Source organism: Alkalimonas sp. NCh-2, assembly GCF_039631345.1.
In the GTDB taxonomy this organism is placed as follows: Bacteria; Pseudomonadota; Gammaproteobacteria; order Enterobacterales; family Alteromonadaceae; genus Alkalimonas; species Alkalimonas mucilaginosa.
The window spans coordinates 629,972-687,642 of record NZ_JBDIUV010000001.1 but is presented as its reverse complement, the minus strand read 5'-3'; the positions used below and the strand labels follow the sequence as shown (position 1 = coordinate 687,642).

54 protein-coding genes (2 of these 54 running past the window's edge) are annotated in these 57,671 nt (G+C 50.9%); 44 read left to right on the top strand and 10 right to left on the bottom strand.

Annotated elements, in window-relative coordinates; genetic code table 11:
- The 3 genes in view from ABC502_RS03305 to ABC502_RS03295 are tightly spaced (at most 28 nt apart) and all read left to right on the top strand, a layout consistent with a single transcriptional unit that may run on beyond the window.
- Window positions 1-1,650, top strand: partial view of an ATP-binding protein gene (locus ABC502_RS03305; RefSeq protein ID WP_345914873.1) — the 3' portion only. 1,002 nt of this gene lie to the left of the window's left edge; the window shows 1,650 of its 2,652 coding nt (coding positions 1,003-2,652); the start codon falls outside the window, past its left edge; the stop codon is at window positions 1,648-1,650.
- Entirely contained in the window at window positions 1,643-2,068 is a 426-nt protein-coding gene (locus ABC502_RS03300; RefSeq protein WP_330086725.1) for an HIT domain-containing protein, read from the top strand. The genes ABC502_RS03305 and ABC502_RS03300 overlap by 8 nt, the downstream gene beginning before the upstream one ends.
- 28 nt (window positions 2,069-2,096) lie before the next feature.
- Window positions 2,097-2,936, top strand: coding sequence for an HDOD domain-containing protein (locus ABC502_RS03295; RefSeq protein WP_345914872.1), 840 nt, complete (start codon window positions 2,097-2,099; stop codon window positions 2,934-2,936).
- A 27-nt stretch (window positions 2,937-2,963) separates the two neighbouring features.
- Here the strand turns inward: ABC502_RS03295 and ABC502_RS03290 are convergent, their stop codons facing one another.
- The gene (locus ABC502_RS03290) at window positions 2,964-3,863 is read right to left on the bottom strand and encodes a recombination-associated protein RdgC (RefSeq protein ID WP_330086727.1); all 900 of its coding nucleotides are present in this window, start codon (window positions 3,861-3,863) and stop codon (window positions 2,964-2,966) included.
- Between the two features lie 78 nt (window positions 3,864-3,941).
- Entirely contained in the window at window positions 3,942-5,687 is a 1,746-nt protein-coding gene (locus ABC502_RS03285) for an ATP-binding protein (RefSeq protein WP_330086728.1), read from the bottom strand.
- A gap of 312 nt (window positions 5,688-5,999) precedes the next feature.
- On the opposite strand from ABC502_RS03285, the gene ABC502_RS03280 reads away from it, so the two are divergent.
- The 7 genes from ABC502_RS03280 (at window position 6,000) to ung (ending at window position 13,592) form a co-directional block, all read left to right on the top strand.
- Complete coding sequence (locus tag ABC502_RS03280) at window positions 6,000-6,365, top strand: response regulator (protein ID WP_330086729.1); 366 nt, start codon at window positions 6,000-6,002, stop codon at window positions 6,363-6,365.
- Window positions 6,365-6,976, top strand: coding sequence for a chemotaxis protein (locus ABC502_RS03275; RefSeq protein WP_345914871.1), 612 nt, complete (start codon window positions 6,365-6,367; stop codon window positions 6,974-6,976). The genes ABC502_RS03280 and ABC502_RS03275 overlap by 1 nt, the downstream gene beginning before the upstream one ends.
- 13 nt (window positions 6,977-6,989) lie before the next feature.
- Window positions 6,990-7,955, top strand: coding sequence for a GGDEF domain-containing protein (locus tag ABC502_RS03270; protein WP_330086731.1), 966 nt, complete (start codon window positions 6,990-6,992; stop codon window positions 7,953-7,955).
- Between the two features lie 257 nt (window positions 7,956-8,212).
- The gene (gene thrA / locus ABC502_RS03265) at window positions 8,213-10,672 is read left to right on the top strand and encodes a bifunctional aspartate kinase/homoserine dehydrogenase I (protein WP_330086732.1); all 2,460 of its coding nucleotides are present in this window, start codon (window positions 8,213-8,215) and stop codon (window positions 10,670-10,672) included.
- Between the two features lie 16 nt (window positions 10,673-10,688).
- Window positions 10,689-11,645, top strand: coding sequence for a homoserine kinase (gene thrB, locus ABC502_RS03260; protein ID WP_330086733.1), 957 nt, complete (start codon window positions 10,689-10,691; stop codon window positions 11,643-11,645).
- The gene (gene thrC, locus ABC502_RS03255; RefSeq protein ID WP_345914870.1) at window positions 11,636-12,922 is read left to right on the top strand and encodes a threonine synthase; all 1,287 of its coding nucleotides are present in this window, start codon (window positions 11,636-11,638) and stop codon (window positions 12,920-12,922) included. The genes thrB and thrC overlap by 10 nt, the downstream gene beginning before the upstream one ends.
- A complete protein-coding gene (ung, locus tag ABC502_RS03250; RefSeq protein WP_330086735.1) occupies window positions 12,915-13,592 on the top strand; it encodes a uracil-DNA glycosylase in 678 nt (225 codons plus the stop codon). The genes thrC and ung overlap by 8 nt, the downstream gene beginning before the upstream one ends.
- 50 nt (window positions 13,593-13,642) lie before the next feature.
- Here ung and ABC502_RS03245 read toward each other — a convergent pair whose 3' ends face one another.
- The 3 genes from ABC502_RS03245 to tal form a co-directional block, all read right to left on the bottom strand.
- Entirely contained in the window at window positions 13,643-13,822 is a 180-nt protein-coding gene (locus ABC502_RS03245) for a DUF3545 family protein (RefSeq protein ID WP_330086736.1), read from the bottom strand.
- 106 nt (window positions 13,823-13,928) lie between these two features.
- Window positions 13,929-15,548, bottom strand: coding sequence for a glucose-6-phosphate isomerase (pgi, locus tag ABC502_RS03240; protein WP_345914869.1), 1,620 nt, complete (start codon window positions 15,546-15,548; stop codon window positions 13,929-13,931).
- A 21-nt stretch (window positions 15,549-15,569) separates the two neighbouring features.
- The gene (tal, locus tag ABC502_RS03235) at window positions 15,570-16,526 is read right to left on the bottom strand and encodes a transaldolase (protein ID WP_345914868.1); all 957 of its coding nucleotides are present in this window, start codon (window positions 16,524-16,526) and stop codon (window positions 15,570-15,572) included.
- Window positions 16,527-16,732: 206 nt separating this feature from the next.
- On the opposite strand from tal, the gene ABC502_RS03230 reads away from it, so the two are divergent.
- The 5 genes from ABC502_RS03230 (at window position 16,733) to ABC502_RS03210 (ending at window position 22,690) form a co-directional block, all read left to right on the top strand.
- Complete coding sequence (locus ABC502_RS03230) at window positions 16,733-18,382, top strand: response regulator (RefSeq protein WP_330086739.1); 1,650 nt, start codon at window positions 16,733-16,735, stop codon at window positions 18,380-18,382.
- A 34-nt stretch (window positions 18,383-18,416) separates the two neighbouring features.
- Complete coding sequence (yaaA, locus tag ABC502_RS03225; protein WP_345915131.1) at window positions 18,417-19,193, top strand: peroxide stress protein YaaA; 777 nt, start codon at window positions 18,417-18,419, stop codon at window positions 19,191-19,193.
- Window positions 19,194-19,250: 57 nt separating this feature from the next.
- Window positions 19,251-20,549, top strand: a complete 1,299-nt coding sequence (locus ABC502_RS03220; RefSeq protein ID WP_330086740.1) for an inosine/guanosine kinase — start codon at window positions 19,251-19,253, stop codon at window positions 20,547-20,549.
- Between the two features lie 73 nt (window positions 20,550-20,622).
- Window positions 20,623-21,102 carry a DUF4870 domain-containing protein gene (locus tag ABC502_RS03215; RefSeq protein ID WP_330086741.1) on the top strand — a complete coding sequence of 160 codons (480 nt, stop codon included), beginning with the start codon at window positions 20,623-20,625 and terminating at the stop codon, window positions 21,100-21,102.
- A gap of 364 nt (window positions 21,103-21,466) precedes the next feature.
- Entirely contained in the window at window positions 21,467-22,690 is a 1,224-nt protein-coding gene (locus tag ABC502_RS03210; RefSeq protein ID WP_345914867.1) for a malic enzyme-like NAD(P)-binding protein, read from the top strand.
- A gap of 74 nt (window positions 22,691-22,764) precedes the next feature.
- Here ABC502_RS03210 and metJ read toward each other — a convergent pair whose 3' ends face one another.
- A complete protein-coding gene (gene metJ, locus ABC502_RS03205; RefSeq protein WP_330086743.1) occupies window positions 22,765-23,100 on the bottom strand; it encodes a met regulon transcriptional regulator MetJ in 336 nt (111 codons plus the stop codon).
- A 225-nt stretch (window positions 23,101-23,325) separates the two neighbouring features.
- On the opposite strand from metJ, the gene metB reads away from it, so the two are divergent.
- The 8 genes from metB (at window position 23,326) to argH (ending at window position 33,448) form a co-directional block, all read left to right on the top strand.
- The gene (gene metB / locus ABC502_RS03200) at window positions 23,326-24,597 is read left to right on the top strand and encodes a cystathionine gamma-synthase (RefSeq protein WP_345914866.1); all 1,272 of its coding nucleotides are present in this window, start codon (window positions 23,326-23,328) and stop codon (window positions 24,595-24,597) included.
- A gap of 4 nt (window positions 24,598-24,601) precedes the next feature.
- Window positions 24,602-27,010 (top strand): bifunctional aspartate kinase/homoserine dehydrogenase II, encoded by a 2,409-nt coding sequence (gene metL / locus ABC502_RS03195; RefSeq protein ID WP_345914865.1) that lies wholly within the window; start codon window positions 24,602-24,604, stop codon window positions 27,008-27,010.
- A complete protein-coding gene (gene metF, locus ABC502_RS03190; protein WP_345914864.1) occupies window positions 27,011-27,916 on the top strand; it encodes a methylenetetrahydrofolate reductase in 906 nt (301 codons plus the stop codon).
- A gap of 164 nt (window positions 27,917-28,080) precedes the next feature.
- The gene (gene argC, locus ABC502_RS03185; RefSeq protein ID WP_345914863.1) at window positions 28,081-29,130 is read left to right on the top strand and encodes an N-acetyl-gamma-glutamyl-phosphate reductase; all 1,050 of its coding nucleotides are present in this window, start codon (window positions 28,081-28,083) and stop codon (window positions 29,128-29,130) included.
- Window positions 29,123-29,899 carry an acetylglutamate kinase gene (argB, locus tag ABC502_RS03180; RefSeq protein ID WP_330086748.1) on the top strand — a complete coding sequence of 259 codons (777 nt, stop codon included), beginning with the start codon at window positions 29,123-29,125 and terminating at the stop codon, window positions 29,897-29,899. Before argC ends, argB begins: the two co-directional genes overlap by 8 nt.
- A gap of 23 nt (window positions 29,900-29,922) precedes the next feature.
- A complete protein-coding gene (locus ABC502_RS03175; protein WP_330086749.1) occupies window positions 29,923-30,837 on the top strand; it encodes an ornithine carbamoyltransferase in 915 nt (304 codons plus the stop codon).
- A gap of 8 nt (window positions 30,838-30,845) precedes the next feature.
- Window positions 30,846-32,066, top strand: coding sequence for an argininosuccinate synthase (locus tag ABC502_RS03170; protein ID WP_330086750.1), 1,221 nt, complete (start codon window positions 30,846-30,848; stop codon window positions 32,064-32,066).
- A gap of 2 nt (window positions 32,067-32,068) precedes the next feature.
- Entirely contained in the window at window positions 32,069-33,448 is a 1,380-nt protein-coding gene (gene argH / locus ABC502_RS03165; RefSeq protein WP_345914862.1) for an argininosuccinate lyase, read from the top strand.
- Window positions 33,449-33,530: 82 nt separating this feature from the next.
- On the opposite strand, the gene ABC502_RS03160 is transcribed toward argH, so the two are convergent.
- Window positions 33,531-36,086 (bottom strand): penicillin-binding protein 1A, encoded by a 2,556-nt coding sequence (locus ABC502_RS03160; RefSeq protein WP_345914861.1) that lies wholly within the window; start codon window positions 36,084-36,086, stop codon window positions 33,531-33,533.
- A 152-nt stretch (window positions 36,087-36,238) separates the two neighbouring features.
- On the opposite strand from ABC502_RS03160, the gene ABC502_RS03155 reads away from it, so the two are divergent.
- The 9 genes from ABC502_RS03155 (at window position 36,239) to ABC502_RS03115 (ending at window position 45,091) form a co-directional block, all read left to right on the top strand.
- Window positions 36,239-37,318, top strand: coding sequence for a pilus assembly protein PilM (locus ABC502_RS03155; protein ID WP_345914860.1), 1,080 nt, complete (start codon window positions 36,239-36,241; stop codon window positions 37,316-37,318).
- Window positions 37,306-37,869: a PilN domain-containing protein gene (locus tag ABC502_RS03150; RefSeq protein ID WP_330086754.1), complete on the top strand. Its 564-nt coding sequence runs from the start codon at window positions 37,306-37,308 to the stop codon at window positions 37,867-37,869. The genes ABC502_RS03155 and ABC502_RS03150 overlap by 13 nt, the downstream gene beginning before the upstream one ends.
- A 2-nt stretch (window positions 37,870-37,871) precedes the next feature.
- Window positions 37,872-38,471, top strand: coding sequence for a type 4a pilus biogenesis protein PilO (locus tag ABC502_RS03145; protein WP_330086836.1), 600 nt, complete (start codon window positions 37,872-37,874; stop codon window positions 38,469-38,471).
- The gene (locus tag ABC502_RS03140) at window positions 38,468-38,989 is read left to right on the top strand and encodes a pilus assembly protein PilP (protein WP_345914859.1); all 522 of its coding nucleotides are present in this window, start codon (window positions 38,468-38,470) and stop codon (window positions 38,987-38,989) included. The genes ABC502_RS03145 and ABC502_RS03140 overlap by 4 nt, the downstream gene beginning before the upstream one ends.
- Before the next feature lie 26 nt (window positions 38,990-39,015).
- Window positions 39,016-41,061, top strand: coding sequence for a type IV pilus secretin PilQ family protein (locus ABC502_RS03135; RefSeq protein WP_345914858.1), 2,046 nt, complete (start codon window positions 39,016-39,018; stop codon window positions 41,059-41,061).
- A gap of 205 nt (window positions 41,062-41,266) precedes the next feature.
- The gene (gene aroK / locus ABC502_RS03130) at window positions 41,267-41,785 is read left to right on the top strand and encodes a shikimate kinase AroK (protein ID WP_330086758.1); all 519 of its coding nucleotides are present in this window, start codon (window positions 41,267-41,269) and stop codon (window positions 41,783-41,785) included.
- A 25-nt stretch (window positions 41,786-41,810) separates the two neighbouring features.
- Complete coding sequence (gene aroB, locus ABC502_RS03125) at window positions 41,811-42,872, top strand: 3-dehydroquinate synthase (RefSeq protein ID WP_345914857.1); 1,062 nt, start codon at window positions 41,811-41,813, stop codon at window positions 42,870-42,872.
- Window positions 42,873-44,219, top strand: a complete 1,347-nt coding sequence (locus ABC502_RS03120) for an SPOR domain-containing protein (RefSeq protein ID WP_345914856.1) — start codon at window positions 42,873-42,875, stop codon at window positions 44,217-44,219.
- Window positions 44,216-45,091 (top strand): Dam family site-specific DNA-(adenine-N6)-methyltransferase, encoded by an 876-nt coding sequence (locus ABC502_RS03115; protein WP_330086761.1) that lies wholly within the window; start codon window positions 44,216-44,218, stop codon window positions 45,089-45,091. The genes ABC502_RS03120 and ABC502_RS03115 overlap by 4 nt, the downstream gene beginning before the upstream one ends.
- On the opposite strand, the gene ABC502_RS03110 is transcribed toward ABC502_RS03115, so the two are convergent.
- From ABC502_RS03110 to ABC502_RS03100, 3 genes are all read right to left on the bottom strand, one after another.
- A complete protein-coding gene (locus ABC502_RS03110) occupies window positions 45,054-45,251 on the bottom strand; it encodes a DUF2970 domain-containing protein (protein WP_330086762.1) in 198 nt (65 codons plus the stop codon). The two genes, ABC502_RS03115 and ABC502_RS03110, sit on opposite strands and share 38 nt — an antisense overlap.
- Window positions 45,238-45,483, bottom strand: coding sequence for a hypothetical protein (locus tag ABC502_RS03105; RefSeq protein WP_345914855.1), 246 nt, complete (start codon window positions 45,481-45,483; stop codon window positions 45,238-45,240). The genes ABC502_RS03110 and ABC502_RS03105 overlap by 14 nt, the downstream gene beginning before the upstream one ends.
- Window positions 45,484-45,576: 93 nt before the next feature.
- On the bottom strand, window positions 45,577-46,182 hold the full coding sequence (locus ABC502_RS03100; protein ID WP_330086764.1) for a TorF family putative porin: 606 nt from the start codon (window positions 46,180-46,182) through the stop codon (window positions 45,577-45,579).
- 224 nt (window positions 46,183-46,406) lie between these two features.
- Between ABC502_RS03100 and rpe the strand changes: the two genes are divergently transcribed.
- From rpe to ABC502_RS03040, 12 genes are all read left to right on the top strand, one after another.
- Window positions 46,407-47,078: a ribulose-phosphate 3-epimerase gene (gene rpe / locus ABC502_RS03095; protein ID WP_330086765.1), complete on the top strand. Its 672-nt coding sequence runs from the start codon at window positions 46,407-46,409 to the stop codon at window positions 47,076-47,078.
- Between the two features lie 82 nt (window positions 47,079-47,160).
- Window positions 47,161-48,165 (top strand): tryptophan--tRNA ligase, encoded by a 1,005-nt coding sequence (trpS, locus tag ABC502_RS03090; protein ID WP_330086766.1) that lies wholly within the window; start codon window positions 47,161-47,163, stop codon window positions 48,163-48,165.
- Between the two features lie 11 nt (window positions 48,166-48,176).
- Complete coding sequence (crcB, locus tag ABC502_RS03085; RefSeq protein ID WP_345914854.1) at window positions 48,177-48,569, top strand: fluoride efflux transporter CrcB; 393 nt, start codon at window positions 48,177-48,179, stop codon at window positions 48,567-48,569.
- On the top strand, window positions 48,566-48,970 hold the full coding sequence (locus ABC502_RS03080; protein WP_345914853.1) for a CrcB family protein: 405 nt from the start codon (window positions 48,566-48,568) through the stop codon (window positions 48,968-48,970). Before crcB ends, ABC502_RS03080 begins: the two co-directional genes overlap by 4 nt.
- Window positions 48,971-49,099: 129 nt before the next feature.
- On the top strand, window positions 49,100-50,680 hold the full coding sequence (locus ABC502_RS03075; RefSeq protein WP_345914851.1) for an ATP-binding protein: 1,581 nt from the start codon (window positions 49,100-49,102) through the stop codon (window positions 50,678-50,680).
- Window positions 50,681-50,815: 135 nt separating this feature from the next.
- Complete coding sequence (locus ABC502_RS03070) at window positions 50,816-51,418, top strand: aminodeoxychorismate/anthranilate synthase component II (RefSeq protein WP_345914850.1); 603 nt, start codon at window positions 50,816-50,818, stop codon at window positions 51,416-51,418.
- Between the two features lie 71 nt (window positions 51,419-51,489).
- Window positions 51,490-52,611 carry an HDOD domain-containing protein gene (locus tag ABC502_RS03065; protein WP_330086773.1) on the top strand — a complete coding sequence of 374 codons (1,122 nt, stop codon included), beginning with the start codon at window positions 51,490-51,492 and terminating at the stop codon, window positions 52,609-52,611.
- A gap of 297 nt (window positions 52,612-52,908) precedes the next feature.
- Entirely contained in the window at window positions 52,909-54,129 is a 1,221-nt protein-coding gene (locus ABC502_RS03060; RefSeq protein WP_345914849.1) for an aspartate aminotransferase family protein, read from the top strand.
- A gap of 146 nt (window positions 54,130-54,275) precedes the next feature.
- The gene (gene astA, locus ABC502_RS03055) at window positions 54,276-55,292 is read left to right on the top strand and encodes an arginine N-succinyltransferase (protein ID WP_330086775.1); all 1,017 of its coding nucleotides are present in this window, start codon (window positions 54,276-54,278) and stop codon (window positions 55,290-55,292) included.
- Window positions 55,293-55,346: 54 nt separating this feature from the next.
- A complete protein-coding gene (gene astD, locus ABC502_RS03050; protein ID WP_345914848.1) occupies window positions 55,347-56,816 on the top strand; it encodes a succinylglutamate-semialdehyde dehydrogenase in 1,470 nt (489 codons plus the stop codon).
- 119 nt (window positions 56,817-56,935) lie between these two features.
- On the top strand, window positions 56,936-57,286 hold the full coding sequence (locus ABC502_RS03045) for a DUF3802 family protein (RefSeq protein ID WP_330086777.1): 351 nt from the start codon (window positions 56,936-56,938) through the stop codon (window positions 57,284-57,286).
- Between the two features lie 87 nt (window positions 57,287-57,373).
- Window positions 57,374-57,671, top strand: partial view of an OsmC family protein gene (locus ABC502_RS03040; protein WP_330086778.1) — the 5' portion only. 131 nt of this gene lie beyond the right edge of the window; only the first 298 of its 429 coding nucleotides appear in the window; it begins with the start codon at window positions 57,374-57,376; its stop codon lies off the right edge, out of view.

Here is a 57,671-nt window from a genome sequence, read left to right as displayed (position 1 = left end):
CCGGTGCAAAAGCAGGACGAGTTGGGAGATATGTTTGCCGCTTTTAATGTGATGGTACGGCAACTCCGGGTCTACCGTGAGCGTGAGCGTGCCTACAAGCAGCAATTGGAAGAGAAAGTATTAAAACGCACACAGGACTTGGCGCGTGCCAACGATGATTTAGCTGCCGCTAACCACGAACTCATTATTGCCCGGGAAACTGCTGAACAGGCAAGTCGGTTAAAAAGCGTATTTCTGGCCAATATGAGCCATGAAATACGTACACCTTTGACTGCAATTATCGGCTTCAGTGAGCAGAGTGTGCAGGAAGACAACCTGCAGCGGATCCAGGACTATCAACTGCGGGTATTGAAAAGCAGCCAGCACTTATTAAATCTGATTAATGATATTCTTGATTTGTCAAAGATTGAGGCGGATAAACTGGAACTGATGGCAGAGCGCTTTCATTGCCTCGAAATTATTGATGATGTCTATCAGCTTACGCTGACACAGGCTGACGCCAAGGATCTGGATTGCGAGCTGCAATTGCGCTACCCACTGCCCGAGTTCCTGGTGACCGATGAGGTTCGGTTTCGTCAGGTGCTGCTGAATCTTACCAGCAACGCAGTCAAGTTTACTCAGCAAGGCAAGATCATCATTCGGGTAGACTTTGAGTTAATGACACAGAAGCTCAGGATTGCGGTCAAAGATACCGGTATTGGTATTGCTGCTGGCGAACTATCCAGGCTATTTCAGCCCTTTGTTCAGGCAGACTCCACCGTGACACGCCATTTTGGTGGTACTGGCCTTGGTCTGTGTATTTCGAAGAAGTTGATCCAGCAGATGGGGGGAGATATCCGGGTTGATAGCGTTAAAGGGATCGGCAGTAACTTTGAGATTGAGTTGGATTGCAGCGGTATGGATGTGCAGCTGGTCAATGAATACCAGCCCCCGCTAACTACCAAGCTTGAGCCTTTGGTGCATGATCAGTGTCCATTGCATATTCTGGTGGCAGAAGATAATGCGGACAATCAGTTGTTGCTTGGCTTGCTGCTGCAACAGGTACAAGCCACTCATGTGATGGTAGAAAATGGCTACCAGGCAGTTGAGCAGGTACTGAGCCAGGACTTTGATTTAATTTTTATGGATATGCAAATGCCGGAAATGGGGGGGGAGGAGGCCACAGAGCTTATTCGTCATGCTGGTATTCAAACGCCCATTATTGCTGTCACGGCCAATGTTATGAGCGAGGATATTGAGCGTTATAAGCGGTCGGGTTGCCAGGCGGTATTATCCAAACCCATTAATCAAAAACAGTTTTTGCAGCTAATACAAACGTATCGTTGTGATACAAAAGCAAGTGACTCCTACCAGGAGTTTGAGCGGAAGCTGGCGGAGGATCCGGCGATTCAGGCGTTGCAGGAGAGTTTCCGTAGCAAGCTACCAGAGCTCATCGCTATACTGGAAACTGCATGTCTGGAGTCTGACTGGACAAAATTGGCATTTGAAGCGCACAGCTTAAAAGGCAGTGCCGGCAGCATGGGTTTTGCCAACCTAACCGAGCTGGCATCTGAGTTGGAGCTTATGGCCCAACAGCAAGCGGCGGAGAGCTGTCTTCGCCTTGTGCAGCAGATGCAGGTTATTATATTGGAGGAGTTAAGCAATGTCTGAGCCACAAGGCTTTCTGTTGGCTAGTCCTTTGCAGCAAGACAGTTGTTTTATTGTTGATTGGCCTTTGTGCCAGTTACGGGTTATAAACGATCAGCAATACCCCTGGTTTTTGCTGGTACCACGACGCAATGGACTTAAAGAGTTGACTGATCTGCCGGAGCACGACTACCTGCAGTACCAGCAGGAAAGCCGGCAGTTGAGCCTGTGGCTGCAAGAGACCTTTCGACCTGATAAATTAAATATTGCTGCCCTGGGTAATCTAGTCCCGCAATTGCATATTCATCATATTGCCCGCTTCCGGACCGATGCCGCCTGGCCTGCGCCAGTGTGGGGAGTAGCAAAGATGCAACCATATACGGATGAACAGTTGCAACAACAGATTACGCTTTGGTTGCTTAGCCTGCCAAGATGGTGCTAACACAATCCATTGCCCAAGTGAGGTCGTTATGTCCACTGAACATGCCTTGGCCAGTATCCTGATTGAAAAGCTGCATACTGACACCTTGTTGTTGCCTACCTTGCCTGAAATAGCACTTCGGGTGCGCAACATTGCTGATTGCCCGGAGGTTAGTTTGGCAGCCATGGCGGAAGTTATCAGCTTGGATCCAGCACTGGCCACCCGTGTGATTCGGGTAGCCAACAGTGCATTTTTGGGGCGCGCGATCAAAGTCGCTACATTGAATCAGGCCGTGACACGTATTGGCCTAAGCCAGATCAAAACCATTGCTACAGCCATGGCCATGGAGCAGTTATTTATTAGCCAAAGTAGCCATATTCAGAGCATGCTGGATAAAGCCTGGCGGGATACTGTCCAGGTTACCAGTATTGCTGTAGCTTGTTTGAGTTATTATCGGATGCAGCAAAAGCAATGCCGTTTAAGCCTGGATGTAATGACATTGGCGGCTTTATTGCACCACATTGGTTTGCTGCCAATTCTGGCGGAAGCTGAAAGACATCAGGATGTATTTGGCCATCCAGGGTTTCTAAAACATTTAATGCTAAAGCTGTCACCGCACATTGGTTTGGCGATCATGAAAGCCTGGGGCTTTGATGACACCTACCAAGGCGTGATCACTGGCTGGCAGCAGGCAACTATCTCAGCTCAGCCGGATTATATCGACTTTGTACGAATCGCGACCATTGCTCAGGGGGGCTATCCGCGACCAGAGTTACAACATAAGCTGCTGGAACACTACATTCAGCAAGGTATATTACCGGATGCCGATTTTATGCAAGAGCCCGCCATTGCCACTGTCTATCAGGATGTACGCTCAATTTTTTCCTGATGCAGTGGCTATGTGGGGGCTGGCAGTTTAGCCTTGCTTGCTGCTGACAACCTGGGCAATCTGGTCCAGCATGGCTGTTAAGGTAGACGCCATCAGTAAGGTATCGGCTGCCAATCGTACGTCTGCATCTTCCCAACCGAGCTCGTCATTTTTACCACTAATGCTGTCGTGGTAACGGATACTTTTCAGGCTGCCATCGTCACAGATTTTTAGGCTGAGCCCTTCTTCCTGCTGCAGTTCGAGGCGGGTAACCTGTTTGTCTTCCAAATGACTTAACACCTCTTCAGTTGTCAGCAGGTGGTTGCTAAAGCGTACTTTGGCTCCTTCTTCATCCGGAGCTTTTAGCTCTACCTCATTACCCAGTTGAAAAGAGTGTGGCAACTGCTCTGCTTGCAGCCATTGCTGCAGGCAACTGCCCAGGTGGTATGGATCCAGCCAGGGCAGTGCTGGTAAGGAGCCGATTGCTTTGCGCAGCAGGGCCAGGACATCTTCGGCCCGGCTACTGCTGCTGGTATTGATCAGAATGCGTTGTTTGCTTTGATCAAAGCAAGCCAGCACGACCTGGCTTTTACTAAAAGCACGAGGCAGCAGCTCAAAAGTAACATCCTCTTTTACACTGTCTTTTTCTTTACGGCTCAGAGCCCGGGCTTTTTCAGCTTCCAATGCTGCCAGTCTGGGTTGCATCTCTTCTTGTACCACGGCTGCAGGCAAGATTTTATCCTGGCGTTTGACCGCAAAAAACAGATAATGCTGATTCTGGTAGCAATAGCTTTGAGCTGATTCAAATGGGAAGGTAAAACCCTGGCTGGATTGTTGCTGGCCGCTGCAAGGTGTAAAGCTGAACTCTGCCAACGCTTGCTCAAGAGCCGGTAACTCCAGGGATAAGGGGGAACTTAATTGATAGACGCGAAGATTTTTAAACCACATAGCATACTCTGAACTACCACAAAGCAGTCAGTATAGCCTGTGTCGCAGCCAGGATGAAACCTGCCGGCTGCGGTTTGGTTAAGTATCGAGCTTTTTAGGAAAGCGGATATGGTAGTGCAGACCTTTCCCTGGCTCGCTGTTGACATCAATACTTCCCTTCAGGGTTTGTCGTACCAGGTTGTAGGTGATATGGGTTCCTAAGCCACTGCCGCCGGCTCCGCGTTTGGTGGTAAAAAATGGATGAAATAGTTTTTCCAGCTGTTCATCGTTCAGGCCTTTGCCATTGTCACTGAATCGAATATCAATATCGTCACCTTCATCCAGAACGGTAATGCGTATCTCCCCTTGCTCCATATCCTCAAAACCATGGATCAGTGAGTTCATCAGTAAATTGGTAAAAATCTGCGAGATGGCGCCTGCCGGACAGGTTAGCTGTAAATCCTTGGGGCAGTTAACTTCGATCTGATGCTTGGTTTTTTTGAAGTGTGGCAATAAAGAACGAATGATTTCCTGTAAGTAAGTGCTTAACTGGATGGTACGGATGGCTTCACTGGTCTGGTCGACGGCGATTTGTTTAAAGCTGGCGATAAGATCAGAAGCGCGGTTCAAATTGGATTCCAGCAGGCAGGCTGTTTCACTGGCTTCGGCAATAAATTGTTCCAGATTTCTAGGCGACAAGGTTTTGTCCTGATACGCTTTTTGCAACGCCTGAATTTTCTCAGATAAAAAGCTGGTTGCAGTCACGCCAATACCCACCGGGGTATTTACTTCGTGGGTGATACCGGCTACCAGACCACCCAGTGCGGCCATTTTTTCCGATTGGACTAACCGATCCTGTGTCTGCTTTAAATCATCCACCAGACTTTCCAGTTCGGATTGTTTATTACGCAGCGCGTCCTCAATATGGCGGCGGCGCTCTATTTCTTCTTTTAAGCTTTGCTGCTTGATTTCTAACTGTTGCTTTTGTTGTTGTAAATCCATCATCGCCTTGCTCAGGCCTGAGGTCTTGCGTGCTACTTCCTGTTCCAGCACTAAATTATGTTGATCCAGTTTCTCATTACTTAGCAGCAGTTCTTTTTGGGTACTCTCAAGCTCTGATTTATAATCTTGTACCCGGCGGATCAGACGGTTAAAGGCTGTGGCCATGACACTTAGTTCCGTGCTCCTTTTGCTTTGGTTGGAAGCAATGCGGATGCCTTCGAGGTGATCCATTTCCAGGGTTTCAATTTGCTGTGTTAGCTCATTCAATGGTTCTGTCAGATAATTTCGAAAGGCTACCAGGAATAACATAATCAGAAAGGTAGTTTTGAGCATGGCATTCCCTATCAGGAAGAAAATACCTATTTTGATGCGATCAATCACGATAGCCCGGCTGGAGAAAAGCGTAACATCGCCTACTTGAGTTGCCCGGCCAGAAAACTCAAAGATGAGTGGAAAGGTGTAACCAAAGAGCCCTGATTGCTGCTCTGTTAATTGAATGCCTTCGCGAACCAACTCCGAACCATGGCGCTGACTGATATCAACGTGCCTGCCCAGCTGTGTAATCACTGTGCCGGTATCATCCCGCACTATAATGCCTTCGACGGCAGGGATAGCGAGCAGACCATCGGCAATGACCAGCGCCTGTTGCGTATTGAGCTCCCAGATGGCCCGGGTCAGGCTGCCGGAGAAAGTTTGTTGTAAGGTTGCAAGTTCACTGTTGATATATCGCTTGGTATTGAAGTATTCCGCGCCGATCTGTGCCAGGGTAACGATAAAAGTCAGAATAAAATAAACCGACAATACTTTGGTCAGCAGAGTTCTGGATAAACTTCGTTGATGCATTATGTCGCCCTTTTATAACAGTGCTGCATAGGGTACTTCCCTGGTGTGGCTTCGTACTCTGATCATTGGCCGATTGTGGCTGGCTTGCTGCCAGAGCGGTGTCCGGTGACAATGCATGTGGCTAGCCATTTGAATATAGCTTATTTTTCAAAATTATTTGCCGCGAACACCTGCATTGGTTTCTCGCTGTTTGCGGTTGTTTGGGTATAAATTAGCAGAGTCGCCACTGGCTTGCATTGAATTTAGCTTCTGATATAGTCAATCGCTCCATTTAACACTACAAAGTATAGAAAATAATAGAGATCTTACTGCATGAGCTTAACTGCGTTGATTTGTGATGATTCTGTGCTGGCTCGTAAACAGGTAAAAAAGAGTTTACCGGCAGAGTTTGATGCTGAAATTTTAACCGCAGCCAATGGCCGGGAAGCGCTGGAGGTATTGAGTTCCCAGGAGATTGGCCTGGTTTTTCTGGATCTGACCATGCCGGAGCTGGATGGCATTGGTGTGCTGGAGGAAATCAAGGCTCGACAACTGAAATGTTTTGTTATTGTTATCTCAGCGGATATTCAGCCCGAAATGCAAAGGCGGGTGTTAGAGCTGGGGGCTTTGGCATTTATTCACAAGCCGGTAAGTAGCGATAAGCTGGCAACCATCTTGCAAAATTATGGGTTAATTTGATGGCGATGCTGTCGGCCGAGCAACAAGACGCGTTGCAAGAGTTGATCAATGTTGCGATGGGCCAGGCCAGCAACCAACTAGCGCGTCACTTGAATACGCTGGTGCATTTGCAGGTACCTGCTATCCAGGTGATTCGTGCCAGTGAGGCACCTGTTCAGCTTGGTCAACTCTATGCAGATAAAACCATGCATCTGATCAGCCAGGGGTTTATCGGGGGAGCAGGTATCCAGGGTGAGGCCATGTTGCTCTATAATCTGGACAGTACCCAGCAATTGGCGACTATTTTGGGCTATCAGCATCAGGATGCAAATGAGGCTGAAATGCTCAGTGACATCAGTGCTATTCTGACGACTACGTTTTTAAATGGCCTGGCCCGTCAGCTTGGCAGTAGTTTGTCTTACAGCGCTCCGCTGCAACTGCACTGCCATAACAGCGATTTATCTGAGCAGGTAAATCAACTGGCAAAACGCTGGAAGGTGGCACTTCAAGTCAATATTCACTATCAGGTCACTGACTATGCGTTTCAGTGCGATATGATTTTGCTGATCCCCGGAACAGCCTTGCTGGCTTTGCAGCAGCAACTGGACGCTATTTTGCAAGATTATGGCTGAGCGAGGAGAACGGATGGACACCCATTGGCTGGCAATGCCAATTCTCAACCAGTTAAACAGTGGCGTGCTGGTATTAACGACGGATTATTGCATCAGCTTTTACAACCAGTTTATTGAGCGACGGCTTGGCGTTCCCCTGTCCGAAGTGCGCAATCAGTCTGTGTTCAATGTGTTCACGGATCTGCCGGAAGCCTGGTTGAAACGGAAGCTGGATAGCGTAGTAGCTTTGAATGCGCCAAGTTTTAGTTCCTGGGAGCAGCGTCCCTATGTGCTCAAATTACCCCACATGCGGCCAGTGAGTAGTGGCAGTGATTACATGATACAAAACTGTTCCATGTTGCCACTCAATCACCCAAAAACAGGCGAGACCTATGTCTGTCTGTTGATTGAGGACGCGACTGATGTCAGCATTTATCAGCAAGAGTTGCAACGGAACATGCATATTTTGCAGCAAGCCAATCGCTTTGACGGTTTAACCAAGGTTTACAACCGTAGCTACTGGGAGCAGTTGCTGCAGTCTGAGTTTCTGCGTGCCAAACGCTACCATCAGCCTTTATCACTTATTTTATTTGATCTGGATAAATTCAAGTTACTGAATGATCACTATGGCCATCTCGGGGGAGACTTTGTGCTGATCGAGTTGGCTGCCTACATTCAAAGCTTGCTGCGTGAGTCTGATTTTTTGGGGCGTTATGGTGGCGAAGAGTTTGGTATCATCCTGCCAAATACTGCTTTGCAAGGAGCGGCAGAGGTAGCCGAACGGATATGCCAGCGAGTGGCAGAACATCAGTTGTTGTTTAACCAGAATATCATTCGTGCCACCATCAGCCTGGGGGTGGCCGAGTTGGGGCAGCAAGAGCTGCAGGAGCCTCAGGATTTACTACGTTGTGCCGATGTTGCTTTGTACAGCTCAAAGCGTCAGGGACGTAATCGCAGCACTTGTTATCAGCAAGCCATGCCAGAGTACCGGCAAAAGTAAGCTGTTACCCCTGGTGATTTACTATTGACAGACGTCTGAAAGTCTGGGCATTATGGGCTCTATGAAAAAATTACTGACACTCACCACCACCATTATTATTACCACCACCCTGTCGGGGTAGGAGGTCGGTGGTGCTTTGTCGCCAAAAAACCCGTGACCTCACCCGTCACGGGTTTTTTTGTTTAAGGGCGCTAAGACCCGTTGCTGCAACCAAGTATGAATAGAGACCAACAAGTGGAATGATTCAGGAGTAAAACATGCGAGTGCTTAAATTTGGTGGGTCTTCGCTGGCCTCAGTAGCGCGCTTTCAGGGGGTGGCAGCCATTGTAGCGGAGACTGCTCAGCAGACTGAGCTGTGTCTGGTCTTATCTGCGCCTCAGGGCGTGACCAATCTGTTGGTGGAGCTGACCGATCTGGCGTACATGGGGGCAGACTATCAGGACTTGCTGCTTAGTCTGCAACAGCGCTATCAACAATTACTTAATGAAGCTGAGGCTGTGGTTGGACATGCAGTGCTCAGCCCGGTGCATGCTGTAATAGCAGAGCAATTAAGCATGCTCACGCAGCGACTGCAGGGAGTGCAATTGCTGCGCCATTGCCCCGATCACATCAAAGCACAATTACTGGGTTTAGGTGAGCAGTTCAGTGTGGTATTGATGCAGGCTTTATTGCAGGGACAAGGCATTAAAGTGGCTTTGTTATCAGCCGTTGACTGTGTACGCAGTGAAGGTGATTATCTGAATGCCACGGCTGATATTAAAGGCTCTGAGTTGGCTTTAAAAGCTGCCATGGCCGCTCAGCCGGCGCAGGTATATCTGCTGGCTGGCTTCGTATCCAGCAATGCACAAGGGGAAACCTGTTTGCTTGGGCGCAACGGCTCTGACTACTCGGCAGCAATTGTTGCGGCCAGTATTCAGGCCAAAGCCTGTGAAATTTGGACCGATGTCGATGGGGTGTACAGTGCCGATCCCCGTCAGGTGAAACAAACGCAGCTGATTGAGCGTCTCTCATACGATGAAGCCATGGAGTTGTCTTATTTTGGTGCCAAGGTACTGCACCCCAAAACCATTGGCCCATTGGCCCGTTATGGTATCCCTTGCTACATCAAAAACACACTGAATCCAACAGCAGCGGGTACCTGCATCGCCAGTCAGGGCGATGGCGAATCTCTGGTAAAAGGCATTTCCAGCTTGCAACACTTAGCCCTGATCACTGTGTCAGGCCCCGGGTTGAAAGGGGTGGTGGGGATGGCCAGTCGGGTCTTTGCCACCATGGCCAGAGCGAATATATCCGTGAATCTAATCACGCAGTCCTCATCAGAATTCAGCATCAGCTTCTGTGTGCCGCAACTGCATCTGACGGCAGCGCAAAAAGCGCTGGAAAGTGAATTTGAGCTGGAGCTGCAAAACAGCCTGTTGCGGCCTTTGGATATCGCCGCGGATATGGCCATTGTCAGTCTGGTGGGTGACGGTATGCGCCAGCATAAAGGGGTTGCCGCCAAGTTCTTTGCCTCGCTGGCACAAGCCAGAGTTAACGTGGTGGCTATCGCGCAGGACAGCAGTGAGCGTTCTATTTCGGCGGTAGTGGCGCAATCATCCTGTCAGGATGCGGTGAAAGTGTGTCATGAAAACTTTTTTAGTCATATTCCCAGCATTGACGTGTTTATTGTTGGCTGTGGTGTGGTGGGCGCTGAACTGTTGGCACAAATCAAGCGGCAACAGGCTTTTCTTCAGCAACGCCATGTCAAGCTAAAAGTCTATGGGATCGCCAACAGCCAGCAGTTGTTGCTGCAGCCGGATGGGGTCGACTTAAGCGGCTGGCAAACACAGCTTGCTGGCAGCAAGCAGAAATTTTCATTGCAGGCACTTTGTCAGTTTGTGCAGGAGCAGCACTTGATCAATCCTGTATTGGTAGATTGCACCAGTGCAGAAGCCATCTCCGGGCAATATGCAGATTTTCTGGCAGCCGGCTTTCATGTGGTTACCCCCAATAAAAAAGCCAATACTGCCAGCATGGGCTACTACCGTCAGTTACGCCAGACGGCACAACAACACCGGCGACGTTTTTTATATGAAACCACCGTTGGAGCTGGTCTGCCGGTGATAGATACCTTGCAGGGATTACTGAATGCCGGTGATGAGTTACTGGCCTTTGAAGGTATTTTGTCCGGCTCTTTGTCGTATATTTTTGGCATGCTGGAGCAGGGACTGAGCTTGTCAGAAGTGACCATGAAAGCGAAGGCGATGGGCTTTACGGAGCCTGATCCGCGTGATGACTTATCCGGCATGGATGTAGCGCGTAAGTTACTGATCATGGCGCGTGAATCGGGGCTAGAACTGGAATTGGATCAGGTAGCGGTGGAGTCCGTGTTGCCGGCTGATTTTGATGCCTCTGGTTCCATTGATGACTTTCTGGCCCGGCTGCCACAGGCTGATGCCAGCTTTGCCAAACGGGTTGCGGTGGCTCAGGCTGAAGGCAAGGTACTGCGTTATGTCGGTGAAATCCGGGATGGCAAGTGCCAGGTCGCTATCAAAGCCCTGACTGATGATCATCCTCTGGCTAAAGTGAAAGATGGCGAGAATGCCCTGGCAATTCATAGCCGCTACTACCAACCGATCCCCTTTGTGCTGCGTGGTTATGGGGCTGGTGCAGCGGTGACTTCGGCTGGGGTGTTCAGCGACATTTTACGTACGTTGTCCTGGCAGCAAGAAGTTTAAGACGGAGCTACATCGCATGACACAGTATTATTATGCACCGGCTTCGACCGGCAATTTCAGCGTGGGCTTTGATTTATTAGGGGCTGCTTTTGAGCCTGTCAATGGGCAATTGCTGGGGGATGTGCTGGAAATTCGTGCCGAGTGTGCTCAGAGCCACCTTAGCCTCAGTGGCCGTTATCACCATCAACTGCCAACAGATACCGACCACAACCTTATTTTGCGTTGTTATCAGTTGTTTCAACAGCGATTAGGTAAAGAGCTGCCGGGGCTGGAGCTGCACTTACATAAAGAGTTGCCGGTTGGCAGTGGACTTGGTTCCAGTGCCTGCTCTATAGTAGTGGCCTGCTACGCGTTTAATCATTATTTTGGCGAACCATTGTCTAAGCCTGATTTATTACAGCTCATGGCCGAGGCCGAAGGTGGTGTCAGTGGTTCGGTGCATTATGACAATGTAGCGCCATCATACCTTGGCGGGCTGCAACTGATGCTACCGGGCAGTAGCCGCCTGAGTCGAGCTTTACCCTGGTTTGACCATTGGCGGGTAGTGCTTTGTTATCCTGGTACCACCTTGTCGACCAAAGCAGCGAGAGAGGCCATTCCACCGCAGTTGCCACTTGCCACCTGCATCGACTTTGCAGCTGGGCTCAGCCGTTTTATTTCGGCAATGTACGTTCAGGATGAAGCCGAGGCACTGGCAGCCTTGCAGGATGTGGTGGCCGAGCCTGCCCGCGCTTTATTGATGCCGGAGTTGCCAGCATTACGACAGGCATTAACCGGGCTTGGTGTAGCACATCTGGGGATATCCGGCGCTGGTCCAACGGTATTTGCCCTTTGTTCGTCAGAGCAGATAGCAGAGCAGGCTGCCGCTTATCTGGCGGCTCATTATGAAAAGAATCAGGATGCAATGACGCATATTTGTCGACTTGCGCCGCAAGGCGCCCGCACACTGAAGGATCCAACGCAATGCAGTTAGTTAATTTGAAAGTTGCCAGCGAGCAAGTGAGCTTTTTACAGGCCGTGCGAACTGGCCTTGGTCAGCAACAAGGACTGTTTTTCCCAACCGAGTGGCCAACACTGGATTGTGAGGCTTTGTTGGAGCTCCCTCTGGTCGAGCGCAGCAGTCACATCATGCAAGCTTTGTTCGGTGATGAGCTTTCACCGGACGAAATCCAGCACATGGTGCAACAGGCATTCACTTTCCCGGCGCCTTTGCAGTTGGTGAAAGAGGAACTCTATTGTCTCGAGCTGTTTCATGGTCCGACCCTGGCATTTAAAGACTTTGGTGGCCGTTTTATGGCGCAGGCATTGGCAAAAGCGCAGCAACAGCAAAAAGTAACCATAGTGACGGCAACATCCGGTGATACCGGTGCTGCGGTAGCGCAGGCTTTTTATCGTCAGCCAGGTGTGCAGGTGGTGATTTTGTACCCGAAGGGAAAAATCAGCAGTTTGCAGGAAAAGCTGTTCTCTACTCTGGGGGAGAATATCACCAGTGTTGCGATTGAAGGGGACTTTGATCAGTGTCAGGCGCTGGTAAAACAGGTATTCGATCACAAGGAACTGGTACAGCGGCTGAATATCAACTCTGCCAACTCGATCAACATCAGTCGCTTGTTAGCGCAGGTCTGTTACTACTTCGAAGCCCTGGCACAGGTGCCGGCAGAGCGGCGTCAGGATGTGGTCTTCGCGGTCCCCAGTGGTAATTTTGGCAATGTGACGGCAGGCCTGATTGCGAAAGCCATGGGGCTGCCATTTAAGCGTATGGTGGCTGCTACCAACATCAACGATACGGTCCCCCGGTACTGGCGGGACGGTCAGTGGTTGCCAAAAACCACTCAGGCAACCTTGTCTAATGCCATGGATATCAGCGCGCCAAACAATTGGCCCCGGGTTGAAGCCTTGCTGGAGCAAGGTATGATCCGGCGTGAGGAGCTCGAAGCCATAGCCGTGGATGAAGACGATACACAATTAGGAATGCGCCAGCTGGCTGCTGATGGTTACATCAGTGAGCCGCATGCTGCGGTGGCTTACAAAGCACTGAAGCGTTCGTTGCAGCCTGGTGAAATCGGTATTTTTCTGGGAACAGCGCATCCGGCCAAGTTTAAAGAGCAGGTGGAAAATATTCTGGGCTGCCCCATAGCCTTACCGCCTGTGCTGGCAAAGTGTCAGGCGGAGCCAAGTCTGAGCCTGGAGCTGTCGGCAGATTTTGCAGCTTTGGAGCGATTACTAAACGAGGTGACAGCCAATGCCTGAGTGGGCTGATGTGATAGGGGCTGAGAAAAATCAGCCCTATTTTCAACAGATCATACAGCAAGTGCAGCAGGCACGTGCTGCCGGTCAGGTGATTTATCCACCGGAAAAAGACGTATTCAGTGCTTTTAAGCTGACGCCCTTTCGTGATTTGAAAGTTGTGATCCTGGGGCAAGATCCTTACCATGGTCCGAATCAGGCGCATGGGTTGGCATTTTCAGTTCGTCCCGGGGTGGCCGTGCCGCCATCGTTACGGAATATGTACAAAGAGCTGGCGCTGGAGTATCCGGACTATCAAATCCCAACACATGGCTACCTGAAAGCATGGGCAGAGCAAGGCGTTTTGTTGCTGAACACGGCGCTGACTGTGGTGGCGAATCAGGCCAATTCACATCGGGACCTGGGCTGGGAGCAGTTTACTGATCAGGTGATTGCAACCATCAGTGCTCGGGCCCGGCATGTGGTGTTTTTGCTGTGGGGATCTCATGCTATTCGCAAATCGGCATTGATACAGCGTCAGCAGCATACCGTGTTAACGGCACCGCATCCGTCACCGTTATCGGCTTACCGTGGCTTTTTTGGCTGCAATCACTTTGTACAAACCAACCAAGCGTTGCAGGCACATGGACAGCAGCCAATAGATTGGCAGTTGCCCATGCAGGTAGAGTGGTAACAGCAGGCTATAAATAAAAACGCCCACATCGTGCGATGTGGGCGTTTTTATTAAAATAACTCGATGTCATCCAGCTCAGGTTCAATGGTCCAGTCCATGTCGGCCAGTTCGCGCTTCAATCGCTGCCGCTCTTTCATGGCTTCAATTTCCCGCCATTTGCGCTTCCCGGCACCGCGCGCTTTTTGCGCGGGTCGTTCCAACATATTCAGTAAGTCTTCGAAGCTTTCCATTCAGCTGCCTCTCTGATGTTGTTGTTATTTTCAACAAAGGTGTACCATAGACAGCGTTAAAAATAAAGCACCAGAGTGACAGTATGATGACATTTTCTGCATTTTATTAGCTGGTCAGATGTCTCTGCAGGCTGGCGAGTAAGCCAGCGGTCGAGCTATCGAACTGGGCTGCTTTGCCATTGAGCGCCTGATAAATCGGGCCTGAGAGCTGTTTACCTAACTCTACCCCCCACTGATCAAAGGAGTTCAGTTGCCAGATGGCGCCCTGACAAAACACTTTATGCTCATACAAGGCCAGCAAAGCGCCCAGGTAATATGGCGAAAGTTCAGGTAACAGTAAGGTATTACTCGGTTTGTTGCCCGGTGAAGCCTTGTGTGGTGCTAGCTTGCTGGCCTGCTGTTCTGTCATGCCTTGGGCCAGGCACTCATCCTTGGCTTCTTCAATGGTTTTCCCTTGCATTAAGGCCTGAGTTTGCGCAAAACAGTGGGCAGCCAGGCGCAGATGGTGATCAGCCAGCGCATGCTTCGGTTTGGCAGCAAGAATAAAATCGGCAGGTATGGTTAACTGGCTTTGATGCAGCAATTGGTGGTAAGCATGTTGACCGTTGGTTCCGGCATCCCCCCAAATGACAGGTGCTGTGGCATATGGCAGAGTATGCCCCTGATGATCCACCTGCTTGCCATTGCTCTCCATATCCAATTGTTGCACATAGGAAGGCAGCAGGCGCAGGTAATGGTTGTACGGTAGCAACGCCTGGCTTTGGCAGCCCATGCCATTGATGTACCAGATCCCGAGCAACGCCAGGGTTACGGGCATATTGCTGGCAAAATCGGCCTGCAAAAAGTGCTGGTCCATGGCATGAGCACCGGCCAGGAAGTCTTCAAATTGCTCATTACCGAGCAACAGTGCTAAAGGCAGGCCAATGGCCGACCAAATGGAGTAACGGCCACCCACCCAGTCCCACATCGGAAGAATGTGTTCAGGCACTATGCCAAAATCAGCGGCAGCCTGGATATTGGAGCTGGTTGCCCAAAAGTGGCGGGCAATGGCTGCCTGATCGGCGCCCTTGTCGAGGAACCATTGCCGCAAGCTCAACGCATTCTCACGGGTCTCCTCGGTACCAAACGACTTGGAGGCGACCACCACCAGGCAAGTTTCCGGCTCTAGCTGACGGCAAATATCATGGACGACAGCGCCATCAATGTTACCGGCAAAGTGTAGTTTTACCGGGCTTTGATGATAGGGGCTAAGGGCTTCACAAGCCATTTGCGGGCCTAATAATGAGCCACCAATACCAACCCAGATCACATCACGGATGGGTTTGCCGGTATAGCCCAGGTACCGTTGTTGGTGCAATTGACTGACCAGCGCTGTCATCTGCTGACGGCACTGGCGGATCTCAGCTGCCAGTGTCGGGTCTTTTAGCTCCGATAAGGCTGCATCAGGCAAGCGTAAGCGCATATGGCCAACGCTACGCTGCTCGGTATGATTGATGGACTCGCCGGCAACCATGCGATCGCGCAAGGCAGCAATATCACTTGTCTGCGCTAAAGCCAGCAGGCTTTGCCAGCGCTTGGCATCGATCAGGTTTTTTGAATAATCCAGCTCAATACCACAGGCAGATAAGCGATAACGGCTGGCTCGTTCAGGATCGTGCTGAAATGCCTGCCGCAAAGAAAAAGGCTCGGATGCTAATTGCTGCAGGGCAGACCAGGGGGCGCTCATAATTCAATCCTTCTGATATAGTTACTGAGTTAATTGGTGCTGCACCAGTTGTTCCAGTTTACGCTGGTCGGCAGCAAACTTCCGGATCCCTTCGGCTAATTTTTCAGTAGCCATGGCATCTTCATTCAAGGCCCAGCGGAAGGCTGCTTCAGACAAAGGCGTCGGTGGTTGTTGACGCTTACCATCATCTTTTAAGTGAATCTTAAGCTCGCCTTGTTGTTGCTCCAGCTCTTTTAATAGTGCCGGGCTGATGGTCAAACGATCGCAGCCTGCCAAAGCCAGTACTTCCCCAGTGTTGCGGAAGCTCGCGCCCATGACGATGGTGTTATAGCCATGCAACTTGTAATAGTGGTAAATGTCGCGAACCGATAGCACGCCAGGATCTGTTTCTGCGGTGTAATCCATGCCGGTTGCTGCTTTGTACCAGTCCAGAATACGGCCAACAAAAGGTGAGATCAGAAACACACCTGCTTCAGCGCAAGCGATGGCCTGGGCTTGATGAAATAACAGGGTCAGGTTGCATTGGATACCTTCTTGCTCCAGTACCCGTGCGGCCTGAATACCTTCCCAGGTTGATGCTATTTTAATGAGCACCCGCTCAGGCCCGATGCCATTTTCACGGTAAAGCGCTATGCATTGCCTGGCTTTATCTATGGTGGCTTGGCTGTCAAACGACAGCCGGGCGTCTACTTCGGTGGAGACCCGGCCAGGGACCAGTTTACTGATTGCTGTGCCGACCTCAACGGCAAACTTGTCGCAGGCCAGTTGCACCTGACCCGCTGTATCCGTACACTTGGCTTTGGCATAGCGGATGGCGCTGGCAAGTAGCTCCTGGCTGGCAGCTTGCTGGCTGGCATTGAGCAATAAGGATGGGTTGGTGGTGGCATCGACCGGTGTAAACTGCGCGATGGACTCTAAATCGCCAGTGTCTGCCACAACGGTGGTTACGGCTTTTAGCTGTTCAAGTAGCGTACTCATATTGTTTTATTACCATCATTTTGGCCGAAAAATTCTTTTTTCAGCGTTTATCATAAATTAATGTAGGAAAATTACAACACGCTGTTGCGTTCCCTGCGTTGTTAGCCGTACTTCAGCGGCAAAAGCGATTGCGCAGACCAGCTGTTATTACTATAGTGCCGTGACAGGGTAACAATCCTTACCCGTGCCTGGAAACTTACCACAGGATGTCCATGATTTTCCAAAGCAGTTTTTATCAAACAAAGCGTATTTTGCTGGTCGATGATTGCGAGCCAATCCGCGCATCCATTCGGGGTATGCTACAGCAGATTGGTTTCGAACACATTACCGCCGTTCCGGATGCTCAGGCAGCGCTGGAAAAAGCGGAGCTATACAGCTTTGACTTTATTCTAGCCGACTTTCAGTTAGGAGATGGCTTGAATGGGTATCAATTGTTTGAAGCGTTAAAAAAGCGGGAGCAACTCAAACCAGGATGTTGCGTGGTGCTGACCAGTGCCGAGTCAATGCGACAACCATTGTTTGGTCTTATTGAGCGGCAACCCGATTGTTACATTCAGAAGCCTTTTACCTACCTGACGCTGGAAAAACGACTGGCGCGGGCCATTCAACAGCGCATGGCTGTGCGTAAGGTGTTTCAGGCACTCAATGCATCGGTCCCGCAAGCACTGTTAGAGTGCGATCGGGTGGTGAAGGATGCTCCACAGCATGCCCTCTATGCGCTGCGATTAAAAGCGGAGCTGTTGTTGCTCAACGGGCAGGCAGAATTGGCTGCCACCTTGTATCAGCAGTTGTTGCAAACCCGGGCATTTAGTTGGGCTGCCTTAGGGCAGGCGATCGCCTGGTTGCAACATGGGCAAATCGCTGCAGCACAGGCGCAACTGTTAGAGTTAAGCAAAACAGAAGAAACCAGGCCTGAAGCATTGGACTGGCTGATCCGGCTGACTCTGAAACAACAGCCAGAGCAGGCATTGAGCCTGAGTCAGGAGTTGACACGGGTATTGCCACAAAGTGTTGATGCGGCAAGGGTGTTCGCAACGATTACGGCTATCTCGTTGCAGTGGGATGACGCTATTCGGTTGTGGCAAAAAGTTGCTCAGCAGTTTCGCTACAGTGCGCTGGACTCACCACAGCATTACCTGAATCCAGCCCGTTTGTTGTTGTGGAAGCTGCAGCACAGCAAACCCGCGCAACCAGCCTTATTACTCAGTAAGGCAGAAGAGTGCCTGCAAGCTATTCCAAAACGTTTTCAGAGCGACAATTTACAGCCTGAACTGCAGCTGCTGCAAGCCCGTATAGCGATACTGCAGGGTGATGTGCTCATAGCAAGAGCATTGTATACTGAGCTGGCGTCATTGAACTGGCAACAGTTGCCGGTGGCAGCAGTGGTTGACTTTGCTTTACTGGCCCTGGCGCTGGGAGATAGCAAAGCTGCCGATATTCTGGCTGCGCAACTACCGCAGCGCCGTTATGGCTCAGATCTGGTGGCTGCTGTTGAGGCGGCCAGCAGCGAGTTCTGGCAGCAGCAACTTGCACAGTTGTGCCAGGACGTACGTGGCTGGATGCAGCAAGGCCAGCAATACTACCGCCAGCAATCATTTCAGCATGCAGTAAGCCGGCTGTGGCAAGCTTTTTTGTTTATGCCAGGCAACAGCAATCTGGCCTTGAGTTTATGGCAAAGTCTGGCCAGCTTGCCGCCGGCGGCCAAAGTACAGCCTATGCTGCAGTTGGTGTGCCGGACTTTACAACAAAGTGAGCTGGAGGCTGCCGGTCAACGCCGATTCGATGCGTTGTACCAGAAACTCTCCGTTCATTATACCCTGCCGGTTCAGGACGATTCGTCAGAACGATCAGCCTGATACTGGCACTGAATCACTAGTGGAAGCTTAAATGATGTTAATGGTAATTTCTCCAGCCAAAGACCTGGCCATGCAGCGCAAAGCGCCTGTAGATACGCTAACACAACCTGCGATGTTAGCCGATGCTGAGCAATTGATTGATGTATGCCGGCAATTAACGCCGGTAGATATTGCCAGGCTGATGAAATTGAGCGATAAGCTGGCCGGGCTCAACGCCGCCCGTTTTGCTGATTGGCAGTTGCCATTTACCGCAGACAATGCCAGCCCGGCTGTGTTTGCTTTTAATGGCGATGTTTACCAGGGGCTGGATGCCAGCAGCTTGTCGCCTGATGATTTACACTATGCTCAGCAGCATTTACGTATCTTAAGTGGCCTTTATGGGGTATTACGCCCCCTTGATCTGATGCAGGCCTACCGGCTGGAGATGGGCACCCGATTAAAAACAGCTGCTGGAGAAACACTCTATGCCTTCTGGCAAGAGCGAATTACCGCACAGTTGAACCAGCAGTTGGCTGAGTTAGGCTCGGATCTGCTGCTGAATCTGGCTTCACAGGAGTACTTTAAGGCAGTGCGGCCAAAAGCCTTGCAGGCCAGGGTGCTGAATGTGCAATTTAAAGATTGGAAAAATGGCCAGTATAAAGTAATCAGTTTTTATGCCAAAAAAGCCAGAGGTTTGATGGCGCGTTATGTTATTGAGCAGCGTATTCGCTCGGCTGAGCAATTAAAAGCCTTTAACAGTGCTGGTTATTACTACAGTGCTGAAGGATCCAGCAACAATGAGCTGGTTTTCCTGCGCGACGAAGTAGCCTGAAGCTGAACAATCAAGTACACTGTCGCCCCTTTTTTCGCGGCAAAGGCTGGTACACACATGAAGTTCCCTGGTCATCGTAAGATAAAACACTATTTTCCGGTGTCGGCACCTAAACCAGAGTTACCTCGTTTCGAGGTTGTGCCGGGGCGGGATACCTATGTGATTGGTCTGGATCAGGTCATTGTCGATGTCGTCGCCAAAGTGGAAGATGCTTTCCTGCAGCAGCATGGTATTGGCAAAGGATTGTCCAATCTGGTAGAGCATGCCAAAGCCAATACGATCTACCAGCAATTACTTAGCTCTGGCGCAATATCCGATCATTTTGCCGGCGGCACCATTGGCAATACCGTGCACAACTACTCGGTACTGGCGGATGATAAATCCGTGTTGCTTGGTGTGATGTCTGCCAATATTACTCTGGGGTCACCCGCCTACCATTATCTGTGTCATACCAGCAGTAAGGTGGATTTAAATCATTTGCAGGGGGTGCAGGGCGACATTGGCCGGGGCATTACTTTGATCACGCCGGATGGTGAGCGCACCTTTGTGATTGATCCGGGGGATATGGATCAGCTTACGGCGGCAGGCATACCAGCCCAACTGGTAAGCAATGCCTCTGCGCTGGTGCTCAGTGCATACCCTCTGCGCGCTAGCGGCCAGCCGATTATTGATGCAATGCAGCATACTCTGCAACTGGCGAATGACAAGCAGGTTCCTGTGGTAATGAGCCTGGGAACGCGGCATCTGGTTGAAGAGCTGCGGACAACGATTCAGCATACTGCAGAGCAGCATGTACAGATCCTGGCCATGAATGAGCAGGAGGCTGAAGCGCTGACTGGCCTGGCGGATCCGTTATTGGCGGCAGAGGCCATACTGGAGTGGGTCGATATGGTGCTGATTACGGCAGGAGCAGATGGCCTGTATCTCTGTGGCTATACCGATGAGACGTTCAAGCGGGAAACCAGCCATCCGATTAAATCAGGCAGCCTGGCCGATTTTAACCGTTACGAATTCAGCCGGCCGATGTTACGGCGGGACTGCCGCCAACCCCTGAAAGTGTATTCGCATATCGATCCTTACCTTGGCGGACCGGAGCGCATCGCCAACACCAATGGCGCCGGTGATGGTGCTTTAGCGGCGGTATTGCATGATATGGCGGCCAATCATCATCACCGTCAGCTGCAGCCAATGTCGAGCAAACATGAGCAACCTTATCTGGCCTATTCGTCCTTTGCGCAAATCTGCAAGTACGCCAACCGCGTTAGTTATGAAATTCTGGTGCAGTATGCCTCCAGGCTAAGTAAAGGTTTACCGGAGCGGGAAGATAGCCTGGAAGAAGCTTACTGGGAGCGTTAACTTTTTTTTAGTGCTGTACTTTTGGATTTTCATTCGTTTATAGTAAGTTGCGAATCTTAATGGGGGAAGCAACATGGATTTGGACAAACTGGAAAAACTCAATGAGCTAAAAGCTCAGGGAGTGATTACTGAAGAAGAGTTCCAACAGCAAAAAGAAAAAATACTGAACCAGCCAGCTGCTGCCGCCTCGGCTGGCCTGGATTTCAATGATGTTCGCAGTTACAGCATGTTGATGCACCTGGCTCAGCTTTGTGCTTTTATTCTGCCATTGCTGGGCTGGGTTGTGCCTTTGGTGATGTGGTTAACGCGCAAGGAAGATCAGTACATTGACCAGCAGGGCAAGGTGGTATTTAACTGGATCATCAGCGCGGTCATATATGGTTTTGTTTCCTTGTTGTTGATGGTGGTATTAATAGGTATTCCATTGATGATTGCGTTGGTGGTGTGCAATATCGTCTTTGCGATTATGGGGGCACTGCGGGCAAAGGACGGCATTGTCAAAAATTACCCTTTAGCGATTCGCTTTTTCCGGGTAGAAGAAGGTCAGTCGTAAGCCGCAGAAAAAATTTTATGCAATACAGCCAGAATCCAAAGCTGCTTGATTCTGGCTTTCTCCTTTAGCTGCTGCATCATCATTCACCTCTGTTGCATCCATCGTTATAGCTTGACTGGCACTTTTACGTTGCTGCTTGGCGTGACTAAAAAAACTTGCTATAAATCATTCCAGACGGCTTTACTTCCAGAGTAAATGCACTAATCTTTGGTAGGCATGGCAACTGGTACGAGGTGCGGAACAAGGATTCTTTTCCAAGCGCTCAACAGATAAAATAACAATGCAGTGTCAAGCAAGAAGCCCGTCACGAATGGTCATGCTCCGTGACCAAACTGCACCCTACAAATCTATTCAGGAAAACATCATGTCCGATTTTAAAGCACAAGCACTGAAGTATCACGCCGAGCCGACACCTGGCAAAATCAGTATCGAAATCAGCAAACCGGCCGAAACCGTGCGCGACCTGGCGCTCGCTTACAGTCCGGGAGTAGCTGAACCAGTGCGCTGCATTGCCGAGACCCCGGACGATGTTTACAAGTACACCGCCAAGGGTAATCTGGTTGCGGTAATTTCCAATGGCTCGGCCATCCTGGGGCTGGGTAATCTTGGCCCGATGGCATCCAAGCCAGTGATGGAAGGGAAGGCCCTGTTATTCAAACGTTTTGCTAACCTTGATTCCATTGATATTGAAGTGAGCCACCGCACCACCGAAGAGTTTATCAATACCGTGGCCAACATAGCTGACACCTTTGGTGGCATCAACCTGGAAGATATCAAGGCTCCGGAGTGCTTTGAAATTGAAAAAGAGCTGATTAAGCGCTGCAATATTCCGGTGTTTCACGACGATCAACACGGTACCGCCATTGTCACCGCTGCTGGCATGCTGAATGCGTTGGAAATTCAGGGGAAAGATATCGGTGATGCTACCATCGTTTGCATGGGCGCTGGTGCTGCCGCCATTGCCTGCATGGAGCTGCTGATCAAATGTGGGGCAAAGCGTGAATACATCTACATGCTGGATACCAAAGGGGTGATCCATACCCGCCGGGATGATCTGAACGAGTACAAAAAGCTGTTTGCCAATAATACCGACAAGCGCACACTGGAAGATGCACTCGAAGGCGCCGATGTGTTTGTCGGGGTATCCGGCCCGGATGTACTGCCAGCTGAAGCCTTGAAACTGATGGCAGATAAGCCGGTGATTTTTGCCTGCTCTAACCCGGATCCGGAGATTAAGCCTGAACTGGCTCATGCCAGCCGCAGCGATATCATCATGGCGACAGGGCGCTCAGATTACCCGAACCAGGTGAACAATGTACTTTGCTTTCCGTTTATTTTCCGTGGCGCTTTGGATGTCCGGGCCAGTGTCATCAATGATGAGATGAAGATTGCAGCGGTGCATGCTATCCGCAACATAGCAAAAGAGCCCGTACCCGAGGCGGTACTAAAAGCTGCCGAGGTTACAGCCCTGGAGTTTGGCCCTGATTACATCATTCCAAAACCGATGGACCCACGCCTGCTGGATCGGGTTTCCAAAGCCGTATCTGAGGCAGCTGTCGCCTCCGGTGTCGCAAGACTGGTGCCTTAACTGTTTTATTGTAGGTAGATTTTCATAAAAAAACCGCAGCTTGGGCTGCGGTTTTTTATGGCTGGTAAGCGGCATTAATCTTCAGCGTCTTCAGCTTCGATGATTTCCGGGATTGGCTTGCCCATGCTGGTTAGAATATCACGCACTTCTTGTGGGATCTGATGCGGGCTGTCTTTACGCAGGTCGTCATCGCCTGGCAGTGGCTGACCAGTGAAGGCATGTAAAAAAGCTTCGCACAGCAATTCGCTATTGGTGGCATGGCGCAGGTTATTGACCTGGCGGCGGGTGCGCTCATCGGTTAAAACTTTTAATACATTCAGCGGAATGGACACCGTAATCTTTTTGACTTGTTCGGATTTTTTACCGTGTTCCGCATAGGGGTGAATGTATTCACCATTCCATTTAGCCATAACAATACCTTGTAGTTGTCGTAATCGGGGGCTTGATCACCAGTGCAATGGATCCATCTTGATGGCTGGTGTCAGCAAGTGCCGAAATTTTAACTCTTTTGCTGTTCCAGTCAAATAGCCAGTTGGCAATTTGCTTTATCTTAGCAGAGAAAAGTTTTGACATCGCCATTTATCTGGTTATACTTTTAGACGTCTAAACATCTAAATAGTTGCAGGAGCCATGTTATGAGCCACGGTCACTTTGCTACCATTGCCGCACGAGCTGGTATTGCTCAGGATCCTGCCCACGAAGCAGTGACGCCACCACTCTATCTGACCACAACCTATCGGTTAAAGGCTTTGGGCCAGGCCGGGCCATACGACTATAGCCGCTCCAACAACCCAACCCGTGACGTGCTGGCAGAGGCGTTGGCAGCGTTAGAAGGAGGAGCCAAAGCCATTGTCACCAACTCTGGGATGTCGGCTTGCCTGTTGGCTCTGCAGCTGTTAACACCGGCTGATACCCTGGTGATCCCACACGATTGCTATGGTGGTAGTTATCGTCTCTTTACTAATCTGGCTGAGCGTAAGCAGAGCTTTAAGCTGGTGATTGTGAATTTTCAGCAAGCGGATTGGGCAGAACAGATCCGTGCGGCCAGGCCGGCGATGATCTGGCTGGAAACGCCCAGCAATCCTTTGCTGCAAATTACAGATATTTCTGCGGTGTGTCACCTGGCCAAAGCGCTTGGTGCCAAAGTGGTGGTAGATAACACCTTCTTATCACCGGTCTTGCAGCAACCTTTGGCGCTGGGAGCTGATCTGGTGGTGCACTCCACCACCAAATACATCAATGGTCATAGCGATGTGGTGGCCGGTGCTTTGATTTGCGCCGATCAGGCCACTGGCGATGAACTTAAGTGGTGGGCCAATTGTCTTGGCATTACCGGAGCAGCTTTTGACGCCTATATGACGCTGCGTGGCTTACGAACCCTGGCACCACGGATGCAACAGCATCAAATCAATGCCGAACGTATCGTGGCTTTTTTACAGCAGCAGCCGTTAGTCAGCAAAGTCTATTATCCAGGCCTGGAGGATCATCCGGGCCATGCCATAGCGAAAGCACAACAGCAAGGCTTTGGAGCCATGCTTAGCTTTGATTTGGCGGTTGAGCCAGGCTTGTTGCAGCATTTTCTGGATGCACTGCATTGTTTTACCCTGGCCCAATCTTTGGGGGGTATTGAAAGCCTGATTTGCCATCCGGGAAGCATGACGCATGCATCGATGAGTGCGGAAGCCCAAAAAACAGCGGGCATAGGCCCAACCCTGTTGCGCTTGTCTGTTGGCATAGAAGCGATCGAAGACTTGCTGGCGGATTTGGCTCAGGGTTTTAGCGCCCTGGCACGAGCCAGTCAGGCTACAGCAAGCGATGACAAAGCGGCTGACAGCTCGGCAGTGGGGGACAACACAGCGTTATCGCAGTCATGCCGGCTGAGTCCGGCACTGAACGCATTATGGTGAGATTATGACGAATCAAGCTTTATCAGCCCAGAGCTGGCCACAGGGTAGCCAGGTACATAAGTTCGGTGGCACCAGTTTGGCCGATGCCAACCGCTTTCATGCTGTAGCCAGCATTATACGGCAGCAACAGACACAGCAACACCCGATAAGTGGGTGCTGGGTAGTGGTTTCTGCACCCGGCAAAACCACCGATCAATTGTATCAGTTGCTGGAGCTTGCTCAGCAGCCGGAGTTACTTGAACAGGCTGTGGCTGCACTGGCAGAACATTTAACGGCCTTGGTTCGTCAGGTTCTGACTGAGCAGCGCCAGAGTGATGTCTTGCAGCAACTGCAGCAGTGGTTGCAACTGTTGCCTGCGTTGGTGATTGCCGGTCAGGACGCGGATGTGCTGGCTCTGGGGGAGTCTCTGTCCGCTTTGTTGCTTAGCCGCTTACTGCGGCAGTATGGTCTGACAGCCGACTGGTTGGACAGCCGGGGCTTTTTAACCGTCGATCGGCACCAAATTCGTTGGGATGAATCGGAGCAACGACTGCAAGCGGTACGTTGTGAGGGGATTCAGGTAGTAACAGGCTTTATTGCGCGTGATCCTGCCGGGAAAAGCCTGACGCTCGGCCGCAATGGCAGTGACTACTCAGCCACCATTCTAGGCCGTTTGGTGCAGGCAGCACAGGTGCATATCTGGACCGATGTGGATGCAATTTACAGCGGCGACCCCCGCCGGCTTCCGGCCGCAGTTCCTTATCATCGGGTCAGCTGGCGCCAGGCCTGTCTGCTGGCCCAGTTGGGCAACCCGGTACTGCATGCCCGTACTCTGGCACCATTGCAAAACAGCGACACCCAGTTGCAGGTGCGCTCCAGCTTTGAGCCCCATCGTTCAGGTTGTCAGATTGTGCCTGCTGAAAGCTGCCAGGCTAGTTTTGTCACCGATCTGAGCAGCATGGTGTTACTTAGCATGCATGAGCTCAATGGGTACGATGCCAACTGGTTGGCCAATGAGTTACAACAGCCCGTGATTGCCTTGCCGCAGTTGCCGGATGCTCATCTGTGGCTGTTGCCAGCTAAGGTCGCGGAGCAAGCTGTGCAATTGCTGGCTGAGCGTCAGGTGCATGCTGTGCATGACACCACGCCTTACTATGCTGTCGCCTGGCTGAAACCGGCCCCTGTTCAGCAGGAGGTCTTGCCAGCCGATGTCGCGGCTTGCCTTCAGCGGTTGCAGCCGGTCCACAGTTACCAAAGTAAAGAACTGGCCGTTTGGCTGTTTGAACAGGAGTTATCTGCCGTGAGTTTTGCCGATCTTCATCAATGCTGTACCCAGCCGCGGACAGATATTCAGTTGATTGTCGCGGGTACCGGCAATGTGGGTTCTGAGTTTCTGCGCTTACTGCCCGGGCATCAGGCCCGCTGCCAGCACCAGCATGGTTTGCAGTTAGCTGCGGTGTTTAATTCACGTCAAATGGTATTGCAGCCGGTTGCCGCCACGGAGCTGCCAGCGTTGTTGCAACAGGCCGAGCCCTTGCATCAGCAGCGTTTGCTGGCGCAAATTGCACAGTTACCTGCTCCCAAGGTATTGATTGACTTAACGCCAAGCATGACTTTGGCTGAGCAATACCCGGACTTTATTGCTGCGGGTTGTCATATTATCAGTGCCAATAAGCAAGGCGTTACTTTGCCTCAAACCCAGTATCAGGCCATTTTAGCCCAACTGACTGCAGAGAAGCTCAGCTGGCTTAGCAACACCACCGTAGGTGCGGGCTTGCCGGTGCAGCGTGCCCTGCATGATTTGCAGGCGGCAGGCGATACGGTATGGCGCATTAGTGGCATTTTCTCTGGCACCTTGTCCTGGTTGTTGTGTCAGTATGATGGCAGCACTGAATTTTCTGAGTTGTTGCTGCAAGCCAAAGAGCTGGGGTATACCGAGCCGGATCCACGTGAAGATTTGTCCGGCCGTGATGTACAACGCAAATTATTGGTACTGGCGCGTGAGCTGGGTTGTTCGTTGGATCTGGCTGATATCGAACTGGAGCCCTTGCTGCCCGTCGCGCTGGCAGGGGATAGCTGGGACGCGTTTTGGCAGCAACGCGCGGATTTTGATGCCTTAATGGCCCAGCATCTGCAGCAAGCCAGGGCGGATCAGTTGCAGCTGCGCTTTATTGGTGAGCTGAGCATCCGTGATTCTGGCGTGCAGGCCAGGGTTCGGCTGGTGAGCGTAGCGGCCAGTGACCCTCTGGCGGCTATTCAGCCATGTGATAATGTTTTTGTTATTGAATCCGACTGGTATCAGGAATTGCCTCTGGTGATCAAAGGCCCTGGTGCAGGTCGCACTGTTACCGCGGGTGGCGTCCATGCTGATCTTGCTCAGCTGGCACATCAGTTGCTTACTCAATCTGCCGCCAATTTGCAGAGGTCGTCGTAAATGTCATTTGCTAATGCTCAATTTCTAGAAGCCATTAACCGCAACCTGCACGATGTGCAAGGCAAAGCAAAAGTCAGTTTTGAGTTTTTTCCGCCGAAAACTGAACAGATGGAGCAAACGCTCTGGCAGTCGATTGAGCGTTTAGCGCCATTGGCACCCAGCTTTGTGTCCGTAACCTATGGTGCCAATTCGGGGGAGCGTGATCGCACCCACGACATCATAAAATCCATCAAGCAACGCACAGGCCTCATTGCTGCGCCGCATCTTACCTGCGTAGATGCCAGTGTCGATGAATTAAAGCAAATTGCCCGTGATTACTGGGACAACGGCATCCGCCATATCGTTGCACTTCGGGGCGACTTACCGCCAGGAACGGTTGAAAAGCCGGCTCTTTATGCTGCCGATTTGGTGGAGATCCTGCGTTCAGTGGCTGATTTCGATATTTCGGTGGCGGCTTATCCAGAAGTACATCCTGAAGCTCCCAATACCCAGTTTGATCTACTGAATTTAAAGCGCAAAGTGGATGCCGGTGCTTCCCGAGCCATCACGCAGTTCTTTTTTGATGTAGAAAAATTTCTGCGTTACCGTGACCGTTGTGCAGCCATTGGCATTGATGTCGACATCATCCCTGGTATTTTGCCGGTGACCAATTTTCAGCAGCTGATCAAATTTGCAGCGCTAACCAATGTGGCGGTTCCTGGCTGGATGCACAAAGCCTATGAAGGGTTAGAGCAGGATGCGACGACCCGTAACCTGGTGGCGGCCAATATTGCGATGGAAATGGTCAAGGTTCTGAGCCGGGAAGGGGTGGATCATTTTCACTTTTATACCCTAAACCGCAGTGAACTCAGCTATGCTATTTGTCATCTGCTGGGCGTGCGTCCGCTGGTCAAAGAAGGTGCCTGAACCGAGCCGTATTTTTGTCATCTGCCGGTAAAATGCTACCGGCAGACTAACCGTTTACCTTAGTCTTTTTTTGGATATTAATTCATAAAATTAGCATAATAATTCTTGTTTTTTGCGGTTCCTCTGCGTAGACTAGCGACTTATCCGTCTGAGGAAAGTCGTCGATGTCGCAATCTCAATCTGTTGTCCTGTCGAAAAAGCGTGCTATTGTGCTGGGTGCTGCTGGTTACAGTGGTGCGGAGCTGGTGCAGTTACTCAGTCAGCATCCCGCTATCGAGTTGGTGGCTGCTTATGCATCAGCAAACCGTGAACCGGAATCTTTTGCTTCGCTGTACCCGCGTTATAGCGGACTGTTGGAGCTTACGGTATTGCCCTGGCAACCGGAAGAGCTGACCGATCTTGCCACACGAGCCGATATTGCTTTTTTAGCGCTGCCGCACGAGGCCAGTGAAGCGCTGGCGCCGCAATTGCTGGCTGCCGGTCTGGTAGTGTTCGATCTATCCGGTGCTTTTCGCTTAAAAGACGCGGCCTTGTACCCGGAGTTTTATGGCTACAGCCATCAGCATCCGCAGTTATTAGCGCAAGCACCTTATGGTCTGGCAGAGTGGATCAGCGCATCTGAGCTGGAACAATCTTTATTCGCTGTTGCCGGCTGTTATCCTACGGCTTCCAGCCTGGCTTTATTGCCATTGGTACAAGCAGGGTTACTGGCAGAGGGCGCTGTGCCGGTGATTAATGCAATCAGTGGTGTGTCTGGCGCAGGTCGAAAGGCAGCGCTGGGGACTTCTTTTTGCGAAGTAGGCTTGGCTCCTTACGGCTTTTTTAAGCACAGGCACCGGCCGGAGATCGAGCAGACGCTGGGCTGCCCAGTGGTGTTTACGCCGCACCTGGGCAATTTTAAGCGTGGTATTTTGGCGACCATCAGTGTCCGTTTAAAAGCTGGCATCCACAAAGCAGAGGTTGATGCAGTCTATCAGCAGTATTACCAGCACAAACCAATGGTACGCTTATTGTCTCGGCCGCCGAATGTAGCCGATGTAGCGGGGACCTGTTTTTGCGATCTGCACTGGCAGCAAGATGGGGAGCAACTGTTGGTGGTTTCTGCTATCGATAATTTGCTTAAAGGGGCCGCTGCCCAGGCAGTGCAATTGGCCAACCTAAAGTATGGCTATCCGGAGCAAGCCGGTTTGCAGGGAGGAGGTTATCGTGACTAAGTCTCGGCCACTTGTTGTTAAGCTGGGCGGTCGCTTGTTGCAGGAGCCTGCCGCTATCTCTGCCTTGTTAACGGTTTGCCAGCACATCAAGCAGCAGCGGCCATTGCTGCTGGTGCATGGTGGCGGAGCCCAGGTTGAAAGCTGGTTGCAAACATTTGGCTTTGTGACCGAAAAAATCGATGGTCAGCGGCTATCGCCAAAAGAGCAGATGCCGGTGATCGCTGGCGCTCTGGCAGGCGCTGTGAATGCGGAGCTGGTGGCCCTGGCTGATGGTGCTGCCTTAAAGCCGGTGGGTCTTACTCTGGGAGCCGGTGGCAGCTGTTGTTTTGAGCGTATCGCACGGCTGGGAGCAGTTGCTAAGGCCTTGCCAGGCAAACCAGAGTTATTGCAAGTGCTGCTGGCGCAAGACTTCACCCCGGTGCTTAGTTCCATTGGCCATCTTGATGGTGAACTGCTAAATATCAATGCCGACTTGGCAGCGGCTGCACTTTGCCAGTTGCTGCAGGGAGATCTATTGTTATTAACGGATGTTCCGGGCATTTTACAGGCCGATGGCAGCCTGATTGCAGATTTGCATGCGACAGAGGCAGCCAGTCTGGTTGCTGCCGGTGTGATTCAGGGGGGCATGAAAGTGAAGCTGGATGCCGCGCTGGAAACCGCCCAGGCGCTTCAGCGCAGTATCGTGGTGGCTGGTTGGCAGCAACCGGATTTATTGCTGGCCCTGTTGGCAGGCCAGGCAGTAGGCACCTGCATTCACCCTTCAGTGTAATACGACATGACGCGAGTAAAGCTATGAAATCATTCCACCAATTACTGTCGTTGCATGAACTGCAGCCAGAGCAATTGCACCAGTTGTTGCAATTAGCACTGCAAATCAAGCATCAACCCGCAATGTATCAGCAGGCTCTGGCCGGCAAGAGTATCGCCTTGCTGTTTGAGAAGCCATCGCTGCGCACCCGGGTGAGCTTTGATGTTGGCATTCAGAAACTCGGAGGTCATAGCATCTATCTGGATCAACAAAACGGTGCTTTAGGCCAACGTGAAACCGTGGAAGATTTTGGCCGTAATCTGGCGTGCTGGACCGACGCTATCGTTGCTCGGGTGTTTACGCAAAGTACACTGGAGAAGCTGGCCGCCAGCAGCGGCTTGCCCGTGATTAATGCACTCAGTGATTTGTATCATCCGTGTCAGGCGCTGGCAGATTTGCTGACGCTGCATGAAACCTTTGGTGATTTACAGCAGGTGAAATTGGCTTATGTCGGGGATGGGAACAATGTTTGTCATTCGCTGATGCTGGGAGCCGCGCTCTCTGGTATGAGCTTGGTGGTGATCACCCCACCTAATCATGGTCCGGATGGCCATGTGTTGCAACAGGCCCAGGCGATAGCGGCAAAAACTGGCGCTTCGCTGCACTTGAGCCATCATGTATCCGAGGCGCACGGCTGTCAGGCTATTTATACCGACACCTGGGTGTCGATGGGCGATTCAATGGATGCAGCAGAGCAATTGCGTCGCTTTGGTGATTACCAATTAAGCAGTGCGGTCTTGGAGCGTTTAGGTAGTAAGTATTTGATGCACTGCCTGCCAGCCCATCGCGGGCAGGAGGTGACCAGTGAACTGCTGGACAGCAAAGCAGCTCTGGTATTACAGCAAGCAGAAAACAGAATGCACGCGCAAAATGCGGTGCTGGTTCAACTTTTAGCATGAGGTGCGAGATGAGTGTAAAAAAAGTCGTGTTGGCCTACTCAGGTGGTTTGGATACTTCGGCCATCGTGCCTTGGTTAAAAGACAATTATGGCTGCGAAGTGGTGGCTTTTGTTGCTAATGTTGGTCAGGGCGATGAAGAGCTGGCCGGGGTGGAAGAAAAAGCCATTGCCTCCGGTGCTTCCAGTTGTTATGTGGTGGACTTACGTGAGCAACTGATGCATGAGGTGGTCTATCCAACACTAAAAACCGGTGCTGTGTATGAAGGCCAGTACCTGCTTGGTACCTCGATGGCACGGCCGGTAATTGCCAGGGCTCAGGTTGAATTGGCATTAAAAGTGGGTGCCGATGCCCTTAGCCATGGCTGTACCGGCAAAGGCAATGATCAGGTTCGTTTTGAAAGTGCTTTTGCAGCGCTGGCGCCACAACTCAAAGTGATTGCTCCCTGGCGTGAGTGGGAGTTCAGTTCGCGCCAGTCGTTATTGGATTATCTGGCTGAAAAGAAGATCCCAACCACCTCGTCTGCCACCAAAATCTACAGCCGGGATGCCAATCTCTGGCATATTTCGCATGAGGGTGGCGAGCTGGAAGACCCCTGGTGTGAGCCAAGTGAGCAAGTGTGGACCTGGACCAAATCGCCAGAGCAGGCACCCGATCAGCCCGCCTATGTAGAATTGTCTTTTGTGGCCGGTGAACTGCGCAGTGTAAATGGCCAGGTACTGGCACCGGTAGAAGCATTAACCTTACTAAATGCCATTGGTGCCGAGCACGGTGTCGGGCGGATTGATATCGTCGAAAACCGTTTGGTTGGCATGAAGTCCCGCGGTTGCTATGAAACTCCAGGGGGCACCATTTTACTGGCAGCTTTACAGGGACTTGAGGCGCTGGTGTATGATCGTACGGCGTTGAACTACCGCGAAGAGATTGGCCTGAAGTTTGCTCAGTTGGTGTACGATGGCCGCTGGTTCACCCCGCTCAAAGATGCTTTATTGGCGGCTGCAACCAGTCTGGCGCAGGATCTGACCGGAGATGTGGTAGTCAAACTCTATAAAGGCCGTGCCACCGTTGCCAAGCGTCGCTCTGTTAACAGCCTCTACTCGGAAGCTTTCGCCACCTTTGAAGATGATGAAGTGTATAACCAGCAGGACGCGGCCGGTTTTATTCGTCTGTACAGTCTGGCCAGCCGTATTCGCGCCATGCATGCGGCTGATAAAACAACACAGGAGTCCTGATTATGGCGATGTGGGGCGGGCGTTTTACCGAGGCAACCCTGGATGAATTCAAAGCCTTTAATGACTCCATCAGCTTTGACTACCAGTTGGCACAACAGGATATCGCAGCATCCAAAGTCTGGGCGGCCGGTCTGGCTGAAGCCGGCCTGATTGCGGCGGAGGAAGCTCAGCAGTTGCAACAGGCGTTGCAACAACTGGCAGAGGAGCTGCTGCAGGATCCCCGTTTGCCAGTTGTAAGCGGTGAGGAAGACATTCATAGCTGGGTAGAAAGCCAACTGACCGAACGCCTTGGCGCCGTTGCCCGTAAATTGCATACCGGCCGCAGCCGCAATGATTTGGTTGCAACTGATCTGCGGTTATGGACCAGGGCCGCTGCAGCAGCGGTACGCAGCAGTTTGCTTGGCAGTATTCAGGCACTGCTGAACTTTGCCGATGCAGCTGGTACTGCTGTCATGCCAGGCTATACCCATTTGCAGCGCGCCCAGCCAGTGATGGTTGCGCATTGGGCGCTGGCCTATGTGGAGATGTTGAAACGTGATCTTGGTCGTTTGGACGATGCCAGTAAGCGCCTGAATGTCTGCCCGCTTGGTGCCGGTGCTTTGGCAGGCACTGGAGTACCGGTGGATCGCAGCTGGCTGGCACAGCAATTGGGCTTTGATGCAGCCGCAGCCAACAGCCTGGATGCAGTGTCTGATCGCGACTTTGTGGTGGAGCTGTCTGCTGCGGCCAGTTTGTGCATGACCCATGTTTCGCGTTTGTCGGAAGATGTGATTTTCTTTTGCTCGGGTGAAGCTGGTTTTTTCAAGTTGGGCGATGCCATCAGCAGTGGTTCATCGCTGATGCCGCAGAAAAAAAACCCGGATGTATTCGAACTGCTGCGCGGCAAAAGTGGCCGCATTCTGGGCCAACTGGTGGCTATTTTGCATGTGCTCAAGGGCTTGCCGCTGGCCTACAACAAAGACATGCAGGAAGACAAACAAGGCTTCTTTGACTTGATGCAGCAGTGGCAACAATCCTTGCAGGTGTTGGCGACTGTGCTGCCGCATTTAAGCGTCAAAGTGGATGTTTGCCGTCAGGCAGCTGAGCTTGGCTACAGCAATGCCACTGATCTGGCCGACTATCTGGTAAGCAAAGGGATCCCGTTTCGTGATGCCCATCACTTATCAGGTCAGTTGGTGCTGATTGCCTCCAAGCAGCAACTGCCGTTGGAGCAACTGTCACTGGCTGAGATGCAAAAGGTAAGCGCCGTCATTAGCGAGGATGTCTATTCGGCACTCACTTTAGAAGCCGGTATGGCGCGTCGCAATGCGCTTGGGGGCACCAGCCCGGAGCAGGTACTGCCAGCTTTGGCACAGGCCAAAGCCTGGTTGGCGGCTCAGTAATAAAGCTCTCTCACCGCTTAAATAAAACGGCCAGCATCTTGCTGGCCGTTTTATTTAAGCGGGGGGAAGTTCAAGCACATGGTTAATCAAACAGCTCCAGCAGCTCAGTTGCCGGCTCATCGTCATCAAAGGAGAAGGCCGGAGCGCCGGGCTGGGCGTATTGGCTTGGCTCGGTGCCACGCAGGAAAAACTCAAAGCTGCTGGTGTGATCATTGGCCCGGCTTAACAAACCGCTTTCCAAGTCGATGCGCACCGATGAGATGCCAGATGGTGTTTCAGGCTGATCTACCGGTATATCCTGCATGGCAACCCGCATAAATTCCAACCAGGCCGGTAGGGCAGTGCGGGCACCAGCTTCAACACCACTGCTCTGATCACGTCCCAGGTTTGCATTCCAGGTCGCCCGGCCCAGACTGCGATTGGCATCGTCGAAACCAACCCAGGCAACGCCCACCAGTTGGCTGTTAAAGCCGGCAAACCAGGTATCTTTGGAATCATTGGTGGTACCGGTTTTGCCGGAAATATCCCGCCGCTGCAAGCTCTGAACCCGCCAGGCGGTGCCATTCCAACCAGTGCCACGATTCCAGTTGCCCCCACCCCAAACGCTGGATTTGAGGGCTTCGCGAATTAAAAAGGCATTCTGTTCAGACAGCACTCGTGGTGCCTGCTTTAGCCCAGCCGGTTGTTTTTCTGTCGGGTCTGGCTCCAGGTTGGCAAAGAGTTGGGCTAATTGAGCTTCTGCATCCAGCTCTGATTGGGGTACCGTTGGGTTTTCCTGGCACTCTTTGCAAGCCACTTTAGGTTGATGCTGATAAATCAGCTCCCCTTGCTCGTTATAAATCCGATCAATGACGTAGGGATCAACTAAAAATCCACCATTAGCAAAAACAGCATAACCGGCCGTTAATTCCAGGGGCGTCAGTGAGGCAGAGCCCAGCGACAAGGTTTCATTGCGTGGTAAATCGGTTTCAGCAAAGCCAAAATTGCGCAGGTGTTGAATAGAGGCATCTATGCCCACGCCCCGGAGTAACCGCACAGACACCACGTTTTTGGATTTTGCCAAGGCTTCCCGCACCCGTATCGGACCATCGTACACTGCCGGAGAATTTCGCGGCCGCCAGGCAATACCAGCGCCCTGATCCCAGTGGTGAATAGGGGCATCATTGACAATGGATGCCAAAGTATAGCCATGTTCCAGGGCGGCAGAATAAATAAAAGGTTTGATGGTGGAGCCTACCTGGCGTTTGGCCTGAGTGGCACGATTGAACTGGCTTTGAGCAAAGCTAAAGCCGCCCACCAAGGCTTGAATAGCGCCAGTGGCTGGGTCCAGCGATACCAGAGCACTGCTGGCCTCAGGGAGTTGGCTGAGCTGCCAGTAGTCACCATTGTGGCGTACCCGGATATGCATACCTGGTTGCAAAATATCTGCTGCCTGTTTGGGAGCATGGCCCTGGCGCTGGTCATTAATAAAGCGTCGGGCCCATTTCAAAGCGTCCCAGCTTAGTGTTTGCTGCTGACCATCGGCTAAAATTACGGTAGCATCTTGCTCCTCAACCGCTAGTACCACCGCATGATGTAAATCTTCCAGGCTCTGCTGGCTGGCCAGGTAGCTCAGGATCTCATCCGTTGACCAGGCAGGATCCGAGTCGCCGGCCTCGGCAGACCAAAGTTCAGCTTCGGGGCCACGATAGCCATGTCGTTCATCGTAATCGTACAGGTTCTGCTGCAAGGAGCGACGGGCCGCATCCTGAATAGGTTTATGAATGGTGGTGTAGACTTGCAGGCCTGCACTGTAAGCAAAATCTTCGCCGTACATATCGACCACTTGCTGTCGAACCATTTCGGCAATGTAAGGGGCTGAAGCGGTAATTTGCGCACCATGGCGGCGGCTGGTTACCGGAGCTTGCACTGCAGCCTGGTATTCCTGCTCGCTAATGTAGTTCATGGTCAGCATCCGACCAAGTACGATATTGCGGCGGTTACGGGCATTGGCAGGTGAGCGCACCGGGTTTAATACCGAAGGGGCCTGTGGCAGGCCGGCAATAATAGCGATTTCGTCCAGGCTTAGTTCATCCACACTTTTACCAAAATACACCTGAGCGGCAGCGCCGACCCCAAAGGCACGGTGACCCAGCTCGATTTTGTTGAGGTAGAGCTCCAAAATTTCGTCTTTGCTAAGTACCTGCTCAATTTTAACGGCAAGGAAAATTTCTTTAATTTTGCGGATAATTTTCTTTTCCCGCGTCAGGAAAAAGTTTCTTGCTAACTGCTGAGTAATAGTACTGGCACCCTGAGAGGCGTCCCGGGTACTGGCAACCACCAGAGCAGCACGCATCATACCAATCACATCAAAACCTGGGTGTTCGTAAAAGCGGCTGTCTTCGGTGGCAAGAAAAGCCTGAATCAATTGCGGTGGCATCTGTTCAAGCGTCAATGGGATACGACGTTGTTCGCCAAATTGCGACATCAATTCGCCGTCGGCAGTGAACACCCGCATCGGAGTCTGCAGCCGAACGTCTTGGAGCAGACGAACATCCGGCAGATCATCTTTGACATACCAGTACGCCGCTGCAATGCTAAATATTGCCAGCAAAAGCCCAATCAGGCACAAAACCAGAATTTTTTTTAGCCAGGACACCCATCCGCCTCTACATACAACTGCCAAAAACTACAAAAGAGTACTAGTATATAGTTGTTTCTTTTTGAATAAACTCTTTTTATTCCTTAAAAAAAGATCTAAGCTACAAAGTATAACAATAACAATTGTAATAACTACGGTTGCCTTTTGCTATGATAAAACCACTCTTCACAAAGCAATCTCCCATGATGGTCGGTATTGATATCGGCTCTCATTCGGTGAAAGCCGTGTTACTTAGTAAACAGCAAGAGCAGTTTCATCTTGAGGCCTTTGCTATTGAGCCAATGGCCAAAGGTGCTATTTCTGAGCGTGAAATTCAGGATATTGAGGCTGTTGGCAATGTCCTGAATAAAATTCGTAAAAAAATTCCCCGTGCTGTTAAATTTGCCGCTGCAGCCGTTTCCGGTTCCACCGTTATCAGCAAAGTCATTTTTATGGATGTCGCCTTAACGGATGCTGAACTTGAAAGCCAGATTGAAGTAGAGGCGGATAGTCTGATCCCATACCCCCTGAATGAAGTCAGTCTGGATTTTGAAAAGCTGGATATTAACGAGTCAGACCCATCCAAAGTTAATGTGTTGCTGAGTGCTGCCCGTACCGAAAGTGTTGAAAGTCGGGTAGCGGCCCTGGAGCTAGGTGGTTTTACTGCTAAAGTGATTGATGTAGAAAGTTACGCGCTTAGCCGTTCAGCTGAGCTCTGTATGGCCCAGTTGCCTGATGATGCCAAACAGAAAGTGGTTGCTATGGTCGACATTGGTGCCACCATGACATTGCTTTCCATTATTGAAAAAGGAAAAACCCTTTACACCCGCGATCAGGTGTTTGGTGGTGAGCAGTATACCCGCAGCATTCTCTCTTACTACAACAAAAGTTACGAGGAAGCAGAGCTGGCAAAAGTCAGCGGTGATTTACCACCCAATTACACCTTTGAAGTGCTGGCACCTTTTCAGACTATGCTGCTTCAGCAAGTGCGGCGTGGGGTGCAAATGTACCTAACCACCAGCGGCAAAGAAAGTGTGGATTACCTGATTATCTCCGGTGGTACGGCCTTGTTGGAGGGTATTGATAAGTTACTGACCGATGAGTTAGGCATTCATACGGTGATTGCAAAACCTTTTGCAGGCATGACGATTTCCAGCGCATTGGACCCAGAGTTAATGGCGTCACAGGGCGCTCAGATGATGGTGGCCACCGGTTTAGCATTAAGGAGTTTTTCGCCATGGCACATATAAATCTTCTGCCTTGGCGTGAAGCGGCACGCAAAGAGCAACAAAAGCAGTATCTGACGCTGATCACTGCTGTTGCGCTATTCAGTTTTATATTGGTATTTGCTATCAGCTCTATCTACAGTGCGCGTTTAGATAGCCAGCATCAGCGCAATCAATATTTGCAGGCAGAAATCACCAAGCTGAATCGACAAATTACTGAAATCAGAGATTTGAATGAAACCAAGACCAGCCTGCAGCAACGGATGGCGCTGATAGCTCAGTTACAGGGCAGCCGTAATTTGGGTACCCAGATTATGGATGAAATTGTCCGTGTGGTTCCCTCTGGTGTGTATCTGGTTAGCCTGGAGAAAAAAGGCAGCTCATTGCTTATTAATGGCAGAAGCGAGTCCAATAACCGGCTGGCCAATATGATCCGGCAAGTCGAAGACTCGGAGCTTTTATCTGAGCCTTTACTGGAGTTCATCGAAACAGGTCGCAGCAACCAACTGCTCAGTGATTTCAGAATGCATATGCAGGTGAAGGGCTTTGACATGATGCAAGGAGAAACTCCATGAAAATGAACTGGAATTTTGATTTCTCCGAAGTGGATGTGAATGAACTTACATTAGATAATATGGGCACTTGGCCGCCAGTAGTGAAATTGATTTTTGCTGTGGTCGTTGCGTTAGCCATTGCTGCTTTAAGTTATTATCTGATGGTAAGTAATAAAATCGAAGCGCTCAATGCAGCTCAGCGCCAGGAGCTTCAGCTACGCCAGGAGTACCGTACCAAGTATGCTTCAGCCGTCAATCTTGAGCCCTACAAGCAGCAAATGGCCGAAATGGAGCGAAGCTTTTCGTTTTTATTAAAGCAGTTGCCGGCGACTCATGAAACTCCGGGCCTGCTGGATGATATTACTTACGTTGGTACCACGAGTGGCTTAAGCTTTGTGCGGATAAACTGGATGCCTGAGATTGAAAAAGAGTTTTATACTGAGCTGCCTATTCGTATTGATGTGATTGGGGACTACCACCAGTTTGGTAATTTTGTCAGTGAAGTTGCCCGTTTACCCCGTATTGTCAGTTTGCATGACTTTACCATTGCAGCAGAGCAAAATGGCAAGCTGCGCTTTAACGTGGTTGCGAAAACCTATCGTTACAAGGAGGCAGACCAATGAGGTGGATTGGGCTGGTTCCTTTGATGTTGCTGTTGACAGCTTGCTTTAACGACATGGCCGATATCCATGAATTTGAGGCGGAAGTAAAAGCCAATACCCGCACCCGGGTTGAGCCTTTACCTGAGATGAAAGAGTTTCGCCATATTGCTTACCAGGGCAGTCAGGCAAGAAGCCCTTTTGCTATGCCAAGACGGGAAGCGTTGCAGGAACGTTTTGTCCAAGTACAGGATTGCCCGCACCCGGATCCTAATCGCTCGCGAGAGCCTTTGGAAAGCTTTGCGCTGGATAACTTGGTGATGCGCGGTACATTAGGAGATAGCAGCCAGCTTTGGGCATTGATTCAGGCGGGCGATCAGACCTTGCACCGGATTACGGTCAATCATCATCTTGGTTTGCATCATGGACGTGTACTCTCTGTGACGCCTGCCCAGATAGAATTGCTGGAGCTTATCCCTGATGGCACCGGCTGCTGGCAAGAAAGAACAACCATATTGCAGATGGCAGGGTCTGCTCATTAACAGGTGTGTAATGCATGATGGATAAGATGACGAAAACAATGAAAAACCATGTCAAATACGCCATGTACCAAGCTGCGGTGCTGTTGCTGTTAGTTAGTCTGCCAGCCAGTGCCAGGCCATTATTGCATGATGTGCGTTACAGCCCTCTGATGAGTGGTGAGACTGAGCTGGAGTTTGTGTTTGATGATCGGCTCAGGAGCGAACCTGAGATCCAGGTATTGAGCCAACCGGCACGAATTGAATTGAGCTTTGCCGGCATTGAGGTTGATCGCAGCCTGTCACAGATTGAAGTGAACCGTGCCGGAATTCGAAATATCAATGCTTATACCGATGAGCAGGGCAGCCGGGTTGTGGTGTATCTGGAGCAGTTAAACCCATATAAAACACGACAGGATGGCAGCAGTTTTTACCTGCATTTGAGTACTCACAATGCGGTCAAAGCTCCTGGCTATCGGAATGAAATTCAGGTGCAATCGCTTAACGCGGTACAGGCCATTGATTTTCGTCGTGGTGAGCGTGGGGAAGGCCGGGTGCTGGTCTTTTTGCGCAATAATGCTGCGGCTGTCAATGTACAGGAAAAAGCGGGCAAGTTGCATGTGGATTTTCATAACACCAGCATTCCGGAAGACATGCTGTACATTTTGGATGTGATGGACTTTGGCACCATAGTGCGCCAAATTGAAACCTTTTACGAAGATGGCATCAGTCGTCTGGTGATTGAGCCTACGCACGCTTTTACCCACAGCTACCAACAAATCGATAATATTTTTACCCTGGATGTGCAGCGCGATGAGACGCAGCGCAGTATTTTGGGTAGCCGTGACTATCAGGGGCAGCCTATTTCACTGAACTTTCAGGATATTCCGGTTAGAACAGTGCTGCAGATAATAGCCGATTACAATGGGTTTAACCTGGTCACCAGCGACTCAGTGACTGGCAATGTGACTTTACGACTGGATGGCGTGCCCTGGGATCAGGCACTGGATATTGTGTTACGAGTGCGGGGGCTGGATAAACGGATGGATGGCAATATCCTGATGGTAGCGCCGACTGATGAATTGGCAAGCCGTGAAGCCAGAGAGATGCAAGCGCGGATTGATGTTGAAAACCTAGAACCTTTGTACTCCGACTTCTTAGTCATTAACTATGCTAAAGCCACTGATATTGCCTCACTATTGCGCAATCAGGATACCAGCTTGCTGACTGAGCGGGGCGCTGTGACGGTGGACGATCGTACCAACACCATTTTAATCCGGGACACCAGTCGCTCCATCGAGAATGCACGTCGCTTGGTTGAGCGACTCGATATCCCTGTTCGGCAGGTATTGATTGAATCGCGGATGGTAACAGTCAAAGACAATGTAAAAGAAGATTTGGGGATCCGCTGGGGATTCTCTGATCAGCAACGCACCAAAGGCACTTCTGGTACCGCAGCTGGTGCCAATGCCATTGCAGGAGGGGTGATCCCTGCTTTGGATCAACGCTGGAATGTCAATTTACCAGTCACCAATCCAGCGGGTAATATTGCTTTTCATGTTGCAAAACTATCGGATGGCACCATTCTTGATCTGGAGCTATCTGCGTTGGAGCAAGAAAATAAAGCCGAGATTATTGCCAGCCCGCGGGTAACAACTTCCAACCAGAAAATGGCGCGTATTGAGCAAGGCACGGAGATTCCGTATGTGCAGGCTTCTTCCAGTGGTGCTACTACCGTGACCTTCAAAAAAGCGGTACTAAGCCTGGAGGTTACTCCGCAGATTACTCCAGACAATCGCATTATTCTTGATTTGATTATTACTCAGGATACACGTGGCGATACGGTGCAGACGCCCATTGGCCCTGCGACCGCCATCGATACTCAGCGCATTCAAACTCAGGTGCTGGTTGATAACGGTGAGACCATAGTGCTAGGTGGGATTTATCAGCAACAAGCTATTTCTGCTATCTCTAAAGTCCCTCTGTTTGGTGATATCCCCTATATTGGACGTTTATTCAAGAATACCAGTGAGTTTAATGAAAAAACTGAGCTGTTGATTTTTGTTACGCCCAGGATCTTAACGGATGGATTGTAATGTCTAACTCTTAGTCATTGCGAAGTATGCACAGGCCGGCAATTGCCGGCCTGTTTCCGTTAGCTGTAAGCCAGAGTACTAATATTTTTTAAATAAGCTTGCCAAGCCAACGCCATTGCTGACATAATTCAGCGCTTCAATTCTCCGTGGGAGCCTTTGTTCCTGACTTTTAATTCACCAAGATAACGAATTAGCACGACGACATATGGCAGAAAAACGTAATATTTTCCTTGTAGGTCCTATGGGTGCTGGTAAAAGCACAATTGGCCGTCATCTGGCAGACATGCTGCATCTGGATTTCTATGACTCTGATCAGGAAATCGAACGCAGAACTGGTGCCGATATCGCCTGGGTATTTGACCTGGAAGGCGAAGCGGGCTTCCGGGTACGTGAGGAAAACGTTATCCAGGATCTGACCGAAATGCAGGGTATCGTTTTGGCTACCGGTGGTGGTTCTGTTTCCAGCAAAGAAACCCGCAATCGCCTTTCTGCACGTGGTATTGTGGTCTATCTGGAAACTCCGATCGAGAAGCAGGTCGCTCGTACTCAACGTGATAAGCGTCGTCCTTTGCTGCAAACGGAAGAGGATTCTGAAGAGGTATTGACCCGTTTAGCGGCAGAGCGCAACCCGTTGTATGAGGAGATTGCTGATCTGACGGTTCGTACGGATGAGCAAAGCGCACGTGCTGTTGCCAGCCAAATAGTTGAGCAACTGGGTTTCTGATTTCGTATTGTAAGGGGAGCTGCTTATGCATCGTGTTCAGGTCGAACTGGGTGAACGCAGCTACCCGATAGATATTGGCCCGGGTTTATTGCAACAGCCGCAACGGCTGTTAAACCACTACTCACATGTCGTGATTATTAGCAATGATACCGTGGCTCCGTTGTACCTGGATCAGGCCAGCCAGCTGTTTGCGCATAGTAAGTTGCAGCATTTTTTGTTGCCGGACGGCGAAGCTTATAAAACACTGGAACAATACGAGCGCATTCTCAGCTTCCTGCTGCAGCAAAAATTCCCGCGTGATGGTTTATTGGTGGCTCTGGGCGGTGGTGTCGTTGGCGATATCACCGGCTTTGTTGCTGCTAGTTACCAGCGAGGGGTGGACTTTCTGCAGATCCCAACGACTTTGCTGGCGCAAGTTGACTCATCTGTTGGCGGAAAAACGGCCGTCAATCACCCGCTTGGTAAGAACATGATTGGCGCTTTTAAGCAGCCACAACAGGTGTTGATTGATACCTTAGTGCTCACTACCTTGCCTGCCAGAGAGTTTGCAGCAGGTATGGCTGAAGTGATCAAGTACGCACTGATTGCGGATGCCGCTTTTTTTGCTTATCTGGAGCAGCACAGTGCAGCGCTGCAACAACTGGAGCCGGATGCTCTGGCTGCCGTGATCCGTCATTGTTGTCAGATGAAAGCATCAATTGTTGCTGCCGATGAAACAGAGCAGGGCAACAGGGCTCTGCTTAATCTTGGTCATACCTTTGGGCATGCTATTGAGGCATGGCTTGGCTATGGCAACTGGCTGCATGGTGAAGCTGTTGCAGCCGGTATGGTAATGGCTGCACAGCTGTCGCAGCATCGCGGCTGGCTGACTGAGGCCGAGGTTTTACGCATTAAACAGTTGTTACAACGCTTTTCATTACCGGTGGCTCCGCCGGAAGGTATGATGATTGAGCACTTTTTGCCTTACATGAAAACCGATAAAAAAGTACGGGCAGGTAAGATGCGATTTGTACTGCCGACATCCTTTGGCTATAGTGAAGTCATTGATGATGTGGATGATACTGAATTAGTGAGTGTTTTCGCCTGAATGCTACCATCTACTCTGGCAACCAAGTTGCAAGCTCATGCCACCATCTTGCCCTCGCAGCGAGAACTGTTAGAGCGGGTATTATTTCAAATCGAGTTTAATGGGTTTCAGCATATTCATCTGGTGGGTGCTGCCGGTACCGGCAAGACTACCTTAGGATTGGTTCTGGCTGAGCTGTTCTCTGATTCGATGAACCTGGCCTACTTTTCGGCTCAACCCGATATGTCTACCAGCCAGTGTCAGCAGCTTTTACTGCAGCAATGGTTTGGCTTGAGTGATCATGAGGGGACGCTGATGCAGCAGCTCGAGCAACCTCAACCTCAACCATTGTTGTGGATCCTGGATGGTCAGGGTGCTTTGCCGGCAGCCTGCCTGTCGTTGCTGCGTGCCCATCCAGTGCACATTATTACCACAGGCCCTGAGGTGCTGCCTGAGGCCGATTTAAATTTGGCCATTCCGGCAATCACTGTCGCGGAAGCCGAGTCCTTGCTTCCCGCAGATATGCTACGCAGTATACCGGCTGCACAGCGCTTACAGGCTGCGGCTGGTAATTTGCACCTGTTGCTGGAACCTGATCGCATAGCTGCAAACCAGCAGAGCTCCGTGCTCCCCCGAAGCCCGGCACAAATCTATAGTACCCTTGCATTAGTGCTGGCATTGCTGCTTTGTACCGGAGGGCTGGTTTTTTGGTGGCTGTACCAAGCCGATGAACATCAGGTTGTCGAGGCGGATAATCAGCTGCGGTCACCGGTTTCAGCGTGGAGCCCGGTACAGCAGGCACAATCTACCTCATCGCCTGACCCGACAGCGCAAACTCAGCCTGGTTTATCTTCCGGCCCTGAACACTCAGAACAGTCCGGGGCGGTTTCTATGCTTGAGATGCCGGCGGCAGAGTTAGGGCTTGATGCGGTTGAGGCTGAAGTGGATGTTTCTCTGGAGACAAACCTGCCCATCGTTACTCCCGAGTCGGATGCGCCAGTTGATGTAGTCTTGACGGACGCTGAAACCCGGCGGTCATCCTTTTTACATGATGAAGCAGAGCTGCTTTCGATGGACAAAGCCCACTATGCGCTGCAGTTGGGTGTCTTTGCCAGCGTTGCGGCGGCAGAGCGTATGCAGCTAAGCTATCCTGAATTGCCGGTCATGATTTATCAGCGTCAGTCGACCAATCAGCTACCGCAGTGGGTTTTGGTGCTTGCTTCCTATGCCGCAGCCAGCGAAGCGCGGGCCATACGTGCGACCCTTCCTGCGGCCATCCAGGCTGAAACTCCGTTTATTAAGACGATAGCGCAGATCTGGCAAGAAATTGAAGACTTTCAGCAAATGCAAGGTAACCGCTTCGAATGAAAACCAAGCAACGGGCATTTCTGAAATGGGCAGGTGGTAAGTACAACCTGGTGGAGTCGCTGAGCCGCTTTTTACCTGAAGGCGACACGTTGGTCGAACCATTTGTCGGTGCAGGCTCCGTATTCCTGAATACCAATTACGCGCGCTATCAGCTAAATGACATCAATCAGGATTTGATCAGCCTGTATGGTATTGTACGGGACCAAACCGAGCAATACATTGCCGATGCACGGGCTTGCTTTGTGGAGTCAAGCAACCAGAAAGAGAGCTATCTGAGTATCCGGCAACGTTTTAATCAAAGTACCGATAGCTATGAGCGAGCTGTGCTTTTTTTGTACCTCAATCGCCATGGTTACAATGGTTTATGCCGCTACAATATGAAAGGCATGTTTAATGTGCCTTTCGGCAGTTATAAGAAACCCTACTTTCCGGAAGCTGAGCTGAATTTCTTTGCAGAAAAAGCCCAACTGGCAACTTTTAGTTGCAGCAGTTACCAGCAAGTCTTTGCAGACTTGTCGCCTGGCTCAGTGGTTTACTGCGACCCGCCCTATGTACCCCTTAGTAAAACCGCCAGCTTCACCAGCTATGCGCGGGAAGGGTTTAACCTGGACGATCAAGCTCAGCTGGCGAATTTGGCTGAAGTTGCTTGCTTGCAGGGGGTCACTGTGCTGATTAGTAATCATGACACCACCCTGACCCGCAAAATATATCAGCAGGCGCAGTTGCATCCTATTCAGGTAGGTCGCTCTATTAGCCAAAAAGGGCATAGCAGGAAAAAAGTTGCGGAAATATTTGCTTTGTATCAGGCTGCCGCTATAGCAGATCCCAAGGTAGTCAGCGTAGTACCCAGGATACGACAAGCAGCACGGTAATAACGAATAACACCGCCATGACGACACCTACCAGAATATAAGGCAAAGGGCTGCGGGCGGCAAAATCCTGTTGACGTTGTTGCTCAGATTGAACACCGATAAAAGCGCCTGCAACGGCCTTCAGAACTTGTCTCCAGGAAGCTGGACTATTTGCTGTCATGGCTGGCTGGGAGCATACGGTCCAGTAGCTCCAGCAAATCGACAAAGTGGAACTGTGCGGAACGGCTCTGGCCTTGTAACCAGCTAAGCCAGTTGAATTGCTGTTGGCACTCCGCAGTATTCTGGCAAGTCAAGGCTGGATGATGAGAGTGCAATAAGCTAAAACCAGCCGCTGCCAACAGCGTAGCTGCCAGCACTAAAGTGCGTGTTTTATGCTGTAAAAGTCCTTTCATCAGTGAAAATCCCGGAGCATCCTAACTATGGGGCATACCATAGCAAAAATTCGTCCGGGATACAAGTTATTTACTTTTGTGTTGATCTGTTGCTCAGAATGAGGCTGTCAGGCCAAAGAACACAGCCCGATCACCACTTTCTTTTTTGGTAGCAAAGGCCGAGGCAGTTAAGGTATCGGTAATGGCGTAATTCAGGCTGATGCCGATATCGTACAGGGACTCGTCCGAGTCTTCCCAGCCGGCATGCAAACCAATACTCCATTGGTCGTTCAAGGCAAACTCGGTACTGGCTTCAATGTAGATATTATCAAATTCGTCGTAGTAGAAAACCAGCCCTGCAAAACCAAAGTCGAGGCCGATATGGTATTCCAGGTAATCTTCATCAATGCCATCGAAGCGGTATTGCAGTACCCCAAAATCCAGTGCCAGACTCTCACTGACATCAAAACCGTACCCAAGATACAGATTGGTTTCCGAACCAACCTCCTGGTCGGTCGTACCCCAAAAACCAGCGTAAAAACCTTTGTAGTCCGCTTCGATGGAACCTTGAATATGAAAGTGATTGGTGAGTTTGTAACCCCGGAATACGTATTTGGTCATACCGCTGACTTCAGCGCTAATACCAACTTCATCCGCCTGAGCCGCCGGCAGGCTGCCCAGAGCCAAGACCAGTGCGCTGGCTAACATTGTTTTCTTCATGGTAGTTGTCCTTATGTTTTGGTTATCACACCCAGATTCCAAAATACGTGCCACTAAGTTTTAATTTTTAAAATCAATGTTTTGAGATTAGTTTGCGGTTTTGAACTTAGGCTAAATGGGCTGTGCTGGTGCAGTGCTGCCTGCTTTTTGTGCAATGAAGGCGGGTGCTTTTCAGATGTAAATTCAGTAAAGTAGCCACTCTTAACTGGTGGGAGAACTCAGTCATGCAACCTTATTTAATTGCGCCCTCTATTTTATCTGCCGATTTCGCCCGTTTAGGTGAGGATGTGGATCTGGTGTTGGCCGCTGGTGCTGATGTGGTGCATTTTGATGTGATGGACAATCACTATGTGCCTAATCTGACTTTTGGTCCTATGCTATGCCAGGCATTGCGGGATTATGGCATCAAAGCACCGATTGATGTGCATTTAATGGTAGAGCCGGTGGATGCACTGGTACCGCAATTTGCGGAGGCCGGAGCCAGTATCATCAGCTTCCACCCGGAAGCCAGCCGTCATGTTGACCGCACTGTGCAGTTGATTAAACAACATGGCTGTGAGGCTGGGGTGGTGCTCAACCCGGCTACACCACTTTCGGTGCTGGATTATCTGCTGGATAAAGTTGATTTGATCTTACTGATGTCGGTGAATCCCGGTTTTGGTGGACAAAGCTTTATTCCTTCTACCTTGCACAAGCTAAAACAGGTTAGGCAGTTGATCGAACAATCAGGTCGGCCCATCCGGCTGGAAGTCGATGGGGGCGTCAAAACCGACAACATTGCTGAGATTGCGGCGGCTGGTGCTGATATGTTTGTCGCCGGTTCAGCCATTTTTAACAGTAGCAGCTACCGCGATACCATTGATGCGATGCGGGCAGAGTTGGCTAAAGTCAGCTAAAACGTCGTTTCCTGCTGTGTCGCACTATGCGAAGCGGTTATACTCCAGCAATATTTTTTACTCTCTTAAGACGGAAAGATTTATGACAAGCAAGCCGATTGTGCTAAGTGGAGCGCAACCCTCAGGACAACTAACCATAGGCAATTACCTGGGCGCACTGCGGCAATGGGATCAGATGCAGGACGATTACAACTGCTTGTATTGCATCGTCGATTTGCATGCCATTACCGTGCGGCAAGACCCTACAGCACTTAGAAATGCTTCCCTGGATAGTCTGGCGTTGTATTTGGCCTGTGGTATTGATCCTGAGCGCTCCAGTATCTTTATGCAGTCCCATGTTGCTGAGCACAGCCAACTGGCCTGGGTGCTCAATTGCTACACCCAGTTTGGTGAATTGGGGCGGATGACACAATTTAAAGATAAATCCGAGCGCCACAACAACAACATCAATGCCGGCCTCTTTACCTATCCGGTACTGATGGCTGCCGATATTTTACTGTACCAGGCCAATCAAATTCCGGTTGGTCAGGACCAAAAGCAACACCTGGAGTTGGCTCGTGATGTGGCAATGCGCTTTAATGCGGTGCATGGGGATGTGTTTACGGTGCCTGAGCCTTTCATTCCTAAAGTCGCAGCCCGGGTAATGAGTTTGCAGGATCCGACGAAAAAAATGTCAAAATCCGACGACAACCCGCAAAACTTTATTGGTTTATTGGAAGATCCCAAAGTCATTGCCAAAAAAATCAAGCGGGCCGTGACTGACTCGGACGATCCACCGCGGGTGACTTTTGATCTGGAGGCTAAGCCCGGGGTTGCCAATTTGCTGAGTATTTTAAGTGGCGTCACCGGCAAAACGGTCGCTGAGCTGGAAGCCGACTACGAAGGCAAGATGTATGGCCACTTAAAAACCGATGTGGCTGATGCCGTGGTCGCCTTGCTTGAACCCTTGCAGCAGCGTTTTAAAGAAATCCGGGCCGATCAAAATCTGATGCATCAAGTACTGCATCAGGGGGCTGAGCAAGCGCGGCATCGTGCTGCCGATACCTTACGCAAAGTGTACGACGCCGTCGGCTTTGTCTTACCTTAATGAGTGCTTGAGTGAATACGCCACTGTCGCTGACTGCTGTAGAGGGCTTATTGTTTTTCCTGGCAGCGGCCGGTGGCGGCATGTTGCGTTTTTGGCTCAGCAATGTACTGAGTCGCCGACTGGGCATGGTGCTGCCATGGGGCACTTTGCTGGTGAACTGCAGTGGCGCTGTGGCCTTGGGTTTTCTGGCTGCCAGCCTGGCCAGGGCAGAACAAGCTGAACTGCTTTGGCTGGTGCTAGGTATCGGTTTTTTTGGTGCTTACACCACGGTCTCCAGTTTTAGCCTGCAAACCTTAAGCCTCTGGCAAGCAGGCCAATGGCAGGGGGCGCTGATCAATGTGTTGCTGACGCTTTCGCTTGGCCTGTGCTCAGCAGCACTTGGTTTTTACTGGGGGCATGGGTGAGCATTCGTCCGCACATCTACTTGTTGGTTGGGCTGGGCTCGGGGCTTGGGGCCAGCCTGCGCTTGCTGCTGTCTGTGTGGTTGCATCAACCGGATGTACTCTGGCCCTGGGCCACTTTTCTGGTGAATCTGTTTGGCTCTGTCTTTATTGGCTTTTACGCCACCATGGCTGGGGCCAGTGGACGCTGGCAGGTCAGCGAAGCACAGAAACAGTTTGTGCTGGCTGGCTTTTGCGGTGGTTTCACTACGTTTTCACTATTTAGCCTGGATTGGCTGCAGCTGATGCTGGCTGGGGCTGTCGGCTGGGCCAGTGGCTATGTGCTGATATCACTCTGCAGCTGGTTGCTGGCGGTCTGGCTTGGATACAAGCTGGCTCAGTGTTACTCAGTGAGAGTGGGTTAACAGCCCGATAGAGTATTTTCCTGGCTCAGTGCTTTATTGGCAGCTAGACTCTGGTTAGATTGAACCTTGTGCCTGTTTGTTTGCATACTGGCGCAGGTGTTGCCAAAAACAAGCAGAGCAGCAAGCCCAATGAAAGCACCTTCGATCCCTGATAATGAACCAGCCAGGCTGGTGGCCTTGTATGACACAGGCTTGCTGGATAGCCGGCAAGAGTCCCGTTTTGATCGCTTAACGCAACTGGTACAACAGTGTCTGGCCGTAGAAGTTGTGCTGATTTCTTTGGTCGACAAAGAGCGGCAATGGTTTAAATCGCGCCAGGGGCTCGCCGTGTGTGAGACTGCCCGCTCTATTTCGTTTTGTGGCCACACTATCTTGCAATCCGACATCCTGGAGGTGCCTGATGCGCACAAGGATAGTCGCTTTGCGGATAACCCTCTAGTCACAGGCTCGCCAAAGATCCGCTTTTATGCCGGTGCGCCACTGGCAGTAAGTGGTTTACGGATAGGCACCTTGTGTCTGATCAGTTCCGAACCGCGGCAGCTCAGTGCTAAAGAACGCCATATCTTGCGGCAATTCGCCGACGCGGTCGAACAGGAGATCCATGACCGCTTGCAAGAAAGAGCCTTGCGGGAAAGCAGGGATCAATTTAAAGCCTTAGTAACTAATATTCCGGGTATTAGTTATCGCTGTAAAGCGGATGCAAACTGGACCATGCTGTACATGAGCAGCAGCATCGATCCGTTATCCGGCTATCCCGCCAGTGATTTTCTGCAAAATTCAGCCCGCAGCTATGCCAGTGTGATTCATCCGGATGACAGGGACCGGTTAGAGCAGGTTGTAACGGCATCTATCGCTGCGAACAGCAGTTGGTTGTTGCATTACCGGGTTATGCACCGGGATGGCTATGCACGTTGGGTGGAGGAGCGGGGGCAGGTCGAGTACAACGAGGACGGCACTGTACTTTATCTGAATGGATTTATTATGGATATCACGGAGCGTATGCGTTTGCAGCAACTGAAGGATGAGTTTGTGGCGACCGTCAGTCATGAGCTGCGAACACCACTGACGGCGGTCAATGGTGCTTTGAAACTGCTAAGTGCGACTGAGCTGCAAGGATTGACCGGGCAAGGTAAAACTTTATTGGCTATTGCAGGCAGCAATGGTATTCGCTTGCAGCGTTTAATTGATGATTTACTCGATATTGAAAAATTAGTGGCAGGGAAAATGGAGTTTGAGCTGGAAGCTCAATACATTGGCCCTATCCTGGATCGCTGTTGGAATGATCACAGGGTCTATGCAGAGCAACGTCAGGTGTCATTGCAGTTACTTATCGCAGCAGAGGTGCAGCAAGTCCGGGTGGAGATTGATGAGCATCGGTTATTGCAAGTATTGGCCAATCTGCTATCCAATGCGTTCAAGTTTTCCCCTGATGGCGGCACAGTGGTGCTAAGTGCCTCCTGCCAGAATGATGCCTGGCTTGAAATCATGGTGCAGGATGAGGGGCCTGGCATTCCTGAGCATTTTAAAGAGAGAATTTTTCAGCGCTTTTCGCAGGCCGATGCCAGTAGTTCTAAGGCAAAAGGTGGAACTGGCCTTGGTTTGGCATTGTGTAAAGAGTTGGTTGAAGCCATGCATGGCGATATTGGCTTTTATTCGGAGCCAGGGCAAGGTAGTCATTTTTTTGTACGTTTTCCACTGCGATCTGTCTGAGCATGCGACAGCGCCCAGCGATTCTGAAACTCGCATCTTGAGGTTACTTAGGTATAGAATAGCGGCCATTCTTTAGTATGCTTGTGCCACTTGACCTGGAGCGAAAGGCAGCAAGCCACTTAACGCGGATGTGTTATGCTGCTAATGATCGACAACTACGATTCCTTTACTTGGAATCTGGTGCAGTATTTCCAGCAACTGGGCCAGCAGGTGGTAGTGCGGCGGAACGACGCCATTGATTTGGCTGGTATTGCACAGCTGGCGCCGGATTATCTGGTGATTTCACCCGGGCCCGGTACACCGGAGCAGGCGGGGATTTCGTTGGCTGCGGTGCAGCACTTTGCCGGTAACATACCAATACTGGGGGTGTGCCTGGGGCATCAGACGATAGCTCAGGCGTTTGGGGCTAACGTGGTGCGGGCACGTCAGGTGATGCATGGAAAAAACTCCTGGATCCGGCATAACAATCAGTCGATTTTCCGGGGCTTACCAAATCCGCTTAGCATTACCCGGTATCATTCCCTGTTGGTGGATAGTGCCAGTTTACCCAGCAGCCTGGTGCCGTTGGCCTGGGCGGAAGCGACAGAAGTACAGGCTGGTGAATTGATGGCGTTACAGCATCGTGATTTGCCTTTATATGGTGTGCAGTTTCATCCTGAAGCCATCTTATCGGATGCAGGTTTGGCATTGCTTCAGCAGTTTTTGCTGCAAAATAAACAGCTTGATAATCAAGCTTGACAGCTGCAGTCAGCCTAAGCAGTATGCAAATAATGTTTTCCTAAATTAAAGTACAAGGCCTGAATTCAGTGATGAATGCTCCAACGGTAGGACCCGACGTTACATTACGCTTTTTTGATGTCCTGATAGGCGTTGATCCTGAAAAACGTCAACAACACCTCCATCGGCAGCAACTGCCGGTTCAGGAGCGCACCTTACTTGCAGTAGAAGCTGCAGCACGCCAGGCGCGATTAGCCGATGCCAAAGCCAAAGCTCAATTTGGTGAGTTTGCTCAGGCGCACCTGCATGATCAGGTGGCTGACTTGCTGGCTGAGCGTCTTACCTCGCTGGATGACGTGAAAGCAAGCTTGTTTGAATTAACGCCAGCATATTACGCGCTGCTGGATTTATTAAGTGCCAAGGCGGTGACATTGAATCAGCTGGATCCGGCGATTAAAAAAGTCCCCTGGTTGGTAGAAGACTTGCTGAAGCTTATTAATCAGCCGAAGTATCGTAACCGGACGGCGTCAGGTGCGTTGATCAAAGATGTGAAGACAGGATTGCGCTTTCTTGGTCTGGAGGCACTGCAGTTGCTCATCCCGCTGTATGGCATGAAACGCTGCATGCCGCATTCGACGGAGCCATTCCATGGTTTGAAAACGGTCCTCTGGGAATACAGCCTGGCCACTGCCAATGCCGCCAGGGCGCTGGCAGATTTGTACCGTGAGCACAGATACACTGCTTTTTGTAGCGGCTTGTTCCATACGCTGGGTCATGTTGCGGTGGTCCGGAGCTACTTAAAAACCTACCAGCAGGTAAAGCGCGAGGAACTGCTTAAAGCCAGAGAAGCACGTGATATAGGGCTGATTGATGCACTGGATGTACTGGAGCCAGAGGCAGAGTTTCTTAGTGAACAGTTTACCGCCCATGCGGCAGTGTTAAGTGCAGATTTAACCTCACTATGGGGCTTACAGCGGTTGCCGCTGTGCCAAACCCTGGATCAGCTAGCAGAAGGAGTTGGTTATAGTGGCGCTTCGCCAATGGCCAGGGTGGTGCAACAAGCGCAAACCTTTGTGCAATGGCAACAGTTAAAAAAGCGCAATCGACTCAGTGCAGACGAAATGCAAAGCATGCTTAAATCGGTAGGGATGAGCAAAGATGCTTTACAGCTGTTGTTGCAAACCAATTTACTGAAACTCGATATGGATGGATAATTTTTTTTCCGATAAACATGCAACCTTGATGGACTGGTTGCTTTGTCAGCAGCTTTGCAGCCAGCAAGGACGCTTGCTTGGCTGCTCCGGTTGCTGGCTGAATTTTCGCTGAATAGCCGCTGCGTACTTATTCATTCCCCGTGCAAATCTATCTGCAGCCCTTGTTTTTATTGGCTTTGCTGACTTTTGAAGTGCAGACAGCGCTGAAATATTCTGCAATAATGCTGCAATCCGACAAGGGATGCAGGCGCCGCAGACGCCTGCTCCAAGCCGACAGCATAAAGAGGTAATCGAGAAATGGCAGAACAAATTCAGGTCACACGCAGTCTGTTTGATGAAGTTATGGTGCCAAACTACGCGCCTGCCGCTATGATCCCGGTCAAAGGCCAGGGCTCCCGCGTATGGGATCAGGACGGCCGTGAGTACGTCGATTTTGCCGGAGGCATTGCGGTGAGCAGCTTAGGCCATTGCCACCCTGCTTTAGTCTCGGCGTTAAAAGATCAGGCCGACAAGCTATGGCACCTGAGCAATGTGCTGACCAACGAGCCTGCACTGCGGTTGGCGGCTAAGCTGGTACAGCATACCTTTGCTGAAAAAGTGTACTTTGCCAACTCCGGTGCCGAAGCCAATGAGGCTGCCTTCAAGCTGGCGCGTCGCTGGGCACTGGATGTGCATGGCGAACACAAACAAGACATCATCTCCTTTAGTAAAAGTTTTCATGGCCGTACTTTCTTTACTGTCACTGTTGGCGGTCAGGCCAGTTACTCCGATGGTTTTGGCCCCAAGCCTGGTGCTGTGCTGCATGCCGAGTTTAATAACCTCGACAGCGTTAAAGCTTTGATCAGTGAGCGCACCTGCGCCGTGGTGCTGGAACCCATTCAGGGGGAGGGAGGAATTATTCCTGCCACTCAGGAGTTCTTGCAAGGCCTGCGGGCTTTGTGTGATCAGCACCAGGCCTTACTGGTGATGGATGAAGTACAAACCGGTGTAGGTCGTACCGGCCAGTTGTATGCCTATATGAACTATCAAGTACAACCGGATATTCTGACCACTGCTAAATCCCTGGGGGGGGGCTTCCCGATAGGTGCCATGCTAACCACCAGCGAAATTGCTCAGCATTTGAAAGTAGGAACGCACGGCAGCACCTATGGTGGTAACCCTTTGGCGTGTGCCGTAGCTGAAGCGGTGCTGGATACCGTCAATACACCAGCCGTACTGTCAGGGGTCTTGGCCAAAGAGCAGCTGTTCCGGCAGCGACTGGCTGCTATTAACGAGCAGTATCAGGTATTCAGTGAGGTACGCGGGCAGGGCATGTTGCTTGGCGCTGTGCTGAATGAGCGCTACCAGGGGCGGGCACGTGACTTCTTGCTGGCAGCAGCCGAGCATGGCCTGATGGTGTTGGTTGCGGGTGTGAATGTGGTGCGCTTTGCACCATCGCTGGTGATTACCGAGCAGGATATTCTGGCTGGCATGGAATGTTTTGAAAAAGCCGTCGCTCAAGTGGTAAGTGCGGCTTAACTAATAAAAGCAATAAGGCGCTACAGCGTCGTAAATGAAGCACTGAGGCGGCCTGGCTGCCTCTTTTATCTCAATCCCGCTGGCTTGCAAACGGCACTGTTGCTAGTTGCTGCAAAGCCTGGGGGATGCAACTGGAGAAAGCGACAATGATTGTGATTCGCCCAATCCGTGCCGATGACTACGCAGCACTGTACGACATTGCCGTGGAGTCTGGCCATGGCTTTACCTCCTTACCGGTGAATGATGAGCTGCTGATGCGTAAAATCAGCCGCTCAGAACGATCGTTTCAAAAAGCCGTGACATCGCCTGGCGATGAAGGCTATCTGTTTGTACTGGAAGATACCCAAACTGGTCAGGTGATGGGCACCAGCGCGCTGGAAGCTGCGGTAGGGCTGGATGATGCTTTCTACCACTATCATCTGGGCAAGGTGGTGCACAGCTCACGCTCACTGAATGTCTACAAAACGGTGGATATTCTCACTTTGTGCAACGACTACACGGGTGCCAGTGAACTTTGTACCTTGTTTTTACGGGAAAATTGCCGTCAGAAAAACAACGGCAAGTTGCTGTCCAAGTTCCGCTTTTTATTTTTAAAAGAATTCAGTGAGCGTTTCTCGGATCGGATTATTGCCGAAATGCGCGGGGTTTCTGATGAAAATGGCAACTCACCATTCTGGCAGTGGTTACAGGAACACTTTTTTTCAGTAGACTTCCCGACAGCAGATTATCTGACCGGCATTGGACAGAAAGTCTTTATTGCTGAATTGATGCCAAAGTATCCAATTTATGTCAGCTTGCTGAGTAAAGAAGCGCAAGCGGTGATTGGGCAGGTACATGGAAAAACCCGGCCGGCTATTTCATTGCTGCAGTCGGAGGGGTTCTCACATCGCGGCTATGTTGATATTTTCGATGCAGGCCCAACCGTCGAGGCCAATCTGGAGCATATCCGTTCGGCGCGTGATAGTGAAAAGCGGCAGGTGCGTATTGGTGACGTGAGCAAAGGTCAGCCCTATATGGTATGCAACACCAAGCTGCAGAGTTTCCGCGCCACCTGGCTGGAGTTATCCGTGCCAGAAGACAGCGATGAAGTGGTGCTGCCTGCATCCTGTGCCGAAGGGTTGCTGGTGCAAGCTGGCGACTGGGTTCGTTTAACCAGGATTTAAGTCCTGTCATCCTGCAACATCAGTTTGGGGATGGAACTAATTAAGGGGAGTAGTATGACAAGTCCTGTACAATTTATTCAGGGGGAGTGGCTGGAGGGCGAAGGCCATTCGTTTGTATCCATTGATCCAGCTAAGAACCAACAACTATGGCAGGGAAAGGCGGCGTCCGTTGCTCAGGTTAACGCTGCAGTCGCTTCAGCCCGTGCAGCCCAGTACAGCTGGGGTCAGCTCAGCTTTGACGAGCGTTTAGGCTTTGTGAAAGCTTTTGGTGAGCAACTGACCGAAAAAAAGGAAGTGCTGGCAGCTTGTATCGCGGAAGAAACGGGTAAACCCTTGTGGGAAACCCGCACTGAAGTGGCGGCCATGATCGGCAAAATTGACATCTCAGTGCGTGCTTACCAGGAGCGTACCGGCAGCAAAGAAAACCCCATGCCACAAGGCAAAGCTTTCCTGCGGCACAAGCCGCATGGCGTAGTGGCGGTGTTTGGTCCTTACAACTTCCCAGGCCACTTACCCAATGGTCATATCGTACCGGCCTTGCTGGCTGGCAACACCGTGCTGTTCAAACCAAGTGAGCTGACACCCAAGGTAGCCGAGTTAACAGTGAAGTTGTGGCAACAGGCTGGCTTGCCAGCTGGTGTGCTGAGTTTGCTGCAAGGTGAAGTGGAAACCGGCAAAGCGTTAGCCAGCCATGACGATATCGATGGCTTGTTCTTTACCGGCAGCTCCCGTACCGGCCATATTTTGCATCAGCAATTTGCCGGTCGGCCGGAAAAAATTCTGGCACTGGAGATGGGCGGCAACAACCCATTGTTGGTGCAGGATGTGGCAGATATTGATGCTGCTGTACACGATATCGTCCAGTCGGCGTTTATCTCCTCTGGCCAGCGTTGTACCTGCGCCCGCAAACTGTTTTTGCCGGCGACCGAGCAGGGCGATCGTATTCTGGCCCGTTTGCTGGATGTCACCGCCAACATCAAGGTCGGTTTGTACGACGATGACGATCAGCCATTTATGGGGGCGATGATTTCGGTGGCAGCCGCCAAAGGCATGTTGGATGTACAAAGCCAGCTGCAAAAAATGGGCGGGCGCTCGCTGCTGGAGATGAAGCATCTGCAAGCAGATACTGGCCTGGTGTCTCCGGGCATCATCGATTGCAGCAACATTCAGGATTTTCCGGATGATGAGCATTTTGGCCCATTATTGAAAGTGTTCCGCTTTACTGATTTTGATGCGGCTATTGATGCGGCTAACCGGACCAGTTTTGGCCTATCGGCCGGTTTGCTTAGTGACAGTGCAGAATTGTATGAGCACTTTTTCCGTCGTATTCGTGCTGGTATCGTCAACTGGAACCGTCCTATTACCGGCGCCAGTTCAGCAGCACCTTTTGGTGGCATTGGTAAAAGTGGCAACCATCGTGCCAGTGCTTATTATGCGGCTGATTATTGCGCTTACCCGGTTGCTTCGGTCGAGCTGGATAAAGTGCAGCTGCCTGAGCAGTTGTCGCCAGGCCTGAAGTTCTAAGCCAAAAGAATAAAGACAACGATAAATTTGATCGGGGCTTAAGCCCCGATTTGTTTTCTGGGCCAAATTTTGCTTAACTGTTAGGCAACTACAGCACTCTTTAAGGCAGTATCACGACCATGGTGATCGATAAACCCGGCTACGAACACTTGATCCAGTTTCTGGCAGAAAACCTGTCGTTGTTTGAGCAATCAGGCACGCCGGCCGCAGGCAACAAAAGTGTGGGGGAGTTTTTAGAAGAGTGCATCGCGGAGCAAATTATTCAGCTTTGTACTCAACACACTGAGCTGGAAGTGAACCACCGCAGCGTCATTATCCGGGAGGTCGATGGCATTATGTACGACTTTCAGGAAGTGCTGTCCAGCGTGCTGGAGAAGCCTGTGACTGAGGAACAAGCTGAAATTATTAGCGAAGTTGCTTTGTTGATTAAGAACCTGTTCGATAATGCGGTCGTTGATCTGCTTGATTAGCGCAATTCCCTTTAGTCATACTCTGGCGGCTTGGCAAAGTTTTCGCTAGAATATGCCCCCTTTGTGATCATACCGAGGTTTTTTGCGATGGAAGCATCCGTAAAATGGCTGGACTCGATGACTTTTGTCGGTCAGTCCGGCAGCGGTCACCAGGTGGTGTTTGATGCCAATAAAGAGCAAAGTACGGCACCAAGCCCTATGGAGATGTTGCTGATGTCAGCCGGAGCCTGTTCTTCGGTAGATGTAGTCAGTATTTTACAAAAAGCCCGGCAGCAGGTGCTGCATTGTGAAGTAAAGCTAACCGCAGAGCGGGCTGACAGCATTCCACGGGTTTTTACCAAAATGCATCTGCATTTTGAGGTCACCGGTGTGTCCCTCAATGAAA

Coding starts and splice junctions, on each gene's coding strand:
- ABC502_RS03300 (WP_330086725.1), top strand. CDS start 1,643: ATGTCTGAGCCACAAGGCTTTCTGTTGGCTAGTCCTTTGCAGCAAGAC.
- ABC502_RS03295 (WP_345914872.1), top strand. CDS start 2,097: ATGTCCACTGAACATGCCTTGGCCAGTATCCTGATTGAAAAGCTGCAT.
- ABC502_RS03290 (WP_330086727.1), bottom strand. CDS start 3,863: ATGTGGTTTAAAAATCTTCGCGTCTATCAATTAAGTTCCCCCTTATCC.
- ABC502_RS03285 (WP_330086728.1), bottom strand. CDS start 5,687: ATGCATCAACGAAGTTTATCCAGAACTCTGCTGACCAAAGTATTGTCG.
- ABC502_RS03280 (WP_330086729.1), top strand. CDS start 6,000: ATGAGCTTAACTGCGTTGATTTGTGATGATTCTGTGCTGGCTCGTAAA.
- ABC502_RS03275 (WP_345914871.1), top strand. CDS start 6,365: ATGGCGATGCTGTCGGCCGAGCAACAAGACGCGTTGCAAGAGTTGATC.
- ABC502_RS03270 (WP_330086731.1), top strand. CDS start 6,990: ATGGACACCCATTGGCTGGCAATGCCAATTCTCAACCAGTTAAACAGT.
- thrA (WP_330086732.1), top strand. CDS start 8,213: ATGCGAGTGCTTAAATTTGGTGGGTCTTCGCTGGCCTCAGTAGCGCGC.
- thrB (WP_330086733.1), top strand. CDS start 10,689: ATGACACAGTATTATTATGCACCGGCTTCGACCGGCAATTTCAGCGTG.
- thrC (WP_345914870.1), top strand. CDS start 11,636: ATGCAGTTAGTTAATTTGAAAGTTGCCAGCGAGCAAGTGAGCTTTTTA.
- ung (WP_330086735.1), top strand. CDS start 12,915: ATGCCTGAGTGGGCTGATGTGATAGGGGCTGAGAAAAATCAGCCCTAT.
- ABC502_RS03245 (WP_330086736.1), bottom strand. CDS start 13,822: ATGGAAAGCTTCGAAGACTTACTGAATATGTTGGAACGACCCGCGCAA.
- pgi (WP_345914869.1), bottom strand. CDS start 15,548: ATGAGCGCCCCCTGGTCTGCCCTGCAGCAATTAGCATCCGAGCCTTTT.
- tal (WP_345914868.1), bottom strand. CDS start 16,526: ATGAGTACGCTACTTGAACAGCTAAAAGCCGTAACCACCGTTGTGGCA.
- ABC502_RS03230 (WP_330086739.1), top strand. CDS start 16,733: ATGTCCATGATTTTCCAAAGCAGTTTTTATCAAACAAAGCGTATTTTG.
- yaaA (WP_345915131.1), top strand. CDS start 18,417: ATGTTAATGGTAATTTCTCCAGCCAAAGACCTGGCCATGCAGCGCAAA.
- ABC502_RS03220 (WP_330086740.1), top strand. CDS start 19,251: ATGAAGTTCCCTGGTCATCGTAAGATAAAACACTATTTTCCGGTGTCG.
- ABC502_RS03215 (WP_330086741.1), top strand. CDS start 20,623: ATGGATTTGGACAAACTGGAAAAACTCAATGAGCTAAAAGCTCAGGGA.
- ABC502_RS03210 (WP_345914867.1), top strand. CDS start 21,467: ATGTCCGATTTTAAAGCACAAGCACTGAAGTATCACGCCGAGCCGACA.
- metJ (WP_330086743.1), bottom strand. CDS start 23,100: ATGGCTAAATGGAATGGTGAATACATTCACCCCTATGCGGAACACGGT.
- metB (WP_345914866.1), top strand. CDS start 23,326: ATGAGCCACGGTCACTTTGCTACCATTGCCGCACGAGCTGGTATTGCT.
- metL (WP_345914865.1), top strand. CDS start 24,602: ATGACGAATCAAGCTTTATCAGCCCAGAGCTGGCCACAGGGTAGCCAG.
- metF (WP_345914864.1), top strand. CDS start 27,011: ATGTCATTTGCTAATGCTCAATTTCTAGAAGCCATTAACCGCAACCTG.
- argC (WP_345914863.1), top strand. CDS start 28,081: ATGTCGCAATCTCAATCTGTTGTCCTGTCGAAAAAGCGTGCTATTGTG.
- ABC502_RS03175 (WP_330086749.1), top strand. CDS start 29,923: ATGAAATCATTCCACCAATTACTGTCGTTGCATGAACTGCAGCCAGAG.
- ABC502_RS03170 (WP_330086750.1), top strand. CDS start 30,846: ATGAGTGTAAAAAAAGTCGTGTTGGCCTACTCAGGTGGTTTGGATACT.
- argH (WP_345914862.1), top strand. CDS start 32,069: ATGGCGATGTGGGGCGGGCGTTTTACCGAGGCAACCCTGGATGAATTC.
- ABC502_RS03155 (WP_345914860.1), top strand. CDS start 36,239: ATGATAAAACCACTCTTCACAAAGCAATCTCCCATGATGGTCGGTATT.
- ABC502_RS03150 (WP_330086754.1), top strand. CDS start 37,306: ATGGCACATATAAATCTTCTGCCTTGGCGTGAAGCGGCACGCAAAGAG.
- ABC502_RS03145 (WP_330086836.1), top strand. CDS start 37,872: ATGAACTGGAATTTTGATTTCTCCGAAGTGGATGTGAATGAACTTACA.
- ABC502_RS03140 (WP_345914859.1), top strand. CDS start 38,468: ATGAGGTGGATTGGGCTGGTTCCTTTGATGTTGCTGTTGACAGCTTGC.
- ABC502_RS03135 (WP_345914858.1), top strand. CDS start 39,016: ATGACGAAAACAATGAAAAACCATGTCAAATACGCCATGTACCAAGCT.
- aroK (WP_330086758.1), top strand. CDS start 41,267: ATGGCAGAAAAACGTAATATTTTCCTTGTAGGTCCTATGGGTGCTGGT.
- aroB (WP_345914857.1), top strand. CDS start 41,811: ATGCATCGTGTTCAGGTCGAACTGGGTGAACGCAGCTACCCGATAGAT.
- ABC502_RS03120 (WP_345914856.1), top strand. CDS start 42,873: ATGCTACCATCTACTCTGGCAACCAAGTTGCAAGCTCATGCCACCATC.
- ABC502_RS03115 (WP_330086761.1), top strand. CDS start 44,216: ATGAAAACCAAGCAACGGGCATTTCTGAAATGGGCAGGTGGTAAGTAC.
- ABC502_RS03110 (WP_330086762.1), bottom strand. CDS start 45,251: ATGACAGCAAATAGTCCAGCTTCCTGGAGACAAGTTCTGAAGGCCGTT.
- ABC502_RS03105 (WP_345914855.1), bottom strand. CDS start 45,483: ATGAAAGGACTTTTACAGCATAAAACACGCACTTTAGTGCTGGCAGCT.
- ABC502_RS03100 (WP_330086764.1), bottom strand. CDS start 46,182: ATGAAGAAAACAATGTTAGCCAGCGCACTGGTCTTGGCTCTGGGCAGC.
- rpe (WP_330086765.1), top strand. CDS start 46,407: ATGCAACCTTATTTAATTGCGCCCTCTATTTTATCTGCCGATTTCGCC.
- trpS (WP_330086766.1), top strand. CDS start 47,161: ATGACAAGCAAGCCGATTGTGCTAAGTGGAGCGCAACCCTCAGGACAA.
- ABC502_RS03075 (WP_345914851.1), top strand. CDS start 49,100: ATGAAAGCACCTTCGATCCCTGATAATGAACCAGCCAGGCTGGTGGCC.
- ABC502_RS03070 (WP_345914850.1), top strand. CDS start 50,816: ATGCTGCTAATGATCGACAACTACGATTCCTTTACTTGGAATCTGGTG.
- ABC502_RS03065 (WP_330086773.1), top strand. CDS start 51,490: ATGAATGCTCCAACGGTAGGACCCGACGTTACATTACGCTTTTTTGAT.
- ABC502_RS03060 (WP_345914849.1), top strand. CDS start 52,909: ATGGCAGAACAAATTCAGGTCACACGCAGTCTGTTTGATGAAGTTATG.
- astA (WP_330086775.1), top strand. CDS start 54,276: ATGATTGTGATTCGCCCAATCCGTGCCGATGACTACGCAGCACTGTAC.
- astD (WP_345914848.1), top strand. CDS start 55,347: ATGACAAGTCCTGTACAATTTATTCAGGGGGAGTGGCTGGAGGGCGAA.
- ABC502_RS03045 (WP_330086777.1), top strand. CDS start 56,936: ATGGTGATCGATAAACCCGGCTACGAACACTTGATCCAGTTTCTGGCA.